General features: G+C 62.4%; 46 protein-coding genes, 1 tRNA gene, 6 pseudogenes and 3 riboswitches (2 of these 56 cut by a window edge). Of the genes and pseudogenes, 29 read left to right on the plus strand and 24 right to left on the minus strand.

The features are described 5' to 3' along the window. The 5 genes from gcvP to PQR02_RS01565 form a co-directional block, all read right to left on the minus strand. On the minus strand, positions 1-2134 hold the 5' portion of the coding sequence (gcvP, locus tag PQR02_RS01545) for an aminomethyl-transferring glycine dehydrogenase (RefSeq protein ID WP_408224397.1). Its footprint begins 803 nt before the window's first position; only the first 2134 of its 2937 coding nucleotides appear in the window; the start codon lies at positions 2132-2134; the stop codon falls past the left edge of the window. 68 nt (positions 2135-2202) lie between these two features. Continuing rightward, positions 2203-2583, minus strand: a complete 381-nt coding sequence (gene gcvH, locus PQR02_RS01550; RefSeq protein WP_408224400.1) for a glycine cleavage system protein GcvH — start codon at positions 2581-2583, stop codon at positions 2203-2205. A gap of 59 nt (positions 2584-2642) precedes the next feature. Further along, the gene (gene gcvT, locus PQR02_RS01555) at positions 2643-3761 is read right to left on the minus strand and encodes a glycine cleavage system aminomethyltransferase GcvT (RefSeq protein WP_408224403.1); all 1119 of its coding nucleotides are present in this window, start codon (positions 3759-3761) and stop codon (positions 2643-2645) included. Between the two features lie 80 nt (positions 3762-3841). Further along, positions 3842-3996, minus strand: a riboswitch (glycine riboswitch). 36 nt (positions 3997-4032) lie between these two features. Further along, positions 4033-4133: riboswitch (glycine riboswitch) on the minus strand. A 141-nt stretch (positions 4134-4274) separates the two neighbouring features. Then, positions 4275-4625 (minus strand): YdgH/BhsA/McbA family protein, encoded by a 351-nt coding sequence (locus PQR02_RS01560; RefSeq protein WP_408224406.1) that lies wholly within the window; start codon positions 4623-4625, stop codon positions 4275-4277. A 194-nt stretch (positions 4626-4819) separates the two neighbouring features. Beyond that, complete coding sequence (locus PQR02_RS01565) at positions 4820-5869, minus strand: oxidoreductase (RefSeq protein ID WP_408224409.1); 1050 nt, start codon at positions 5867-5869, stop codon at positions 4820-4822. A 336-nt stretch (positions 5870-6205) separates the two neighbouring features. Here PQR02_RS01565 and PQR02_RS01570 point away from each other — a divergent pair, with 336 nt between their 5' ends. Continuing rightward, positions 6206-8296, plus strand: a complete 2091-nt coding sequence (locus tag PQR02_RS01570; protein ID WP_408224654.1) for a UvrD-helicase domain-containing protein — start codon at positions 6206-6208, stop codon at positions 8294-8296. 277 nt (positions 8297-8573) lie between these two features. Here PQR02_RS01570 and PQR02_RS01575 read toward each other — a convergent pair whose 3' ends face one another. After that, a complete protein-coding gene (locus PQR02_RS01575; RefSeq protein ID WP_408224412.1) occupies positions 8574-9470 on the minus strand; it encodes a c-type cytochrome in 897 nt (298 codons plus the stop codon). Between the two features lie 274 nt (positions 9471-9744). On the opposite strand from PQR02_RS01575, the gene PQR02_RS01580 reads away from it, so the two are divergent. Next, positions 9745-9820, plus strand: a tRNA-Arg gene (locus PQR02_RS01580). A 354-nt stretch (positions 9821-10174) separates the two neighbouring features. Here PQR02_RS01580 and PQR02_RS01585 read toward each other — a convergent pair. Next, positions 10175-10333 carry a hypothetical protein gene (locus PQR02_RS01585; protein WP_408224415.1) on the minus strand — a complete coding sequence of 53 codons (159 nt, stop codon included), beginning with the start codon at positions 10331-10333 and terminating at the stop codon, positions 10175-10177. Positions 10334-10395: 62 nt separating this feature from the next. Here PQR02_RS01585 and PQR02_RS01590 point away from each other — a divergent pair, with 62 nt between their 5' ends. Beyond that, positions 10396-10935, plus strand: a complete 540-nt coding sequence (locus PQR02_RS01590; protein WP_408224418.1) for a hypothetical protein — start codon at positions 10396-10398, stop codon at positions 10933-10935. A 42-nt stretch (positions 10936-10977) separates the two neighbouring features. Here PQR02_RS01590 and PQR02_RS01595 read toward each other — a convergent pair. After that, positions 10978-11986: pseudogene (locus tag PQR02_RS01595) on the minus strand (ISAs1 family transposase). Between the two features lie 122 nt (positions 11987-12108). Continuing rightward, positions 12109-12378: pseudogene (locus tag PQR02_RS41010) on the minus strand (helix-turn-helix domain-containing protein); the annotation flags it as partial. Between the two features lie 222 nt (positions 12379-12600). Here PQR02_RS41010 and PQR02_RS01600 point away from each other — a divergent pair. From PQR02_RS01600 to PQR02_RS01620, 5 genes and pseudogenes are all read left to right on the plus strand, one after another. Beyond that, on the plus strand, positions 12601-13296 hold the full coding sequence (locus PQR02_RS01600) for a class I SAM-dependent methyltransferase (protein ID WP_408224421.1): 696 nt from the start codon (positions 12601-12603) through the stop codon (positions 13294-13296). A 1072-nt stretch (positions 13297-14368) separates the two neighbouring features. Beyond that, complete coding sequence (gene cysD, locus PQR02_RS01605; RefSeq protein WP_408224657.1) at positions 14369-15265, plus strand: sulfate adenylyltransferase subunit CysD; 897 nt, start codon at positions 14369-14371, stop codon at positions 15263-15265. Further along, on the plus strand, positions 15265-17169 hold the full coding sequence (cysN, locus tag PQR02_RS01610; protein WP_408224424.1) for a sulfate adenylyltransferase subunit CysN: 1905 nt from the start codon (positions 15265-15267) through the stop codon (positions 17167-17169). The genes cysD and cysN overlap by 1 nt, the downstream gene beginning before the upstream one ends. After that, positions 17166-17336: pseudogene (locus PQR02_RS01615) on the plus strand (IS3 family transposase); the annotation flags it as partial. The gene cysN and the pseudogene PQR02_RS01615, both read left to right, overlap by 4 nt. A gap of 212 nt (positions 17337-17548) precedes the next feature. After that, positions 17549-18122, plus strand: a pseudogene (locus tag PQR02_RS01620) (IS110 family transposase); the annotation flags it as partial. 139 nt (positions 18123-18261) lie between these two features. Here PQR02_RS01620 and PQR02_RS01625 read toward each other — a convergent pair. From PQR02_RS01625 to PQR02_RS01665, 9 genes are all read right to left on the minus strand, one after another. Beyond that, complete coding sequence (locus PQR02_RS01625) at positions 18262-18966, minus strand: sulfotransferase (protein ID WP_408224430.1); 705 nt, start codon at positions 18964-18966, stop codon at positions 18262-18264. 60 nt (positions 18967-19026) lie between these two features. Beyond that, positions 19027-19848 carry a class I SAM-dependent methyltransferase gene (locus tag PQR02_RS01630; RefSeq protein ID WP_408224433.1) on the minus strand — a complete coding sequence of 274 codons (822 nt, stop codon included), beginning with the start codon at positions 19846-19848 and terminating at the stop codon, positions 19027-19029. A 153-nt stretch (positions 19849-20001) separates the two neighbouring features. Next, on the minus strand, positions 20002-20697 hold the full coding sequence (locus PQR02_RS01635; RefSeq protein WP_408224436.1) for a WbqC family protein: 696 nt from the start codon (positions 20695-20697) through the stop codon (positions 20002-20004). 1 nt (position 20698) lies between these two features. Continuing rightward, positions 20699-21844: a dTDP-4-amino-4,6-dideoxy-D-glucose aminotransferase VioA gene (gene vioA / locus PQR02_RS01640; protein WP_408224660.1), complete on the minus strand. Its 1146-nt coding sequence runs from the start codon at positions 21842-21844 to the stop codon at positions 20699-20701. Between the two features lie 44 nt (positions 21845-21888). Continuing rightward, positions 21889-24915 carry an O-linked N-acetylglucosamine transferase family protein gene (locus PQR02_RS01645; RefSeq protein ID WP_408224439.1) on the minus strand — a complete coding sequence of 1009 codons (3027 nt, stop codon included), beginning with the start codon at positions 24913-24915 and terminating at the stop codon, positions 21889-21891. 196 nt (positions 24916-25111) lie between these two features. Continuing rightward, complete coding sequence (locus PQR02_RS01650; RefSeq protein WP_408224442.1) at positions 25112-25453, minus strand: flagellar protein FliT; 342 nt, start codon at positions 25451-25453, stop codon at positions 25112-25114. A 6-nt stretch (positions 25454-25459) separates the two neighbouring features. After that, a complete protein-coding gene (gene fliS, locus PQR02_RS01655) occupies positions 25460-25894 on the minus strand; it encodes a flagellar export chaperone FliS (RefSeq protein ID WP_408224445.1) in 435 nt (144 codons plus the stop codon). Between the two features lie 46 nt (positions 25895-25940). Next, entirely contained in the window at positions 25941-28316 is a 2376-nt protein-coding gene (fliD, locus tag PQR02_RS01660; RefSeq protein WP_408224448.1) for a flagellar filament capping protein FliD, read from the minus strand. A gap of 216 nt (positions 28317-28532) precedes the next feature. Beyond that, positions 28533-30395 (minus strand): flagellin N-terminal helical domain-containing protein, encoded by a 1863-nt coding sequence (locus tag PQR02_RS01665; RefSeq protein ID WP_408224451.1) that lies wholly within the window; start codon positions 30393-30395, stop codon positions 28533-28535. 446 nt (positions 30396-30841) lie between these two features. On the opposite strand from PQR02_RS01665, the gene PQR02_RS01670 reads away from it, so the two are divergent. From PQR02_RS01670 to rpsU, 7 genes and pseudogenes are all read left to right on the plus strand, one after another. Then, positions 30842-32683 carry a hypothetical protein gene (locus tag PQR02_RS01670; RefSeq protein ID WP_408224454.1) on the plus strand — a complete coding sequence of 614 codons (1842 nt, stop codon included), beginning with the start codon at positions 30842-30844 and terminating at the stop codon, positions 32681-32683. A gap of 296 nt (positions 32684-32979) precedes the next feature. Beyond that, positions 32980-33152, plus strand: a riboswitch (yybP-ykoY riboswitch). 100 nt (positions 33153-33252) lie between these two features. Next, positions 33253-34263 (plus strand): sodium:calcium antiporter, encoded by a 1011-nt coding sequence (locus PQR02_RS01675; protein WP_408224457.1) that lies wholly within the window; start codon positions 33253-33255, stop codon positions 34261-34263. A 136-nt stretch (positions 34264-34399) separates the two neighbouring features. After that, positions 34400-34701: pseudogene (locus PQR02_RS01680) on the plus strand (flagellin N-terminal helical domain-containing protein); the annotation flags it as partial. Between the two features lie 15 nt (positions 34702-34716). Further along, a pseudogene (gene fliD, locus PQR02_RS01685) lies at positions 34717-35547 on the plus strand (flagellar filament capping protein FliD); the annotation flags it as partial. Positions 35548-35567: 20 nt separating this feature from the next. Then, positions 35568-35867, plus strand: coding sequence for a flagellar protein FliT (fliT, locus tag PQR02_RS01690; RefSeq protein WP_408224460.1), 300 nt, complete (start codon positions 35568-35570; stop codon positions 35865-35867). A gap of 254 nt (positions 35868-36121) precedes the next feature. Then, positions 36122-37063: an aldo/keto reductase gene (locus PQR02_RS01695; protein WP_408224463.1), complete on the plus strand. Its 942-nt coding sequence runs from the start codon at positions 36122-36124 to the stop codon at positions 37061-37063. A gap of 360 nt (positions 37064-37423) precedes the next feature. Beyond that, positions 37424-37636, plus strand: a complete 213-nt coding sequence (gene rpsU, locus PQR02_RS01700) for a 30S ribosomal protein S21 (protein WP_006050883.1) — start codon at positions 37424-37426, stop codon at positions 37634-37636. A gap of 219 nt (positions 37637-37855) precedes the next feature. Here rpsU and PQR02_RS01705 read toward each other — a convergent pair whose 3' ends face one another. Both PQR02_RS01705 and PQR02_RS01710 read right to left on the minus strand, forming a co-directional pair. After that, positions 37856-38281 (minus strand): hypothetical protein, encoded by a 426-nt coding sequence (locus PQR02_RS01705; protein ID WP_408224466.1) that lies wholly within the window; start codon positions 38279-38281, stop codon positions 37856-37858. A gap of 431 nt (positions 38282-38712) precedes the next feature. Further along, positions 38713-39309: a DNA-3-methyladenine glycosylase I gene (locus PQR02_RS01710; RefSeq protein ID WP_408224469.1), complete on the minus strand. Its 597-nt coding sequence runs from the start codon at positions 39307-39309 to the stop codon at positions 38713-38715. 146 nt (positions 39310-39455) lie between these two features. Here PQR02_RS01710 and PQR02_RS01715 point away from each other — a divergent pair, with 146 nt between their 5' ends. Next, positions 39456-40337 (plus strand): glucosamine kinase nucleotide-binding domain-containing protein, encoded by an 882-nt coding sequence (locus tag PQR02_RS01715; RefSeq protein ID WP_408224472.1) that lies wholly within the window; start codon positions 39456-39458, stop codon positions 40335-40337. A gap of 102 nt (positions 40338-40439) precedes the next feature. Continuing rightward, the gene (locus PQR02_RS01720) at positions 40440-41261 is read left to right on the plus strand and encodes a Cof-type HAD-IIB family hydrolase (protein WP_408224476.1); all 822 of its coding nucleotides are present in this window, start codon (positions 40440-40442) and stop codon (positions 41259-41261) included. A gap of 170 nt (positions 41262-41431) precedes the next feature. On the opposite strand, the gene PQR02_RS01725 is transcribed toward PQR02_RS01720, so the two are convergent. The 3 genes from PQR02_RS01725 to aqpZ form a co-directional block, all read right to left on the minus strand. Continuing rightward, entirely contained in the window at positions 41432-41728 is a 297-nt protein-coding gene (locus PQR02_RS01725; protein WP_408224479.1) for a PXPV repeat protein, read from the minus strand. Between the two features lie 285 nt (positions 41729-42013). Next, entirely contained in the window at positions 42014-42709 is a 696-nt protein-coding gene (locus tag PQR02_RS01730; RefSeq protein WP_408224482.1) for a histidine phosphatase family protein, read from the minus strand. A gap of 172 nt (positions 42710-42881) precedes the next feature. After that, on the minus strand, positions 42882-43622 hold the full coding sequence (gene aqpZ, locus PQR02_RS01735; RefSeq protein ID WP_408224485.1) for an aquaporin Z: 741 nt from the start codon (positions 43620-43622) through the stop codon (positions 42882-42884). A 287-nt stretch (positions 43623-43909) separates the two neighbouring features. Here aqpZ and PQR02_RS01740 point away from each other — a divergent pair, with 287 nt between their 5' ends. Beyond that, positions 43910-44212 carry an H-NS histone family protein gene (locus PQR02_RS01740; RefSeq protein WP_408224666.1) on the plus strand — a complete coding sequence of 101 codons (303 nt, stop codon included), beginning with the start codon at positions 43910-43912 and terminating at the stop codon, positions 44210-44212. A 291-nt stretch (positions 44213-44503) separates the two neighbouring features. Here the strand turns inward: PQR02_RS01740 and PQR02_RS01745 are convergent, their stop codons facing one another. Next, complete coding sequence (locus PQR02_RS01745) at positions 44504-45568, minus strand: glycosyltransferase family 4 protein (RefSeq protein ID WP_408224488.1); 1065 nt, start codon at positions 45566-45568, stop codon at positions 44504-44506. Positions 45569-46275: 707 nt separating this feature from the next. On the opposite strand from PQR02_RS01745, the gene flhD reads away from it, so the two are divergent. The 11 genes from flhD to PQR02_RS01800 form a co-directional block, all read left to right on the plus strand. Then, the gene (gene flhD / locus PQR02_RS01750; protein ID WP_408224491.1) at positions 46276-46596 is read left to right on the plus strand and encodes a flagellar transcriptional regulator FlhD; all 321 of its coding nucleotides are present in this window, start codon (positions 46276-46278) and stop codon (positions 46594-46596) included. A gap of 51 nt (positions 46597-46647) precedes the next feature. Further along, positions 46648-47208: a flagellar transcriptional regulator FlhC gene (flhC, locus tag PQR02_RS01755; RefSeq protein WP_408224494.1), complete on the plus strand. Its 561-nt coding sequence runs from the start codon at positions 46648-46650 to the stop codon at positions 47206-47208. 270 nt (positions 47209-47478) lie between these two features. Then, a complete protein-coding gene (gene motA / locus PQR02_RS01760) occupies positions 47479-48339 on the plus strand; it encodes a flagellar motor stator protein MotA (protein WP_408224497.1) in 861 nt (286 codons plus the stop codon). Between the two features lie 25 nt (positions 48340-48364). After that, positions 48365-49372, plus strand: a complete 1008-nt coding sequence (gene motB, locus PQR02_RS01765; protein ID WP_408224500.1) for a flagellar motor protein MotB — start codon at positions 48365-48367, stop codon at positions 49370-49372. Positions 49373-49456: 84 nt separating this feature from the next. Next, positions 49457-49834, plus strand: coding sequence for a response regulator (locus tag PQR02_RS01770; protein ID WP_408224503.1), 378 nt, complete (start codon positions 49457-49459; stop codon positions 49832-49834). An 87-nt stretch (positions 49835-49921) separates the two neighbouring features. Next, entirely contained in the window at positions 49922-52237 is a 2316-nt protein-coding gene (gene cheA / locus PQR02_RS01775; protein ID WP_408224506.1) for a chemotaxis protein CheA, read from the plus strand. 78 nt (positions 52238-52315) lie between these two features. Next, a complete protein-coding gene (locus tag PQR02_RS01780) occupies positions 52316-52852 on the plus strand; it encodes a chemotaxis protein CheW (RefSeq protein ID WP_408224509.1) in 537 nt (178 codons plus the stop codon). Positions 52853-52914: 62 nt separating this feature from the next. Beyond that, complete coding sequence (locus PQR02_RS01785) at positions 52915-54801, plus strand: methyl-accepting chemotaxis protein (RefSeq protein ID WP_408224512.1); 1887 nt, start codon at positions 52915-52917, stop codon at positions 54799-54801. 204 nt (positions 54802-55005) lie between these two features. Then, on the plus strand, positions 55006-56025 hold the full coding sequence (locus PQR02_RS01790) for a CheR family methyltransferase (RefSeq protein WP_408224515.1): 1020 nt from the start codon (positions 55006-55008) through the stop codon (positions 56023-56025). After that, positions 56022-56735: a chemoreceptor glutamine deamidase CheD gene (cheD, locus tag PQR02_RS01795; RefSeq protein WP_408224518.1), complete on the plus strand. Its 714-nt coding sequence runs from the start codon at positions 56022-56024 to the stop codon at positions 56733-56735. Before PQR02_RS01790 ends, cheD begins: the two co-directional genes overlap by 4 nt. 5 nt (positions 56736-56740) lie before the next feature. Continuing rightward, positions 56741-57671 carry the 5' portion of a protein-glutamate methylesterase/protein-glutamine glutaminase gene (locus tag PQR02_RS01800; protein ID WP_408224521.1) on the plus strand. The gene runs 158 nt beyond the window's last position, so the window shows 931 of its 1089 coding nt (coding positions 1-931); its start codon is at positions 56741-56743; its stop codon lies beyond the right edge, outside the window.

Genomic DNA, 57671 nt, shown 5'->3' on the forward strand with positions numbered 1-57671 from the left:
GCGCGCACAGGCCGACCATCGCGTTCATGTTCGCGCCGTCCACGTACACCTGGCCGCCGTGCGCGTGCACGATCTCGCAGATTTCGCGCACGTTCGCCTCGAACACGCCGTGCGTGGACGGATACGTGATCATGATCGCCGCGAGTTTGTCGGCGTGCTGGGCGGCCTTCTTCTTCAGGTCTTCGATATCGACGTTGCCTTGCGCGTCGCACGCGACCACCACGACCTGCATGCCGGCCATCTGCGCCGACGCCGGGTTGGTGCCGTGCGCCGAAGCGGGAATCAGGCAGACGTTGCGATGCGCTTCGCCGCGCGACGCGTGGTACGCGTGGATGATCAACAGACCCGCGTACTCGCCCTGCGAGCCGGCATTCGGTTGCAGCGACACGGCGGCATAGCCGGTTGCGGCGACCAGCATCTCTTCGAGCTGATCGATCATCTCGCGGTAGCCGACGGTTTGATCGGCCGGGGCGAACGGATGGATCTGGCCGAATTCGGGCCACGTGACGGGCAGCATCTCCGAGGTCGCGTTCAGCTTCATCGTGCACGAGCCGAGCGGGATCATCGAGCGGTCCAGCGCGAGGTCCTTGTCCGACAGGCTGCGCAAATAGCGCAGCATTTCCGTTTCCGAATGATGACGGTTGAACACGTGGTGCGTGAGGTACGCGCTAGTGCGTTCGAGCGCGGCCGGCACCGATGCGGTGTTCGATGCGGCGAGCTTCGCGTCGAGCGCGTCGACTTGCGGCAGGTCGCCGGCGAAGGCCGCTTGCGCGAACACGGCGAGCAGATCGGCCAGATCGCGGCGCGTGGTGGTTTCGTCGATCGACAGGCCGACTTGCGTGGCGCTCACGCGGCGCAGGTTGATGCGCTTGGCTGTAGCAGCGTCGAGCAGCGCTTGCGTGCGCGTGCCGGTGTCGAATGTGAGCGTGTCGAAGAAGGTCTCATTGACGAGCGTGTAGCCGAGTTGTTTCGCGCCTTCGGCGAGCAGGGCGGCGATCCGGTTCACGCGTAGCGCGATGGTCTTCAGACCGTGCGGGCCGTGATACACCGCGTACATGCTGGCCATGATCGCGAGCAGCGCTTGCGCGGTACACACGTTCGAGGTGGCCTTCTCGCGGCGGATATGTTGTTCGCGCGTTTGCAGCGCGAGACGCAGCGCGGAGTTGCCTTGCGCGTCGACGGTCACGCCGACCAGACGCCCCGGCATCTGACGCTTGAATTCGTCGCGCACCGCGAGGTACGCGGCATGCGGGCCGCCAAAGCCGACCGGCACGCCGAAGCGCTGCGTATTGCCGACGGCCACGTCCGCGCCCCATTCGCCCGGCGGCGTGAGCACGGTCAGCGCGAGCAGATCGGCGGCGACCACCACGTGGCCGCCCGCTGCGTGGATGGCTTCGGTCAGCGCGCGATAGTCGCGCACGTCGCCGTTCACGCCCGGGTATTGCAGCAGCACGCCGAATGCGTTCGCATTTGCGGCTTCGGCGGCCGGACCCACTTTCACTTCGATGCCCACCGGCGTGGCGCGCGTCTTCACCACTTCGATGGTTTGCGGCAGCACGTCGTCGGCGACGAAGAACACGTTCGACTTCGGCTTGCCCACGCGTTGCAGCAGCGTCATTGCTTCGGCGGCCGCGGTGGCCTCGTCGAGCAGCGACGCGTTCGAGATCGCCAGACCCGTCAGGTCGACGATCATCTGCTGGAAGTTCAACAACGCTTCCAGACGGCCTTGCGAGATTTCCGGCTGATACGGCGTGTACGCGGTGTACCACGCCGGATTTTCGAGCACGTTACGCAGGATCACCGTGGGCGTGTGCGTGTTGTAGTAGCCCTGCCCGATGTACGAGCGGAACACCTGGTTCTTGTCCGCCAGATCGCGCAGCGCGGCGAGCGCTTCGGCTTCGCTCTTCGGTTGCCCGAAGGGGCCGAGCGGCAGCGTTTCGGTGCGGCGGATCGTCTGCGGAATCACGGCGTCGATCAGCGCGGCGCGCGACGCGAAGCCGAGGGCTTCGAGCATCGCATGCTGGTCGGCCGAATCCGGGCCGATGTGCCGTTCGGCGAAGGCGTCATGCACTTCGAGCGCGGCGAGCGAGAGAGGAGTGCGGTTCATCAGACGGTCCGGGTGTTCGAGCTTCATGGGTGTTCCTGGCGGTGCGGCGCGCGATGCCTCGCGGGGACCGCACCTGACGTTTAACGGAATGTGAATCAGGCGCCGATCGACTTGGTGTACGCGTCGGCGTCGATCAGGCGGTCCTGCGCTGCATCGGCGGCGGGTTTGATCTTGAAGAGCCAGCTTTCGTACGGCGCGCTGTTGACCGAGTCGGGCGAGTCGGCCACGGCCGTGTTCGCTTCGATGATCTCGCCCGAGACCGGCGCGTAGATATCGGAAGCGGCCTTCACCGATTCGATCACGGCGACGGTGTCGCCTGCGGTGACGGTCTTGCCCAGTTGCTGGACTTCGAAGAAGACGATGTCGCCGAGCGCTTCCTGCGCGTGGTCGGTGATGCCGACCGTCAGCGTGCCGTCCGCTTCGGTGCGGACCCATTCGTGCGATTCGGTGTATTTCAGATCGGCCGGGATGCTCATCGGATGCTCCTTGCGGGGTGTTCGTTATTGGCTTAAAAGGGGGACGCGCGCGCGGATGCTTAAACTGCCAGCACCTTGCCGTTGCGCACGAACGGCAGTTTTACCACGCTTGCGGACACCGCCTTGTCACGAATCTGGACGTGAACGGTGTCGCCCGGCTGCACGCCTTTGGGCACGCGCGCGAAGGCGATGGATTCCTGCATGGTCGGGGAAAAAGTCCCGCTGGTGATTTCGCCTTCGCCCTGCGGCGTGAGGACTTTCTGATGCGCGCGCAGCACGCCGGCCGCCTTGCCGTTTTCCTTCAGCAGGATCAGGCCGACGAACGCCGCCTGCGAGCCGTCGGCTTCGAGCCGGCTCTTGCCGACGAAGTCGCGCGGCGAGGTCAGGTCGACGGTCCATGCGAGGCCGGCGTCGAGCGGCGAGACATGGTCGTCCATGTCCTGTCCGTACAGGTTCATGCCGGCTTCGAGGCGCAGCGTGTCGCGCGCGCCGAGGCCGGCTGGGCGCACGCCTTGGGCGTGCAGCGCGTTCCACAGCGCCTGAACGTGGTCCGCCGGCACGATGATTTCGAAGCCGTCTTCGCCGGTGTAGCCGGTGCGCGCGACGGTCAATTCGCCGAACGGCGTGCCTTCGACGCGCGCGGCGTTGAACGGCTTGAGCGCTTCGGTGGCGGCGCGCGCGGCGGGCACCGTTTGCCAGACTTTTTCGCGTGCGTTCGGGCCTTGCACGGCGACGATCGCAAAGTCGCGGCGCGGCGTGATGGTCAGGCCGAAGCCGCCGTCGGTGTTGAGCTGGCCGAACCAGGCGATGTCTTTGTCGGCGGTGCCGGCATTGACGACCACGCGGAAGTGGTCTTCGCCGAAGAAATAGACGATCAGATCGTCGATCACGCCGCCGTTCGGGTTCAGCAGACAGGAGTAGAGCGCGCGGCCGGGCGTTTGCAGCTTGCCGACGTTGTTGGCCAGCGCGTATTCGAAGAAGGCGCGCACCCGCTCGCCAGTGAAATCGACCACGCACATGTGCGAGACGTCGAACATGCCGGCGTCGGTGCGCACGGCGCGGTGTTCCTCGATCTGCGAGCCGTAATTGACGGGCATGTCCCAGCCGCCGAAATCGACCATGCGGGCGTTGAGCGCACGGTGGGTGGCGTTGAGCGGGGTGTGTTTGAGTTCGGTCATGGGGCCTCGGGCATCTCGCGAAACAAAAAAGGCCATGCGGCGCTACGCCTCGCGGCCTGATGCCTGCGAGCGTGGTTTTGCATGACCCCTCTGTCCTCGATACCTGAGAGATTGCGCTGCCGCGAACGTTGATCTGTCACGGTGAAACGCGCGCCCCTTCGGTGGGCAGCCTGCCCGAGCCTGCGTAATGTTGCCAGAACGCAGACGGCTACTGCCGCTCTCCAGAGTGCGAAAAACCGGTGCCTTGACGTGCTGCTTTGGCGCGGATTTTTCGACGCGGTCGGTCCTTTTGCCTGAGAGTTTGCGGGTGTGCCCCTTCGGCGGCGCGGCCTGCGATATTCGGCGGCCAGCACGCTCTCCCGACGCGTGCGGCGAATGTACGCGACGGCTGGGGGCTTGTCAATTAAAGGCCCGCGACCGGCATGGTGGCTGGCGCGGCGCGACGCCAGCGTCAAAAAAGCGCGGGACATGCTGCCCGCGCTCGTATTGCTTCGGTGTCGGAACCGGCGGCGCTTACTCGCCGATCGCGTGAGCCGCGTTGTCCAGTTCCTGATTCAGCACGCGCTGTTCGTCGGCGGTGAGGCCGCCGCCGTGCTGCGCGGCCATGTCGTGCGCTTCCTGGCGGATCACGTCCAGCCGATGATGCAGCGCTGCGCCTTGCGGCGGCGGGTAGTCGCCCTGATTCACGCGCTTGTCGATGCGGCGGCCGAGATTGTCGATCCGGCCGTCCACCTGATGCAGGCGCTGATCCGCGATCTGCTGCGGGCTGGGGCGCGGCGCGGGCGCCGGCTGGGGCGTCACCACGCAGGCGGCGAGAGAACTGAGCAGGGCGCCTGCGGCAATGGCGCGAAAGGTACGGGGCATGGACTCTCCGGAAGTCGTTTTCTTGATGGTGCTACTCGGGTAGCAACGGATGATCGCGGCGGCGCGCTGACCGGGGAGGCGGGCAGAGTTGTAACGTTATGTTCCTTTCGGGGACGTCAGGTTGACGCCTGCGCAGCGCGCTCGGGCGGTGTGTTTTTAGGTACACAAGCCGTCACGCCGCGCCGCGCAACAGCTCAGCGAATGCGCTCGAACGGCAGGCGCACGCCTTCGTTCGAACTGCGCGCGGCAAGCTCGATGATGGTCATCACGTCGACCGCATCCTGAGGCTTGACAGGGAATGCCACGCCGTTCTGGATGGCGTCGGCCAGCGCGATATAGAACCCGACGTAGTCGCCGTTGCGCGTGGGCACCTCGCGCTCGACTTCCTGATCGCCTTCCAGCACGCGCAGCACGCCGGCCGGATTGCCCGCGCCGAAGCCTTCATCGCCCGGGCGCAGACCGGCCCGCAACTGGTCCTCCTGGGTGTCGAGGCCGTGCTTCACGTAGCTGCCGCGCGTGCCGTGGATCGCAAAGCGCGGCGCGACCAGTGCCGTCAGCGCGCTCGCGTGCAGCACCGCCTCGAACTCGGCGTAGCCGAGCTGAATGTGCACATAGTCCGGCGCGCTCGCCTCGTCGCGATGCGTGCGCACCGTCGCCGACACGGTTTGCGGCGCGCCGAACAGCGCCAACGTCTGGTCGATCAGATGCGGCCCAAGGTCCAACAGCAAGCCGCCGCCCCGCGACACCTCTTCGCGCCAGCGCTGCCGTACCTGCGGGCGGAAGCGGTCGAAGTGCGATTCGAATTGCGTGACGCGCCCCAGTTCCACGCGTGCGAGCAGATCGCGCACGGTCAGAAAATCGCCGTCCCAGCGACGGTTGTGAAACGGCACGAACAGCTTGCCCCGCGCGAGCGCGATGTTGGCGAGCGTATGGGCGTCGGCGGCGTTCAGCGTGACCGGCTTGTCGACCACCACGTGCTTGCCGGCTTCGAGCGTGCGGCGCGCGAGGTCGAAGTGCGTGTCGTTGGGCGTCGCGATCACGACGCACTCGATGTCGTCGAGCGCCAGAAGCGCGTCGAGGTCGGCCACGATTTTCGCGTGCGGATAGTCGGCCAGCGCGCGCTCGGGCTGACCCGTGGCGATGGCGGCGACGCTGGCGCGCCCGCAATGCGCGATCACCGGCGCATGAAAGGTCGCGCCGGCAAAACCGTAGCCCATCAATCCAATTTTCAGCGATGCGGACATGCGTGTCTTCCTGCAAAAACGGCGCGCCGCTTTGCCACCATGGCGACGGCGCGCAACACCGCAATTGTGGCATGTCCCGAATGCGGACCGTCAGCGGCTTCGTTGCGATCCGTCCGGGTACCCGTTGCGGACGTTGGTGGGGGTATCCATCGAGGTATCCATGTTAACATCGCTCCTCTCGCGCGAATCGCAGCGGAGCGGGACGTCTTCGAACCCATCAAGAGGCGTCCGTTCCAGCCAACGCAGCCGCGCCGCATGCCCCGAGCCTTCGGCCGGCAATTTCGCGCCGACGCGCTTTCAACCGCCGCTCTCAACCGCAATACCCATCCACAGACGATGTCCGCAGGCCTGAACCCCGCTCAAAATGAAGCGGTCCGTTATCTCGACGGTCCGTGTCTCGTGCTCGCCGGCGCAGGCAGTGGCAAGACGCGCGTGATCACGCAGAAGATCGCGCACCTGATCGAAGCCAAAGGCTTCGAGCCGCGCCACATCGCCGCTGTCACGTTCACGAACAAGGCCGCGGCGGAAATGCGCGAGCGCGTGGGCAAGCTGCTCGAGGGCAAGACGCTCACCACGCCCGGCAAGGAAGGCCGCAAAGTGCCCGTCAATCAGTTGACGGTCTGCACCTTCCACTCGCTCGGCGTGCAGATTCTGCGCCAGGAGGCGGAACACGTCGGCCTGAAGCCGCAGTTCTCGATCATGGATTCGGACGACTGCTTCGGCATGATCCAGGAGCAGGTCGGCTCGACGGACAAAGGCTTCATCCGTAAGGTCCAGTCGATCATCTCGCTGTGGAAAAACGGCCTGATCATGCCCGAAGAGGCGATCGCGATCGCCGCGAACGAGGACGAGCATCAGGCCGCGATCGTGTACCGCAACTACGTGGCGACGCTGCACGCGTATCAGGCGGTCGATTTCGACGACCTGATCCGGCTGCCCGCCGAACTCTTCGCGAAGAACGAGCAGGTGCGCGAGCGCTGGCAGAACAAGCTGCGCTATCTGCTGATCGACGAATACCAGGACACCAACGCGTGCCAGTACGAACTGGTGAAGCTGCTGGCGGGCAAGCGTGCGGCGTTCACGGCGGTCGGCGACGACGACCAGGCGATCTACGGCTGGCGCGGCGCGACGCTCGAAAATCTCGGGCAGCTCAGCAAGGATTTTCCGAAGCTGCACCTGATCAAGCTGGAGCAGAACTACCGCTCCACGGTGCGCATTCTGACCGCCGCGAACAACGTGATCGCGAACAACCCGAAGCTGTTCGAAAAGAAGCTGTGGTCCGAACACGGAATGGGCGACACGATCACCGTCACGCCTTGCAACGACGAAGAACACGAGGCCGAGTCGGTGGTGTTCCGCCTGTCCGCGCACAAGTTCGAGCGGCGCGCGCATTTCCGCGACTACGCGATCCTGTATCGCGGCAACTTCCAGGCGCGCATCTTCGAGCAGGTGCTGCGTCGCGAGCGGATTCCGTACGTGCTCTCCGGCGGCCAGTCGTTCTTCGACAAAGCCGAGATCAAGGACATCTGCGCCTACCTGCGTTTGATCGCCAACGCCAACGACGACCCCGCGTTCATCCGCGCGATCACCACGCCGCGCCGCGGCGTCGGCAATACGACGCTCGAAGCGCTCGGCTCGTTCGCGGGCCAGGCGAAGGTGTCGCTGTTCGAGGCGGTGTACATGGGCGGCATCGAAGCGCGTCTGTCGCCGCGCCAGATCGAACCGATGCGGGTGTTCTGCGATTTCATGCAGCGCCTCACCGATCGCGCGGAAAAGGACGCGGCCGGCACGCTGCTCGACGAACTGATGGACGCGATTCACTACGAGGCGTACCTGTACGACGCGTTCGACGAACGCCAGGCGCAGGCCAAATGGCAGAACGTGCTGGAGTTCATGGAGTGGCTCAAGCGCAAGGGCACCAAGGCCGAGCCCGAAGGCGGCACGAACAGCGAAGCGACCGGCTACGACACGGCAGACGGTTTCGGCGACACCGGCAAGAACCTGCTCGGCCTGATCCAGACCGTCGCGCTGATGTCGATGCTCGAAGGCCGCGAGGAAGACCCCGACGCGGTGCGGCTGTCCACCGTGCATGCATCGAAGGGGCTGGAGTATCCGCACGTGTTTCTGGTCGGCGTCGAGGAGGGCATCATGCCGCATCGCGGCGGCCCCGACGACGAACCGATCGACGACGCGCGCATCGAGGAAGAGCGCCGTCTGATGTACGTCGCGATCACGCGGGCGCAGCGCAGTTTGCATCTGAACTGGTGCAAGAAGCGCAAGCGCGCGCGGGAGACGGTGGTGTGCGAGCCGTCGCGTTTCATTCCCGAAATGCTGCTCGACGATGCGCCGCCGCCCACGCCCGAAGAAGCGCCGATGTCGCCGAAAGACCGGCTCGCGAGTTTGAAGGCGTTGTTGCAGAAGCCTTGAGTTCGCAAGACCCTGCGCATTGCTCGACGCGTTGCAGGTGGGTCTGGACTATCCGTGGCTCCCGCCCGCCACGTTGCCCGCGCGTTTCACCGCGCTCGCTGGCAGCGCGCCGGCATTGCCTTTGCCGATGCGTTCAGCCGTCCGGCGTCGGCCCCGGACCCCTTCCATCGAAGCTGACGCATAAATGCGTCGCGCATGAAAAAATCCCTGCACACGTTACTGCTATGCAGGGATTTTCGTATCACGGCCAATGCCGCAAGCGGTATTGTCGAAAGCTTTACTTCGCCGCGCTGACCATGTAGTCGACGGCGGCTTTGACGTCGGCATCCGATGCAGTCGAGCCGCCCTTCGGCGGCATTGCGCCCTTGCCGTGCAGCGCGTAGTTATAGACCGTGTCCATCGGCTCTTTCAGGCGCGGCGCCCACGCTTCCTTGTCGCCGAATTTCGGCGCGTTCAGCACGCCGGCCGCGTGGCAGGCCTGACAAACCTGCTGATACAACGCCTTGCCGGCTTGCGATGCGTCCGCGCTTTGCGCGCCCCCTGCGGCGGGCGCCGCGGCTTGCGGGACGCTCGCCATGGCCGCCATTGCCGCGGCGGCCTGAGCGGCGGCTGCGTCCGAAACGCCTGCCGACGGCGCAGCCGCTGCCGCGCCTGAGGCCGCCGCACCCGCTGCGGGCTGTGCTGGCTCCGGGAAGCTCGCGCCGGAGTTGTTCGCCATGTACACCACCGCACGAGCGATTTCGAAGTCGCTGTAGTCGTCCGGGCCGGTGCCGCCGCGCGGCGGCATGGCGCCCTTGCCGGCGAGCGCCGTGTGCCAGAGCGTGTCGAAGCCCTGCGAGATGCGCGGCGCCCAGTCGGCGGTATTGGTGAATTTCGGCGCGCCCGCCGCGCCCGACGCGTGACATGCGGAGCACACGGCCTTGTAGACTTCTTCGCCGCTCTTGTAGACGCGCGGCGCGTTGGCGTCCCGAATTTCGACCTGGGCGAGTGGTTTGATGCGGGCGGTGACTTCGGCTTCGGAGAGGGAGTCGGTGCCGGCGCCCGTGCGTGTCGAATTGTCGACATAGACCGCCAGCAGAATGATGATGACGATCGGCACAGCAAACCCGGCGATGACCGCGGCGATGAGCTGCGCTGGGGTTTTGATCGGGGCTCCGTGTGGTGCTTCGCTCATGCTTGTCTCGTCTCCGTGGGTATGTGAGCGGTACAGCGTGACGGCAACTTCTTGTTCTATATCAGCCACGGACGATTATAGACGGAAGATTTCGACGGCGGCGAGGGCGGCGGCGCGGTGTTCAGCAGGCGTTTACCCGGAGCGCTCGGGGCGTCCGGAGGGCGGCAAATCTTGCTATGTCGGCCGTCCGGTGGACGCTCGGGCCGAAACCGGGTATCCTTCCGGTCTCGCTTTGGCGTCGCATCCGCTCAGGTTGCCGCGCTTTCGTGTTGAAGCGCCCGTAGCTCAATGGATAGAGTACTGCCCTCCGAAGGCAGGGGTTGCTGGTTCGATCCCAGCCGGGCGCACCAAAAAATACCTCAAATACAATGAGTTACGGGTTGGTTGTTGGTGGTGGCTTTGGGGCTCTCCCGTTTCCGTACGGAAATCATACGGAAATTCAACTCGAAGACTTTCTTGCTAGGGCGCGGCTCTGCTCCTCGACTCGTAGGCACTTTTCTGCCGTCCCCGTCCGATGGATGGCGGTGGGCACGTGGGCTTTCGGACTATGTCCAGCCCAGACTTCCGCGAGGCGTGTTAGCCGCAAAGAAACCTGGCCTCACGCTGAGACGACGAAACGATGGCGCCGCGACGCAGCGTCCGTCTAATGCCAGCGGCGGTTATGATTCTGACGCCCCTTCGAGGTGATCTTGGGGCGCTCACTATTATTCGATCAGACGGGGAAGAACAACCGCATGAACACCGTACACCGGCCGGCGCGTCGCGAACGCGACCTGCAATGGTTTTTCGACACCACAGTTGCGAACCTTGGCAACTGTTACATGCACCTGACGCCGGGAACGAGCGAGGAAGAGTTTGTCCACGTGATTCTCAGGTCGTAGCCGCGAACGATGATCCTTCCATTGAAGAGCCCATCCAGATCTTCATGTCCTGCGTTTCAGACGAGGACCGGGCGAAAGGGCCAGACTGGATCGCGCGCTCCCCGCTTGGTTCGATCGTTGTCGCGACTGCATACTGCCTGCGGGCGGGGCGGGCAATGCGGGCGGGCGACGCCGGTCTCGCGTGGTCCCTTATGGCCGATGCCCGATATTGGGCAGGTGTCGCGATTTCAAGCAAAGGCATCGACGAAGCGCGCGAGCAGACGATTTCAACAGTCAAACGGGAGAAGGGCGCGGTCGGGGCTGCGGGCAGAGACGCGGCATACGAGCCAGTCCGGCAGTTCGCGTACAAGATGGTCAAGAGGACACAGCCACCGCAAAAGGGCTGGCAGTCGCGAAGTCACGCCGCCAGGACAATCAAGGACGTTACCTTGCGGTTTGCGAAAAGGCTGGGCGTTCAGATGAGCGCCGATCAGGCTGGCAAAACGATCGACAAATGGCTTGCAGGTATGCCGGACGCTGCGGCGCTCTTTCCCGAAAAGAAGAATTCAAAGAATAAAAAGGGTGCCACCGCCAGTACCCAGTAAGTCGTCGTTACGCAAGTCGGGCGAGGCTCCGGAGCAGAGCTGTTAATTTCTCCTTCCGCAGGCGCAACGTCGTAAGTGTTCAAAGTTCAAGGCGTTGCGCCGCAGTTCAATAGTTACGCTTCGATCAGATGTCGCTCGCAGGCAGTTCAGTGCCATGGAGCGCAGGCGGCCCAGGATTCCGGGTTTGTGTCGCGTCGTGCAGTGATCCTCTTTCATGACCACATCGCGCACGTGATGATTCTGGTTTTCCACCGACCAGTGACCACGGATGGCCATCTGGCAGGTTGCAGCGCTCATGACGCAGGTGCTGACCCACCGCGCCGTCTCACTGCTGCAAGCCCAGCCAGTGCGGTTTCGGCGTTCGACCGTTCGCGAGACACTCACGATCTGCCGTACCAGCGGCTGCCAGTCAGCTTCCAGCAAGTTCGCCGGCACGTCGTAGGTACGTACGGTACGCGTCTCGATGCGACCATGGCCCTTGTCGTGTTGCACGTCGCATTCTGCAGGCGTGCAGTAGCGCGCAAGATCCTCACAAGCGGCAAGCAAGGTTGGCTGGTTGCCCTTGACCTGCACCAGCACGTCGGCCTGCTTTTGCAGGGCGAGCGCTAGCGTTTTTTTGGCAGTGCAACGCGTCCATTGTGAAGCCCCGGCCCTGTAGCCCGAGCGATTCGATCAACGCCTGCGCGGCCGGAATCTCATTGGATTTTTCCGCCACCTCGACATGTCCCAGCACAATCAGGCCCTGCTGATCAAAGGCCGAAACGATATGCCGGGCCGTCATGTCCTCCAGACGTGAGGCGCTGCCGCGCAGCGCCTTGCCGTCCAGCGCGATGAACTGCCGCCCCGGCGGCGCGCAAACCTGTTTCTGCGCGAAAGCACGCACCGCGCTTTCCAGATCGTGCTCGTCGAGCTGGAGCAGAAATTTCCGGAGGCCCACCCAGCTCGGCGCCTTGCGCCAGTCCGTACCGAACAGCTCGTTCAGCTGTGCACGCCGCTCGCCAATGAACACCTCGATCGTCCTCAGCGAATTCGCGCCTGCCATCAGTGACATCACGATCGCATACGAAACCGGCGTTGCCGGTCTCGTGATACATCAGCACCCAACGTAATCGGGTCGCAATCTCACGGTCCATCGCCTCATTTTAGTTGAAACGAGGTGTGTGAATCACACAGATGATGCACGCGCCAATACAGTTCGCTTCCCGCCCGCAGTTTGCGCGGTCGCCGACTCCGCTCACGCCGCGCACGGTAAGCCCTGGCTGCGCCCGTGGCGTCGTAACATCGCGCCGACTCCGCACTATTCCGGGCCAGTTCCCGTGTAATCGTCCGAGGCGCTACGCCCGAGCAGCCGCCCAATCGCACGCACGCGCTGGTGTTCTTGCCACTCTCGATCATGATCATCGCGCGTTCCTCCGCGCTCAGATGACGGCAGTTCTTCTTCATCGCAACACCTTATCTCAATACAGGTGTTGCACTTGAAACTAGAGACCAAGCTCCCCAAACCACGCCGAACTCTGTAACATACCGATCTCCGCAGATGCCGTACTTCGCAGCGCCGCCGGCTTTCATGGCGGCCCAAGGCTGACGAGGCCGATGCTCCAAACGTTGTGCAGAGTCAAGCCGATCTATTTGACTGACCCGCCACCTACGAGAGACGACACATTAATGCGCAGCGACTTGAAGCAACTGAGGGACTTTTACCCGTCGCCGGCAGCGAAGCCGGAAGAGCTCTTGCAGCGCCTTGGCTGGCCCAACGCGCCTGATCTCGCCGCCCGCTATGCCGCCCTGCTGTCACCGATCGACTTTACCCGCTACTCGCCGCACCACCGGCTGCGGCTGCTGGATGTCGGGTGCGGATTTGGACTCCTTCTCGACTACCTGAAGGAGAACGCGCTGCTGGACCTGATCGATTATACGGGGGTCGATCTGGTGGATGCGGTACTGACTGAAGCCCGTAGTCGCTGGCCGAATGCCCGGTTCGAGAAGCGTGATGTTCGCGATCTGCCTTACCCTGATGACGCCTTCGACTATTGCATTGTCTGCGGCATCTTCACGGTGAAGGTGGGCAATACCTATGCCGAAACGGTCGCGCTGGCGCAGAGCACACTAAAGGCGCTCTGGCCGTCGGTTACTCTGGGATTGGGCTTCAATTCCATGTCGAAACATGTCGATTGGGAACGCGAGGATCTTTTCCATTGGCCGCTGGACGACATCATGGCCTTCAGCAAGCGGGATTTGAGCCGGCATGTCTCGTTCAGACTCGACTATGGTTTATGGGAAGTGTCCACGCTCATCGGCAAGACGCCGCGTATTGTGGCGCAGCGGGTTCCGACTGCTTGGGGCGAGCCCACTTCAGCTTAGTACCCAAGCCGTACTTAGGCTGGAGAAAATCCGCCGCGTTGTCGAGATTGGCATCGCCGGGCACGTACCGATGCGGACGTCGCCACATTGACACTGATCGAGGCCGCACTCACCTTTGGCTGCTTCATGTCCTACCTGGATCTCCCATCATCTACCGGCGACATTTCCCGGTGTCTGACTCGTGACTGTGTTGCGCGGTGCCGAAGCTGCCCCTACGTAGCAGGCATGCTTCGCTGTCTTACGCGAAGCTAATGGCAACACGTGTCGCACAGGCGCGAAGAAGGCAGCGGCGCTCTTCGAGAAGGCGCTTTTTCTCGCTCGCAGCAATCCGGCGGGCACTGCCAGCAATAATCCGCGTCGGCGAGCAGTGCTTTCATTTGCCCGTATCAGTCGATCAGGTTGCGGGTACGGGGCGGATTAGAGGCCAAAATCCGTCGCATTTCACGGATTTGAAAAAATCAGACCGGATTCATGATGGTGCTATGTCTGAATTTCGATCCGGATGGGCGCTTCTCCCAAATTGCGACAGATGAATAAGACCGACCTCGCGGAGCTCGATGCCGAGCGCACATGGACTACCGAGCTCGCCCATGCTCAGTTGTGCGGAGCCGGACGGGCGGATAGCAAACGCACGGCCGAGCGTCGGCTGCACGAAATGGACCTCCTGCCGCCCGAACTCGAGGCGACTGACTTGCGCGACGAACTCGGCCGCCCGCTCAATGCGCTGGTGCTGCACTGGGCAATCGAGCGTGCGCGCAGCCGCCGTGAGCGTGTGTTGTTCGCGCAACTGGCGAGGCTGCCGGGTGGCAAGCCTTGCCTGCACGCGAACGATGCGCGTGGAGCACGGTACTGGCGACCATTGGCTGCCGCCGAAACTGGAGCGATCCACGCAGCACTGAGCGAATTTCAGCGGCAGACTGGCAAGCCGATCGCGGTGTTTCCGCATTGCGAACTGGTCGCGCATCTGCGCGAGGGGATGCCGAACCCGAACGTTACTTTGGCATTGCAGGCCTGGCAGCCCGTGCTGGCGCGCGAACTGTCCTTGCAGGGCAGCGGCACCGTGCGGCGGCGACTGCCGCCACACCTTCAACGGCTGGAGGCAGAGAGCATCCACATCATCCGTGAAGCCGTGGTCGAAGCGCGCAACCCGGCTATGTTGTACTCGATCGGCAAGGACAGCGGCGTGATTTTGCATCTCGCACGCAAGGCGTTCTATCCGGCGCGCCCGCCGTTCCCGCTGCTGCACGTCGATACGCGCTGGAAGTTTCAGGAGATGTACGCCTTCCGCGATTACATGGCGCGCGAAAGCGGCATGGAACTAGTCGTCCATACCAATCCCGAGGCCATTGAGAAGGATATCAACCCATTTGATCATGGTTCCGCGTTGCATACTGACATTACCAAGACGGAAGGGCTGAAGCAGGCGCTCGATCATTACGGCTTCGATGTGGTGTTCGGCGGCGCGCGGCGCGACGAAGAAAAGTCGCGCGCGAAGGAGCGCATCTTTTCGTTCCGGACATCGACCCATCGGTGGGACCCGAAAAATCAGCGCCCCGAACTCTGGAATCTCTATAACACGCGCAAGCGGCCTGGCGAAAGCATGCGCGTGTTCCCGATCTCGAATTGGACTGAACTTGACATCTGGCAGTACATCTACGAGGAGGGCATCCCCGTTGTACCACTCTATTTCGCGCGGCCACGCGCCGTGGTGGTGCGGCCGGACATGATCATGATGGTGGACGACGAACGTTGCCGCTTGCTGCCCGGCGAGCGGATCGAAATCCGCGACGTGCGTTTTCGGACGCTCGGCTGCTATCCGCTTACGGGCGCGGTCGAGTCCTCGGCGGCGACGCTTGAAGATATCCTGCTCGAACTAATTAATGCGCGTCAGTCGGAGCGGCAGGGCCGCAAGATCGATACCGACGGTGCGGGCAGCATGGAGCGCAAGAAGCAGGACGGGTACTTCTGATGAAGCAACAGGACAACAGCAAATTAGACTCCGCACTGGCCAGCCTCGAGCCGTGGTTCGAACAGCAGGCAAGCCAGGACCTGCTGCGTTTCATTACGTGCGGCAGCGTGGACGACGGCAAGAGCACGCTGCTGGGCCGCCTGCTGTGGGAGTCGAGGCAGATCTTCGACGATCAGCTTGCAGCTCTACAGGCTGATTCGAAACGCTACGGCACGCAGGGCGGCGAGATTGACTTTGCGCTTCTGGTGGACGGGCTAGCGGCCGAGCGCGAGCAGGGCATCACGATCGACGTCGCGTACCGCTTTTTTGCGACGCCGAGGCGCAAGTTCATCGTCGCCGATACGCCGGGGCACGAACAGTACACGCGAAACATGGTGACGGGGGCATCGACGGCGGATGTGGCCGTGGTGCTGGTCGATGCGCGCGTCGGGGTGCTCGCGCAGACGCGCCGCCATGCGTATCTGGTGTCGCTCGTCGGCATCCGGCATGTAGTGCTGGCGGTCAACAAAATGGACCTCGTTAACTATAGCCATGAAGTGTTCGACGAAATCGCGCGGACCTTCGCCGACTATGTGCAGGCGCTCCGGTTTGAAAGCATCGTGTCGATTCCGCTCTCGGCGCTCAGGGGCGACAACATAACGACACGCTCCGCGCACACCCCGTGGTACGGGGGGCCAACGCTGATGGCGTATCTCGATACCATTGACATCCGCACGCGCGAAGGCGGACGGTTCGTGTTTCCAGTGCAGAGCGTGAGTCGACCGCACGCAGATTTCCGCGGCTTTTGCGGCACGGTGGCGGCCGGCAGCGTGGCATCTGGCGACCGTGTGCGCGTGACTGCTTCCGGGCAAACGGCTGCTGTGCAACGGATCGTGACGATGAATGGTGACTCGCAGGACGCCGCGCGCGGCGATGCCGTTACACTCGTACTCGACCGCGAGATTGACGCTTCGCGGGGCGACGTCATATCGAGCGAGGCCGATCCGCTAGAGATGACCGATCAGTTCGAGGCGACGCTCGTGTGGATGCACGAGGATGCCGGGCTGGCGGGGCGCACCTACGAACTGAAGCTCGCGAGCCAGTGGGCCGGTGCATCGATTACCGCGCTCAAGTATCGGGTCAATATCAACACAATGGCGCAGGAGTCGTGCAGTCAGCTAGGCTTGAACGATATCGCCGTGTGCAATATTGCGCTGACACGGCCGATCGCGTTCGATAACTACGCGCATTCGCGCACGCTGGGCGGTTTCATTCTAGTCGACAAGTTTACGCACGCGACCGTCGCGGCAGGCATGATTCGCCATAATCTGCGACGCGCAGAGAACGTTCACCGTCAGGCGCTGAATATTACCCGTGCGGATCGCGAGCGTCTGAATGGGCATCAGGGCAAGGTGATCTGGCTTACCGGATTGTCAGGCTCAGGCAAGTCCACCCTAGCCAATGCGCTCGAACAGAAACTGCATGCGCTCGGGCGGCGGACGTACATTCTAGACGGCGACAATGTCCGGCAGGGGTTGAACCGCGATCTCGGCTTTACTGAAGCCGACCGCGTAGAGAACGTCCGACGGATTGCCGAGGTCGCGAAGCTGATGATGGATGCTGGGCTGATCGTGATGACAGCGTTTATCTCTCCGTTCAGGCACGAGCGGGAGGCGGCGAGACAGTTGATAGGGGTGGACGATTTTCTCGAGATTCATGTGAGCACGCCGCTTCAGGTGTGCGAGGCGCGTGATCCGAAAGGGCTATACAAAAAAGCGCGCTCCGGAGCAATTCCGAACATGACGGGGATTAATAGTCCGTACGAGGCACCACTGGAGCCGGCGCTCAGGGTGGACAGTGGCGTGCGGTCGCTCGATGAGCAGGTCACAGACGTATTGACGCTCTTGGGCGCGGTGAGCTCATGACGGCCGACCTTATGACCGACGCGCTGACGATGGCGTGGTTTCGCCGCACGCCCGCGCCCGGCGCGCTGCACCACTCGGTCCGTGGGAACGCGAGCCATGAGTTTGAGCGCAAGCTGGCTGACTATGGCATGCGTTGCTCTATGTCCCGCAAAGGAAATTGCTGGGAAACTCAGTCCAAAATGCACCTTGAACGTCGGACCGATCTCACCCGTGCTGGGATTGGCCGAGCTGCCTTGGCGTTGACCTTTCGATCGGGCTCCGGCATTCACCGGAGCGTTGCCGGGCCCAGCGTTTGACCTGATAGGAGCTTTGTCCTGCACCGTGAGTGTCCTGTCCAGCGAGTGGGGTTGGCGATGCGCCCACCACGACGGAAACACGCATGGAACGACACGAAGTCATTCTGGATGTCGACACGCACCTCGACGCATGTCGGTGCAGTAATCAGCGAAACAGGGAAGCTCCTTGGAACCTTGTCGGTGACGGCCGAAACTGCGGGATATATCAAGCTTCTGACTTGGGCGAATTCTATTGGTCATTTGCGCCGCGCGGGGTTGAAGGAACCGGCACCTATGGCGCAGGCCTTGCACGTGTGTCGCGCGATCCCGGGATCGAAGTGCTGGAGATCAATCGTCCTGATCGAGCTGCTCGTCGATCGCGCGGAAAGTCCGATCCGACCGATGCGGAAAGCGCCGCCCGAGCGGTCCTCGCCGAAAAAGCAACCGCGATTCCCAAAGAGCAACCCGGAGCGGCCGAAGCGATGCGAGCTGTTTCCGTTGCTCGTCGCAGCGCCGTCAAAGCCAAGACGCAGGCGATCAACCTGTTGTCTGTTGCGTGCCTTGCTGGTGAGCGCGCCGCAGGACATCCGCGAACGTCTTCTGAAGACAAAGGCTGCTGAATGCGTTGTCAACTGCACGCGGCTTCGCTCGCTGGGTGACACGCCAACGTTGCAGACTCCGGTTGCGTCTTCGTTCTCGCCGCTTTGTACAACTGCTGCATTGCCGCCGACGTGCATGCGTAACGCCGACGGCACGGAACCAAACTGTTCGGGAGCGACCATTCAACGCTGGAGGAGAGATGGTGATGCTTGATTTATCAAGTTTCGTTCAAGTGCGGAATATTCGTAATCAAATCATCTGGCAAACCAAGGAATTTTACAATTCTACTCGTATCTTTTTCCTGGGTGAGATCAATTACCAGTAAATCACTCGGGCGTTCGGAGAAGTGGCGAACAATTTCCGCATTTCTCTCTCGATAAATACTTTTGTAGTGGTCCGGATTGTAAAATAGTTCATAATTTCGCTTCAGACTAACCTCCTCATAAACCTCCAGAGTCCAGTTCAGGTCCATCATATGATCGACGTAGCCGGGATAAAGATAATTTAACGAGCGATAATCCTCACGCCGGATCTCCCTTTCATCGGGCACGCCAAAGATCTTTCGGTGGAATTGATGCAGTGAATTGAACCAAGCGTCCGCATTGCGGTAGGTAAGGACAAATTTGCTGCCGGGAAACAATGCATCAAGTTGTGCATATGTGCTTTTTATGGAAAACGGTATGTCCTGGAACGCATCATACTTGCTCACATAATCAACCAAAGGCCTCAGATTTCCCTTCATTGCCTGAACTCCATGCAGTTCGCCCTCTTGCTGCGGGGCCACGTTGAGTCCAAGAATGTTGAAAATCGCCTGCAGTGAGGTCGTCCCGGTTTTGTTGGCACCAATTCCGAACACTTTGTTGAAGGATTTCGACGCCGTGCACAGCGGTACGGAAATTTTACGAAACTGGTTCAGGTCCATCAGGATATCTTATATTCTGGTTAATTGAGCGATGCTCTCGGCGGAGCGTTGCGTCGACTGTCAAAAACCCTTCCAGTAATCGACAAAGCCGTTTTTGAAGACAAACCAGATGCTTTGTAGCTCCTGGTTGATTGATTCGATCGCGTCGCTCAGGCCTGGCTGATCCCGCTTGAACAGCACCCAGCACTTGGCGGGGGGGCAGTACAGCGACGACGCGTAACCCCACTCGCGCATGAGAATACGCATGCTGGCGTTGGTGTGAAATGCGGTATGGACTGGGGGCACGAGATAGAACCAGTTGGGGTCATTTGGCACGTTCTCGCAAATCACGGTATGGATGATCAGGCAGCCGTCTTTGTCGACAAGGCGGTTCACTGCGTCCAGATCTTCCCGGCTGCGTACGTGTTCGAACATCGCCGAATTGATCACCGTCCGGTACTTGCCCAGATTCTCGATGTCAATGTAATGGTGCGCTCCCTCGTTTTTGACGAATGGGTCGAAGACGGGCAAATCGATGTCGTGGTACTTATGGAGTATGCTGCTCAGTGTGCCATAGCCAGCCGCGTAGTCCACCATGCTGTCCGTGCTAACGATTCCGTTGGTGCCGAGAAGGGCTAGCATCATTGCCTGTTCGGCATACGGCGGCTGATTGCATGTCTTCTCGCTCGCCGGATTTTCGAGGAAGTGGTGAAAGCGGGCGTTCAGGGTGCCCCATACTTCGGCATCCAATGTGCCGTGTGTGATTGACGAAACGAAACCGCAGTGCGTACAACGGGCGTAATCGACCGGGCCGATATCACACATGAGTTCATCGAAGGGCGATTCAGTGTAGGTTTTGGAGAAGTAGTAGCGGTTCTGCGAGCCGCAGATCATGCAGTTCATTTGGTTCGGTTCCTTCTACGATTGCTGGCGTCTGTCCACGCTCACCACGTCACGTCGAACTGCGCTCGCAGACTATTGTCGAAGTGGCAGCGTGGCACTCACCGCGTGCCGCGGAAAACTGCAGTCCAAAACAGCCGTTTGTAGACTCCGTGTTCATACGGGCGTCCACATCGAAAGCAAGGGCCGGATTTGTTCGGACTGGTTGAACATCATGACGTCGACAATAGACAGCCACGGCACAAACGGGTGGTCGAACTGTGGATACTCGATCGGTTCAGATTGCAAAAAGCTCAGCTCGATACCTTGCGAGAGGAAATCCGCCCTGGAATAGAGTTCGCGCCCACCGATCGCGTTCAGATACTGTTCGGCGCCGAGTTTCTGGCAGATAGCCACTACTTTGTCTCTGCCGCTCAACGAATGATCGATATCGATGCTCGACGACAGGACAATCTCTGTATCAATTCCGATCCACGAACACACAGTGAGAAGTGCATCGTGGATATAACGTAACAGTGATGTCTCACCATTCATCACCACTTGCTCCAGCGCAGGCCATACGCCGGGAAAATTAGGTGCACGCCGGTAGGCCTCGCGAAACCGGTTCAGCAATTTGGTCTTGTTGAATTCGGGCGCGATCGTACGCTGTGCGACATCGAACGAGTCCGAATCGTTTTGCAGTGGAATCGTGAACACGCTATCTGTTCCGTTCACGAGGAAGCGGTTGCGGTTTATCCAGCCTTTCTTCGTGTATTTGATGTTGTCATAGAGCACGAAGCAGTCCACCGCATGTATCAGCTGAAAATAGCCAATGTACGGCAAAAAATACGGCTGCATGATGGCCAGCTTCATATCACCCTTTTTTTATGACGCTCACTACCCGCTCGATGTCTTCAATTGACATAGATGGATAGATAGGCAGACACAAAACCTTTCCCGCGGCTTCGGTTGCGACCGTCAGATTCTCCCGTCGTGCCGAAGGCAACCCTCGGTACATCGGAAAATCGGAAATCAGCGGGTAGAAATAGCGCCGCACTATCACGTTGTTTGCGCGGAATTTGTCATATAGCGCATCCCGCGTCAACGAATAGCCGCTATCGACAAGGATTGGGAAATATGCGTGGTTTGCGACCTTTTCACCCCCATTGCCCATACAGCGGATGCCTGGCACTCCTTTCAACATCATGCGGTAGGTTGCGTCGATTTTCCTGCGAGCGGCGAGAGCCTGGTCGATATGCCGCAACTGCAGCAAGCCGAAGGCGGCGTTGATTTCGCTCATTTTGCCGTTGATTCCGGGCGCGACGACGGTCACTTCATCGACAAAACCGAAATTCTTGAGGTGATCGATGCGCTGCTTGGTCTTCGCGTCCGGGCAGATGATCGCGCCGCCTTCGAACGTATTGAAAACCTTCGTCGCGTGAAAGCTCAATACCGACAGGTCGCCGTGCGCGAGCACGCTCCCGGCTTGCGTCTGCACGCCGAATGCGTGCGCCGCGTCGTAGATCACGCGCAGGTTGTAGTTGTCGGCAATCTTCTGAATCGCTTTCACGTCGCAGGGGTGGCCATAGCAATGCACGGGCATGATTGCGGTCGTCTGCGGCGTGATCGCTGCTTCAATACGCGCCGGGTCGAGATTGAGCGTGTGTGGATCGACGTCGACGAATACAGGCTTCAGGCCGTTCCAAAGCAATGAATGCGCGGTCGCGACGAACGAGTAGGGCGTCGTGATGACTTCGCCGCTGATTCGCAGCGCCTGCAGCGCCGTCACGAGCGCGAGCGTGCCGTTGGCGAGCAGCGCGAGATGCTGCACACCGAGGTAGTCGCACAGCGCGCGCTCGAGCTGCTGATGGAACGGGCCGCAGTTCGTGAGTGTCTTGCTTTCCCAGATCTCCTCTAGATAAGGCAGGAACTCCCGGAGCGGGGGCAGATGCGGCTGCGTCACATAGATGCGTTGCTGAAGCGCCTCGGCGACGACTTTAGTCGGGATCGAAACTGTCATGGTTGTTCTCTTTCGGTGAGGCCCGGTATGCGGCGCGCGGAGCGTCAGGCGCCCGCTGCGACCGGTTGTTGCCAGTCCGCCGGCAATTGGGCGTCGAACGACACCGGCGCTTCGCCTGTGCACCAGCGCTCCCACATCAGACGCAATGCGCGGGACATGGCTGCCACGACGACCTCGGGCTGGAAGTAGGCCGAAGCTGCACAACGCTCGCGCATGCCGTTGCGCAGTTCGGCGAGTTGGGCTGGATCGTTGGCCCAGTGCACGCCTTTTGCGAAGAAATCGGCCGGATCAGATGCGATGAACGCCTCCAGCCCTAGACCGGACATAATCGTCGCCCCTTGCCGGGCGGGTGCGGTGCGGCCCGGGAGCGTGAGTGTCGGCACGCCCATCCAAGCTGCGTTGAGCGTCGTCGTGCCGCCCCCATACGGAAAAGTGTCGAGGCACAAATCGACCTCACGGTGCTGCTCCAAATAAACTTGCAAGTTGGAGCGTGCCCGGAACACCAGACGGTCCCGCTCAATGCGGTGTTGAGCGAACATCTCGGCAACCATGTTGCGTGCTTCGTCGGGCAAACCGCCCACCAGCATGCGTGCGGTTGGAACCGCATGCAGGACTTCCGCCCACAAGCCGATGACGGCCGGACGCAGCTTGTTGAGCCGGTTGAAGCTGCCGAAAGTGATGTATCGGTTCGCAAGGGCTGGCAGGGTGTTGACCGCGGGGGCCGTCTCCGACGGCGCAAACGGCGCGACGGCCGGCAGGTAGACAATCTTTTCTGAAAACTGACGCTCGCTCTCGCCGGGCGGTACGAAAAGCGGATCAGCAAAGTAATAGTCGATCGTGGTCATCCCCGTCGTCGCAGGGTAGCCAAGCCAGCTGGCCTGGATCGGCGCCGGCTTACGCGCGAAGGTCCGCAGGCGATTTCGCCCGGTATGGCCGGACAGGTCGATCAGGATGTCGATGCCGTCGGCTCGGATCTGTTCCGCTAGCGCGGTGTCGCTCATGCGGTACACGGAGGCCCAGTTGTGGAAGTGCGAACGCAGCCGCGCTGAGACGTCGTCAACGATTGAATGGTTATAGTACGCGTACAGCGTCAGGCCAGGATCGCGCGCCAGGTGCACGAGCAGAGGCTCGAGGAACGAGGCGACCGCGTGTTCAAATAAATCCCCCGAGACAAAGCCGACTCGTAAGCTGCGTTGCGGATTCCGCGAGTTGGTGTGGCGCTTGCACTGCGCACGGAGCTTGCGCTCCAGGCATTCGCCGAAAGCGCAATGCTGTTTCGTCAAATCGTCCGGATCCACGTCATCACTGTGGGACAGGCAGAACAGGAGGTTACTGCGCGCCGTGTCGTAGTCGGGGTCAATTGCCAGCGCTCGGTGGAACGCGTCCTCTGCTTCGGCAAGTCGACCTTGCAGCTGCAGCATCAGGCCGAGGTCGTTGAGCGTCCTTGCATTGCCGGGGGCGAATTCGAGTGTGCGCCGAAAGACCGCCTCCGCTTCGTCCAGGCGAAACTGCCAGTAAAGGGTCTGGCCGAGCATGTTGTGCGCCAGCGCGTGGTCCGGCTTCAACGCGATCAGGCGCCGGTATGCTTGTTCGGCTTCGGCGACACGGCCCTGTTCCTTCAGCAATTCCGCGAGCACCAGCATGACTTCGTGGTCTTCGGGCGCCAGTTCGATGGCTTTGCGCAATTGGTCCGTGGCTTCGCCTGCCTGCCCTTGCGCGCGCAAGGCGAGACCCAGCATTTTCCAGCCAAGTGGATGGCGTGGATAGCGGTTGGCTACGCCTTGTGCGAAGACGGCGGCCTCGGCCATGCGGCCGCTATTGAACAGCGTCGCCAGCCGTTTGGTTTCGGCCATTTGCGGCGCGGCAGCCGCCTGCTTGCGTGCCCTCGGGGTTACGACAGTTTCGGCCGTTTCGGACGCGCCGGGTGCCTGGGCTGGCGTCGATGTCGCCTCGGGATGCGGCGCCTTGGGGCTTGCGGCTGCGTGATCGGAGGGCGATAACTCGGATGCTCGCTGGAGCGGCGCGAGCGCCTGATCGGCGAGTCCTTGCTGCAGGAGCGCCTCGCCCAGCGCCTTCCAGCCGAAACCCAGCGTCGGGAAAATCGCCGTCATCTGCCGGGCGACGGCTTCAGCCTGCTGATGTTGCCCCAGCGTGGACAACGCGTTCAGCGTGGCGACGAACTCGTTTACCAGTGCTTCGGCTTCATCCGCTGTCAAGGCATCCGCGGGCGTGGCGCCAGCCGCGGAGGCCGGGTCGACGATGCCAGGTGCGTCCAACTGGGCAGCGGGTGCAGCGTAGGACACCTCGCCGGCGTTCGAATTGGGCTGGGGCGCGTCGGCGACAGGGCCCGCGGCTGGGTGCGTTGCCCGCATGGCGTCGTCCTTCGCCTGTTGCAGTTCCGCCAGCACGTCAAGTGCGCGCCCCTCGTCCGCGGCCAGATCAATCAGAAATGCCTTGCGGTGCTGCTTGAGCCAGTCCAGCGGCATGTCCCACCAGGCGAGTTGCAGCAACTTTTCGCGTACACTCTCTGAGAAACGGAAGCCCGTGAGGCGTGCCGGCGATCCTTCGTAAATGCCGAAAGGCTCGCCGCGAAAGTGGGGCGGCACGATGGATCGCACGCCGATCACACACCCGCTTGCGATGACGCTGCCGCCGAGGACCATCGCCTCATCGCCGATCGACACGTCATGGTGGATGACGGTGTCCGGATAGTTCGGCGCGGGCGCATCGTCGATGCCAAAGCCCGGCGGCCCGAACGGTACGGCGCACAGGGTGTGTGTGCTTTGCGGATCGCTTAGCAAGAAGCGCAGCCGCAGTCCACCGGCGACGTGCTTGCCGATCACCAGCCGTTGAACGCCCTCGCCGCATTTGACGATCGAACCGGCGCCAAGCATCGAGCAGCGGCCGATCTGCAGCGAGTCCACCTCCACAGCCTCATCGCGCCCATTGCGGAACAAGTCTTTGGGAATGGCGGAAACGGCGCCGTCTTTGTACCCGATTACAACAAATTGATTTGACAACGGGTGATTGGCATGTACGCCAATACAATCGTCGGAAGTCTTCACATTCATTTGTGTCCACCATGATGCTGTGGGGCCTGCTTCGCTCAAGGTCTGAGCGCAAGCGGGAACAGGCGCATGCTGTGCGAGCGCAGTTTAGGCCGCAGTGTATATGGCGGTGGCAGGGGTCAACGGCGCAAAATGAGCCGCAATTTGGCTTCTGTTCCCGGGAACGGCTAAGTGTTCGCTTCCGGCGCCCGGGTCAACTTTAGCGCGGCAGCCCGTAGGTCTTGCGCAGGGCGAGGGATTGCCGATTACTTGCGATCAGCCCAGAAAGACGCGCAAGCCGCGGCGTCACCCGCTCGCGCACCTCTGCCTCGTCCGAAAGAACGCGGCGAAGCAGCGCATCGAGGCGTGCCCGCTGTGGTGCGTCGAACGAGAAGCGGTCATATACCGGCCGAAGCGTATCAACAAGGGCGGAATAGTGCTGTTGCAACGCGACGACCCTGTCCCAGTCGTCTTGTCGTGCTGCCTTCAACATGTTGTCCGACAGGTGCGCGATGGTCTCGTAGCGTTGGAACAACTGTTCATGCGTGCTGGGCGCATCCATATCCCGTCACCTCGCGGTCGACACGCGGGCCGATGACGCAGCACCGGCGACTTGATCCTTGATGCCTTTCCAACCGTCCTCGATCGTACCGAGCAGATTGTCGACTTCCTCAAGCGGTGCCGGGTCATTGTTCAGATTGGCTTCGAGCAAGCGACGCTTCATGTACTCGTAGAGACCGTCGAGGCGTTGCGCGAGTTCGCCGCCTTTCTCGAGATTCAACCCTTGCTGCAAGCCGCCACCGATGATCACGATAGCATGCGATATCAACCTGCCTTTCTCGGCAATGTTGCCGTTAAGCATATGCAAACGGCTCATGCGGACAGCGTGACGCGCCCCTTCGAAAAGCTGGGCGACGAGATCGTAAGGGCTCGCGCCGAGTACGCTGCTTTCCACACCGATGCGCGCGTAGCTATTTGCGCCGAATTGTTGAGGTGAATACATGATTGCTCCCTTCCTTATGTCAGCAGGCCCTGCATTACGCACGTCCTCAGGAGGCCGACGTCGGCGGGTTGAACGTCAGCTGCAGGAAGGTGGCGGTCGATTGCATCTGCACTACCATGGCGTTCAATGCGGAGAACTGCGAGGTGTACTGCTGCTGCACCTGCGAAATGTAGGTCTGCAAGCTGGTTTCCTGGGTCTGCAGCGAGGTGACCTGGGTGTTCAAGGTGTTGGTCGCATTAGCGATCGCACCGCTCGTCGGGTCAGTCGCGTTCGTCACGATCGAGTTGAGAAGCCATGCGTAGCCTTGCGAGTAGTTCACGTTGCCGAGCGCTCCGGTGGCGTTGCCTGTCACCTGGATCACCAGCCCTGCCGCGGCACCGCTACCCGCCGTCAGCACTTGACCATTTCCGGTCGCCATATTGCCGTTAATGGTCCCGGCCACGTTGAGCCCGGTCGTGGACGTGGCTGAACCTCCGAACAGTTGCGTGGCGCCCGAACCAGAAATGTTGACTGACGAATTCGATCCGTAGCTTGCCGAGGCGATGGTCAAGATGCCGTTGGTTTGCGTCACATTCACCGACACGCCCGCCTGCTGCAGCGTGCTGTTCGTGTTGATGGCCGTCTGCAGTGCCGTCGCGAGTTGCGACGACGTGTAGATTCCCTGGGGAACCGTGATGTTGCCCGCGGACCCGTCCACCGCCACCGAGAACGGCATGCCGCCTGCGGGGATCGTGGTCGAGTTGTTAGCGACGCTACCACCAAAGAGCTGCGTTGCGGGGTTGTTCGTGCCGTCTGTGATCGAGATCGTCTGGCCGGACGGCGGCGTCACGCTCAACACGCCGTTGTTCTGTGTAACGGTGACTGCCAAGCCAGCGCTACTGAAAGCGCTATTGATGTCCGATTGCAGTTGCGTCGCGACGGCCGCTGGAGTGGCGTTGGTGAGTGGCGTCAAGTTGACGGTCTTTTGCGTGCCGTTGATCGTCACCGTCATGCTGGTTCCGGATGCGATCGTGGTCGAGCCGGTCAACGCCATCGAGCCGGTCGCCGTGTCGTAGGTCGGCGTCGACGAGCCGGCGAACGTGCCGTTCGTCGCGGGTTGCGTGATGTTGACAGCGTACGAGCCCGGCTGTGTGTTGGTGCCGCCGATCAGGTAAGTGACATTGCTGTTGGTCGCCGAACCGGCCGTGCCGAACAGCGCAGTGAACTGGCTGGGGTTGCTTTGCAGGGCTTGCGAAAGCGTCGAATCGTTGACCGACATCGTGCCGTCGGAGTTGAGCCCGATCCCGACTGCGGCGAGAGACGAGTAGCCGCTTCCCGTTCCGGTCAAGCCACTGGCGAGCACCTTTTGCAGTTGGTTCTGGATCTGCATGGTGGTGGCGTCGCCGATCAGCGGGCCGTTGGTGCCGCCCGGATTGTAGGCGGTCAGTTGGCCGATCGTGCTCTGCAGCGTGTTGTAGGCCGACACGAAGTTGTCGATGTCGGTCTGGGCGGAGCTCAAATTGGCGGCTACCGAGACCGTCGACGTTCCTGTCTGCTGGAGGTTCAGCGTCAGCCCGGGCACGGCGGTGCCGACCGAATTCGACGAGCTGGTGAGCGACAGCCCGTTGACCGTCAGCTTGGCGTCCTGGGGCGGGACGGTCTGCGTCATCGTATCGCCTGTGCTCGGCGGGTAGGTCAGCATGGAAGCCAGACCGGAGTCGCCTTGCACCGAAATCTGCATGCTTTGATTGGCGCCGGTCTGATTCGAAGTCAGCACCAGGTGGTATGGAGTGTTGCTGCCGTCGTTGACGATCGTCGCCGTGACGCCGAGGTTGGCGTTGTTGATGGCGTCGCGCAGGCCTGCCAGCGTGTTGTTGCTGCTGTTGATCGTGATGCTGCCGCCCGGTTGCGCCGCGTTTTGCGTAAAGGTCGAACCGTTCTGCGTACCGAATGCGATGGTGACCGTTGACGTGCCGCTGCCCGACGTGACGCTCGTGTTCAGGCTGGCCTGGCCGGCCGTGGCGAGCGATTGCGCCTGCGCCAGCTGGGTCGTGTTGACCGTGTAGGTGCCGGACTGCACGCCGATGACCGCGCTCGCGGTGAGTGCAGCCGTGTTGCTGGACGTGGCCGTGTACGAGCTAAACTCAGTCGGGCTCGTCAGCGCCGCGAGCGACTGCTGGAATGTAGAGAGTGCCGAGTTCAGCAGGCCATACGCCGAGATCTCGGTGTTCACGCCGATCACCTGATTTTGCAGCTGGGTGAGCGGAATGCTCTCGACCTGCATCAGGCCCGTCAGCACCTGGCTGATCGGTACCGTAGTGCCCAAGCCGAGCGCGGCCGACGAGATGATCGACGACGCGGACGGCGCCGACGTGGTCGAGGTGCTGCTTGCGCCAGTGGTGGTCGTTGTCGTGCTGCCAGTCGCAGAAATCGGGGTGGACATAAGTAGCCTGTGCCTTCTGGTGTGGTGCGTCGCGCCTCACTCGCTGCAAGCATCGCCAGCGTATGGGCGCGGTGCGCGCGTCGCGCCGGTGGCGCGTCGGTTTTGGAGGCGGCGCGGAGCTCTGCAAAAACGCCACGAGAGCGCCGCCTCCAAAACCGGCCGGCGCTCTCGCGCCGGCCTTGTACTACGTTGTCACTGCTGGATTGCCATGTTGCCTTACTGGAGCAGCTTCAGAACCTGCTGCGGCAACTGGTTCGCTTGCGCAACCATCGCTTGAGCAGCTTGCGACAGCACCTGGGCACGCGAGAGCTGCGACGTTGCCGCGGCGTAGTTCGTGTCCTCGATCGACGACTGCGTCGACTGAGCGTTCTGCACCGACGACGTCAGGTTCGAGATAATCGACGTGAAACGGTTCTGCACAGCGCCCAACTGGCCTTGCAGGGTGCTGACCTGGTTCAGTGCGGCATCCACGGTCTGAATGGTCTTTTGTGCGTCTGCCACCGTCAGCACGTCGGCGCTCGCAAGCGAGCCGCCCGCCGAAGCAACATAGCTGTTTTGCTGCACAGTTGTGCCCAGACCCGTACCGCCAGTGTCCGTGATCGCGAGGTTCACGCCCGGCTTGGCCTGGCTGTCCGTCAAGACCAGCTCACCTTGCGAGTTCACGCTCGCGCTGATGCCTGCAGCTTGCAGTGTCGCGCTCGCATTGATGGATTGGGAGATCGTCGTTGCCGTATCGTTTGGGTTGACCGTGATCGGCACGCCCGCGGCGAGGTTGCCGCCGGAAATAGTCAGGGTACCTCCCGCAGCGTCGGCCGGTGTAGTCGTTGCCGTGTACGTCTGGATCGTTTGCAGATTGTCGGCGGTGTTCGTGGAGTTGCCTAGTTGCGCCGCGATATCATCCGCACCCTTGCCGGAGAGCGAGACCGAGCTGGCCGATGACAGCGTGACGGAACCATACAGCGTGCCCGTCGATTCGGCGCTGCCGCCGGCGGTTGCAACCAGCGCGGAAAGGCTGCCGGCGCTGGCGGCGCCGTTGATCGTCTGATTCGTGTTGTCCAAACCGCCGGTAATGTCAGCGCCGGTGGTACCTTGGCTGATCGAGATGTTGCTACCGTCTGCTGCGTTGAAGGTGAACGTCGTGCCGTCAGCGGCGAGCGACGCCGTCACACCCGTGGTGCCCGACGCAGCGTTGATCGCGTTGAGCACGGTCGTTGCGCCCACCGAGCCGCCGGCGGCGATCGAAACACCCGCAGAGCCGAAGACGTTGGTGCCGTTGATCGTCAGGTTGAAGGTTTCGGTGGTGCCACCGGTGTTCCCGTTATTGATGGTGTTGAACGTCGCAGTCTGCGTGTTCGTAGCGCTAGCCGTGAGGCCGGTGATGTCCGTATTGTTGATCGCTGTTGCTGCGGCGTATGCGCTGTCCGAACTCTGGCCAGGGTTGCCGGTGCCCGCGACGGGGGTGGCGACCGTGACGGCAGGCGAGCCACCCAGGGAGATGTTCAGCGCTTCGGCCGAGAGACCGCCGGTTGTCAGGCCTTGCAGCGAGAACGTGGTGCTCGAGGTTTGGCCGATTTGCGAGGTCTTCGCGCCCTGGCTCAGATTCACCCCGATCGTCTGGCCGGCGTTCGCGCCGACCTGGAAGTTCTGCGTGCCAAACGAGCCGTCAAGCAGGTTCTGGCCGTTGAAGCTTGTGGTCTGCGCAATCGTGTTGATCTGCGCAAGCGACTGCTGGACTTCCTGGTTCAGCGCCGCGCGGTTCGCAGCCGAGTTCGACGCGTTCGATGCCTGCACGGCCAGCTGACGGATCGTTTGCAGGTTGTTCGTGATTTGCGTAAGTGCGCTTTGGCCCGTTTGCGCGAGCGAGATGCCGTTATTCGCGTTGCTCTGCGCAACGGTCTGGCCGTTGATCTGCGCTTGCAGCGTGGTCGCGATCGCTTGGCCGGCGGGGTTGTCCGCTGCGCTGTTGATCGAGAGACCCGACGACAGCTGGGTGATCGCGGTGGTCACCGCGGCCTGGTTGTTCTGCAAATAGTTCTGCGCAATTTGCGACGCAATGTTGGTATTGATAACCGTAGTCATTCAATTACTCCTATGTTCAATGGTTTGTACATTCCGGCAAAGTCCGCCGTAACGTACGGCCGTGCACCGCGATGTCCATTTGCCGTCGTTAAGTGGGTTATCGGAAGGGCTCTAGAAATCTTTAGCCCTGGTACCTAGCGAGTGCCGCAACATTTCACCTTTACGATCGCGCTGGAGTCTGGCGCGAGGCCCTGCTGACCGCCTTGGCGTTGTGTCCCTGCATCTGCGCGGAGAGGCCGTCCCGCCGCGTCATCGCCTCGTTCAGCCCCTGCCGAACCGGCCCACGCGGGCAATTCGATGCGCGATGCAGCAGGTGGCGATTCCCCAAGTTAGCGGGAACTTAAGCCGCTGTTCCGACCTTTGCGCCCGTCGACCTGATTCAGAATGACGTCACTAGCTTGTCAACACCCTTGCTTACGCTCATGACGGACGACCCGCTTTGTCAAATGTGCGCCGGACTGCATACCGGTCTGGAAGTCGACGCATACGCCGATGCGAACGCGAGCGCGTCCGCATTGCTGCGGCTCGCCGCGATCCTCGATACCCAATGCCGCCACGCGGACGCCGCCACTCTTTTAAGGGCTGCACAGATTGCCGTGCCGCCATTGCCCGGCGTGCAGGCGCGACTCGCGCTTTCTCTTTCTGCCGCTGGCGAACATGCCGCCGCGCGTGAGCAGTTCGAAATCGTTCGGCGGGGCGATGCATCCGCCAACGCCGCCAGCGTGGACAAATCCCCGGTGGAGTCGCGACTTCACCTCGCCTTTTCGCGCACGCTTCTCGCGCTCGATGCGCCAGAGGAGGCTCTGGCGCAAGCGGAACGTGCAGTCGCGGACAATGCCGACGACGCATGCGCCCACGCCGCGCGTGGCGACGCATTGGCTGCGTTGCTCCGACTAGCCGATGCGCTCTCCGCCTATCAGCGCGCGGCCATGCTCCAACCGTCACTGGCGTGGGCGCACTATGGCATCGGCACAATGTTTATCGAGCTCGGCCGCCCCATGGCCGCGTTGCAGGGGCTATCGTACGCGCTTGAGCTTTCGGAGCGAATGCAACTCGACACTGGCGCAGTGGCGCAGGCTTGCACGCCGCCGGCGCCGCTCAGCTTTCCATGTTTGCCGGTCCACGCTTCATCTACCTCCGCTATCTGCGAGTCGATCGGACTGGCATGGGCCAAAGGCTGTCAACTCGCGCAAGCACTGCCCTGGTTCGAACGTGCGCTGGAACTCGAGCCGAACCGAGCGACTGCTCTGCGTCATATGGGTAATGCGCTGGCGATGATGCGTGCCGACGACGCTGCGCTGGCGTGCCTTCAGGCGGCGCGTCGCGTGCGTCCTGACTGGGATAAGGCCTGGCTCGACGAGGCGGGCCTGCTGCTGCGTCGAGGCGATTATGCGGAAGGCTGGCGCGCGTATGGCAAGCGCGAAGGGCAGCGGCTGCTCGAAAGTCTGCCGTCCTGTTGGTCCGGCGAAGAGCCGCTCGCCGATAAGACGATTCTGCTGGTTGCCGAACAGGGCCTCGGTGACACGATCCAGTTCGCGCGATATGCGCCGCAGGTGGCGGCTCTCGCGCAGCGCGTGATCCTCGAGGTTCAATTGCCGCTGCGGCCGTTGTTCGATGAGGTGGGCCGGGACTGGGGTGTCGAAATCGTTGCGCGCGGCGACGCGCGACCCGATGGCGACCATCAATGCTTGCTGCTCAGTCTGCCTCGCATACTCCGGACGACGCCTGACGCCACTCCTGAGCCGGGCGGGTATCTTCGCGCACCCGTGGCGCGGCGAGCGCTCTGGCGCGAGCGGCTCGCGGCCCGCAGCGCGACGGGACGATTGCGAGTTGGTCTCGCACCGGCCGGGAATCCGCAGTTCAAGAACGACGCACTGCGCTCGATTCCGCTCGCTGCTTTCGAGGCCTGCTTTGACTTACCGGGCGTTGACTGGGTGATCCCGCAGCCGGAGATCCGCGACGCGGATCGCGCGGTGTTGGAGCGGCATGCCGGCGTGATCTCGTTCGGTGCCCAATTGGATGACTTTGCCGATACAGCGGCACTGCTCGAAGAACTCGACCTGGTGATCTCGGTCGACACTTCGATCGCCCATCTAGCCGGGGCACTTGCGCGCCCGGTGTGGATTCTGCTGCCGCACTTTCCGGATTGGCGCTGGATGCACGATCGCGCAGACACGCCCTGGTACCCGAGTGCGCGGCTTTTTCGCCAGACGGTAGCGCATGACTGGGACGGAGTGATCAAGCGCGTGCGCGACGAGCTTTCGTTACGCGTCGCGCGGTTCGCGTGAACAGGCGGCTATTTCGTCCTCTGTTCCTTCTTTGTGTTCCGTCCGGGTCCAGTAGTCTACGTTGGGGGCTCGCCCATCATCGCTTTCCTGGATTCGTCCATCGAACTGGCTGTTGAGCGCCTCTGGCCGCGCCTCGAATCCGTCGACGTGAATTTCTCGTACGCGACTTCGCCATTCTCAAACGACATCTTGTCCAGGCAGCGCACCTCATCGCGCGACCAGAAGTCGCGAGCCGATCGCCGCTTCTGCTAGCAAGGCTGCAAAAGCTTGTTGAAAGCCACGGGTGCCATTAGAATTCCCCCCTCACTGGGGAGTAGCCTTCCTTCAGCCATTGAAGGATGAGCGCGTCAACATACTTGGCCTGCGGGTCATGGCGCGTTCGACCGGGTCGGTTTGGCGAGACTATTGGCGGACTGCTTCGTTCTGGTCGGACGGGTGGCGGCGCGTCATGGGTTCGTCACGTACGTCCGACCACGGAGTTGCCCTGTGAAATACTATTGTGCCCTGTCAGTCTCCCCCCGCGGCCGGTCGCCGCATCGTTCCTGCTCTTCATATGCCGGGAGCCGCGTATGACGGGTCTCCTGTTCGAACTCGCCATTATGCTAGTCGTCATCCTGGTGGCGGCCGAACTCTTCACCAACGCGCTCGAACATCTCGGTGAACGTCTGAAAATCTCCGAAGGCGTGACAGGCTCGCTGTTCGCGGCGGTCGGCACCGCGCTGCCCGAAACGCTCGTGCCGCTGCTCGCGATAGCGAGTGGCACGACCGATAGCGCGGTCAACCAGGAGATCGGCGTCGGCGCGATTCTTGGTGCGCCGCTGATGCTCTCCACGCTGTCGACGTTTCTGATGACGCTCGCCATTCTTCGCGCGCGCGGCCTCAGAGGCTGTGTCGCGCCTGAGCGCTCCGGTTTCACGCGTGATCTGAACTATTTCCTGTGCGCGTTCGTGCTGGCGGCCGCGGCGATGTACGTGCCGCACACGCAGATGACAGTGCGCGCGCTGTTCAGCGTGGCGCTGGTGGGCGTGTACGTCACCTACGTGGTGATGACGTTTCGCGCGTCGAGCGAGCTCGTCGACGCGGGGCACGGCACCGAAGCGCCCGGCAAGATGCTGCTCTCGCGCGTCGGCGTGCCGACCAATCTCGCGACCATCGTGCTGCAACTGGCGCTTGCTGTCGCATTGCTGGTGTGGGGCGCCGAAGGGTTCATCCACGGCGTGCGCGGCGTGTCGCAGGCGCTCGGCGTATCGCCGCTGCTGCTGTCGCTGTTGATTATTCCGATCGCTACGGAGTTGCCTGAGAAGGTCAACAGCATTCTGTGGGTTCGGCGCGGCAAAGACACGCTGGCCTTGGGCAACATCACCGGCGCGATGGTATTTCAGGGGACGCTGCTGCCTGCCATCGGCATTCTGCTGACGCCGTGGACGCCGCGCGTTGAAGTGGTGACTGGGATCGTGATTACGCTCGTCGCTGCGGCTTGGATGCGTGTCAATGTGCGCGAGCGTGGTGTGCCGGTGTGGGCGCTGCTGGTGTGCGGCGTGTTGTACGCCCTTTATCTTGCGATCACGTTGACGCGCTGAGCATTTTGAAATTGTGAGACTGCCCATTGCAGCTCACGCCCGCGCCGGCTCAAGTGCTCGAATCGGTGATGATCGGAGGTCCGGCCGACATCGAGCTCGAATGTGAGCCGTATGCCGCAAACGGCGCGGGGGGCTTCTGGCCGGGCGCCTCACGGTTGCACACCAGGACCTGGCCGGCTCGGATAGCGCGCTGTCGCAAGCAATCACGCGTCTGTCGTTGGGCAAGCGCATCAACAGCGCGGCGGACGACGCCGAAGGTCTCGCGATGTCGAACATCATGCAGACGCAGATCAAGGTCTGACCCAAGGTGTTGCGAACGCGAACGACGGCGTGTCGCTGGTGCCAACCGCGTTGAATGGACTGTCGTCGCTGACGAACGACCTGCAGCGTATTCGCCAGTTGGCTACGCAAGGGGCGAACGGCAGCATGACCGCGAGCGCGACCAGCACGCCGGTAAAGGCCAATCAGTCGACCCTCAACGATGGCTCGACGATGGGTGTCACACGCACCTCCTATTGGACCCAGACCACTGTTGCACAGGACGCCTATTTCACGATCGACGGCACCGGCGTCACCAATTCGACCAACACCGTGACGTCCGCGCTTTCCAGCATCACGCTGAACCTTTCGGCCGCCTGCGTCGCTAGGACAGGTTCATCGCCGCAGACACTGACGGTCGCCCAGGACACCACCTCGCAGGCCAGTACGATCAACCACTTCGTTACGCTGTACAACACGCTCGTCACGGCGATGGGCACGCTGACCGCGTTCAGCTCGACCGCGACGTCGCAGGGCGTGCTTCTTGGCAATTCGACACTGAACATGGTCCAGAACCAGTTGGCGTCGATCGTGGCGACGGGCGTGAAAAATGGCAACACGACGACGAGCCTTGCCTCGCTCGGAATCTCACTGAATGCGGACGGCTCGCTCTCGGTGGACAGCGACACGCTCAACAGCGCGCTGCAGACCAATCAGTCGACGGTGGCTTCGCTGTTCAACTCCACCAATGACGTCGCGGAGCAGCTGAACACCAACATCACCAACTATCTGTCGACCAGCGGTGTCATGCAGACGCGCACCACAGCGCTCAACACCGACCTGACGAATCTCTCGACGCAACAGACGTCGCTGACGAACTATCAGACGCAGCTCACCAGCATGTACAACGCGCAGTTCACCGCGCTCAACACACTGATGGCGACGATGAACAACAACTCGCAATATCTGACTCAACTCTTCGGCGGCACGAACAGCGCCGGCGCGCTCGCTACCAACAAGAGCTGAGCGGAACAGGGAGACACGCCATGGAATTCGCGACTTGCATCGATCGCATCTGGCAACTCACCAAGTCTATCGAGCAGGCAACGGCCGTCAGCGAATGGGAACGGGCGGCGGAACTCGCGAGCGAGCGTTCGCCGCTCCTCATGTCGCTCTCCGCACAACAAGCGGGCGCCGCGCTCGACGTGCTCACGCAGGTTCACGCGATCGACACGCGCATCGCCGCAGAGGCGCAGTTGGCCCAGACCGAGTTGGGCGCCGAATATCGGGCGGCCATGCAGGCGGCCGGTCATGCGAATCAGTATCAACGCGTCGCGCAATTCTGAAGCCGGCGCATCGCGCCGCGTCCTGAACGATCCCGATTCATCGCGTCCTCGTGGACGTACACCGTCCTCCACCTCGTGCGAGCCTGGCTTATCCGCAGGCGCTGCGTACGCGGGCGGCTATTGCCCGCGAGCACGCGAGATCTCCTGAATAAGCCTTGCGCCCATGCGCCCCGTTGGCGTGGGCGAATGCGCTGCAACGAATTCAAAGTCGGCGTATTCTCGTTCGCTCGCTGGTTATTGAACGTGGAGAAATCATGCAAAAACGCAGAATCGGCCGTTCCGAATTACACGTCGCGCCGCTGATGTTCGGCGGCAATGTTTTCGGCTGGACCGCGGATGAAGCCACCTCGTTTTCGATCCTCGATGCGTTCGTCGATGCAGGGCTCGACTTCATCGACACCGCCGACGTCTACTCCGCATGGGTGCCCGGCAACCAGGGCGGCGAGTCGGAAAGCATCATCGGCAAGTGGTTCCGGCAAAGCGGCAAGCGCGACAAGATCGTGCTCGCCACCAAGGTTTCGAAACATCCGCAGCGCAAGGGCTTGTCGGCGGCCAACATCCAGGCGGCGGTCGAAGATTCGCTGCGGCGCTTGCAAACCGATTACATCGACGTCTATTTTTCGCACGACGACGACACCGAAACGCCACTGGCCGAAACGCTCGGCGCTTATCAGAAGCTGATCGAGGCGGGCAAGGTGCGGGTGATCGGCGCGTCGAACTACAGCGGCGCGCGCACCGAAGCAGCACTCGCCGTGTCCCGCCAGCACGGACTGCCTGAGTATCAGCTGCTGCAGCCGGAGTACAACCTGTACGATCGCGCGGACTATGAGCGCGATATCGAGCCGGTGGCGCTCGCCAATCAGCTTGGCGTAGTGGTGTACTACAGCCTCGCGAGCGGCTTTCTGTCCGGCAAGTACCGCTCACAGGCGGATCTGGCCGGTAAGGCGCGCGGCAGCCGGGTCGAAAAGTATCTGAACGAGCGCGGCTTGCGGATTCTGGGCGCGCTCGATCGTGTCGCCGAACGACACGGCAGTACGCCGGCCACCATCGCGCTGGCGTGGCTGATCGCCCGCCCGAGCGTGACGGCCCCGATCGCCAGCGCCACTTCGGTCGAGCAGCTCAAAAGCCTGGCCGCCGCCGTCCACCTGATGCTGACCGGCGACGACATCCGCGAACTGGACGAGGCGAGCGCCTGATCGCACCGGCAGACCTGGCGCGATCTCTAAACCCCTGGTAGGATGGATGGTTTCCTGATATTATCGAGAGTGAATTGAGATCTTTGCCTGTTTCGTCAGTGTTTTTCATTGATGAAAGGTTGGCGAAACGGCAACAGGCGCGGCAATTGCAGCACGTCTGTCCGCGTTCCGCGGTGAGCTCCCCACCTCTCTTTTCCGGCCTCCGTGGCCGCTTTGCCTCTCGTTTCATTCGTGGTTTGGCCGGGTTTTTCCCGCGTTTGCCTGTTACTGGCCATGAATCGAAACGACCGGAGGGCCGGCGCGTGAGCGGTCTGCCGCCACGCAAATTAACCCGTATCAAGTGATTGAGTTAGGAATTACATGACGACGATTCTTCTGAAGGAAAACGAGCCGTTCGAAGTGGCAATTCGCCGCTTTCGTCGCGCAATCGAAAAGAATGGCCTGATCGCTGAACTGCGTGAGCGTCAATCGTACGAAAAGCCGACCACGGCACGTAAGCGTAAGAAGGCTGCTGCTGTGAAGCGCCTGCACAAGCGCCTGCGCAGCCAGATGCTGCCGAAAAAGCTGCACTAAGCACGCGTTTTATACGCCGAATGGCGGTGTGAGCTTCGAAAGAAGCCGCATCGCCGTTTTGCTTTTGGCGCTCCTTTTTTGGAACCGCCCATTTGGGAAATGCAGTTGGGTAGGTAGATGAAATGCAGGCTGCGCGGTTGCGGCGTGGGGGCGTAGCGTTCCCACCCGAAGTGCGCGATTTAGCGGCGTCGTTGCGTCCGCTAATTCCGTTGCGTCCGGTTAAGCAGCGCTCTTCAGGCGCTCTGCGGACAGGCCGAACTGCCGGGCAATCGAGCCCAGGCGCTCACGCCATTCCCACGTGCCGAATACGTCATGGACGTTTTGCAGGCAGCTGAGCAGATCCACGGTGGTCGGGTCGTACACATTGATGCGCGCGCGCAGAAGCGCTTTCTTCAGCGCGGATACGCCGACATCCATGTACGAAGGCACTTCGACAGGCGTTTTGGCGATATAGCGCACCCGAATGCCTTCCATTGCGGTCATATAGTCGCGTGGCTTGATGAAGCTGCCGACCGGGCATCCGCCGCAATAGCCTCGATAAGCCCCGCCGCCGCGTGGCAGCAATGCGGTGCGCTTCTGCGCGAACAGATGAGTCACGGCCTGATCGAAAATATCCTGATGCGTCAGGAAGCTAAGTGTTTTCATGGTTGGTCTCCCGTGCTAACGCAGCGGCTATTCGTTGTTTGAGCACATGAGCAGTAGTATCCAACGCGTGCTACTGAGCGAAGTCCGGACTAGGGCGGCGAAAAGCCTTCAATTCCCGGTTTTGCGCGTGGCGTCCCGGCGAGGAAAAAACCGGCGTTCTCCCTCCTGAGTGCCTATTTCTATAACGACCGGGACGCGCGAGAAGCGCAGCGGGGCTTTGTCGGACGGCGTTATGGAGCGGCCCTCGTGCTATGTCGCGCGCCGATTTTGGTCTGCCCGGCCTTGCGCCGACGGGCAAACGCGGCGTGGGGAGCCGCGGTTCTCGGGAGTTTCCCCAGGCCGCCGTTGTTTGTTAGAACGGTGGCACTAAGCGGCAACAGCCGTCGCGGATGGGAGCCGCCAGCACCCATTCAGGTCAGATCGCGCGCAGCTCAACCCGCCTTGCGACTACGCCCTTTCTTACCCAGCGCCACGCATCGAGCGCGGCACATGCAGTTCGTCTGGTGATCGTTCACCATCCCGACCGCTTGCATGAACGCGTAACAGATTGTCGAGCCGACGAACTTGCAGCCATAGCGTTTCAGCCCTTTGCTCAATGCATCGGACACGTCCGTCGATGCGGGTGCCTGCTTGTACGAGGCCCAATCGTTCTGGATCGGCGTCTGATCGACGAACGACCACACGAAGTTGGCAAGCGACCCGTGCTCGGCCTGAATCTGCTGCACCGCGCGGGCGTTGCTGATGGCTGCTTCGATCTTGCCGCGGTGGCGCACGATACTTTCGTCGGTCACCAGCTTGTCAACGTGCTTCGGCGTAAAGCGCGCGATCTTGTCGATGTCGAAGTCGGCGAACGCGCGGCGGTAGCCGGCCCGTTTGTTGAGAATCGTCGACCACGACAAACCCGCCTGCGCGCCCTCCAGCACGAGCATCTCGAACAGATGCCGGTCGTCGCGCGAGGGCACACCCCATTCGGTGTCGTGGTACTGGGCAAGCGCTTCGCTCGATACCCAGTTGCATCGCTGTGTCACTGTGGCGCTCCTGCGTGTCCGTTGCCGTGTCGCCCGTCAGCATAGCTGAAGCCGGGCGCGCCGCAAGCTGGCCGTTTGGCCAATTGCCGGATTGAATCTGACCTGCCACGCTACGCGTTATTCATTCACGGAAATCATTCGATTCGATGAACCAAGACTTCTTTCTGATCGGCATTGACGGCGGCGGCAGCGGCACGCGCGTCGTGCTCGGCGACGCGCAGGGCCGCGAACTGGCGCAGGCGGCAAGTGGGCCGTCGGGTTTGGGGCTCGGCATCGAGCGGGCGTGGCAGTCGATCGAAGCCGGCTGCGGCGCAGCGTTCAAACTTGCCGGCGCAACTCTGGACTGGTCGCGCTGCGTGCTGGGTTGCGGATTGGCGGGCGTCAACAATCGCGACTGGCTCGCCGAGTTTCACGCACAAGCGCCCGGGGTCGCCGGACTTGCCGTGGAAAGCGACGCTTACACGACCTTGCTGGGCGCGCACGGCGGCGCGCCCGGCGTGATCGTCGCGCTCGGCACCGGCAGCGTGGCGGCTTCGCTCGCAGAAGACGGCGAATGGCGGGTTGCCAGCGGCTACGGCTTTCCATCCGGCGACGAGGCGAGCGGCGCGTGGCTCGGACTGCGGCTGATCGTCCATGCACAGCAGGCGCTCGACGGGCGCGCGCCCATCGACGACCTCGCGCGGGCGCTGCTCGCGCACACCGGCGCGCAGGACCGCGAGAGTCTCGTCGTCTGGCTCTGCGCGGCCAATCAGACGGCTTACGCGAGCCTCGCGCCAGTCGCGATCGCGCATCGCACGCATCCGTTCGCGGCGCGGCTGCTCGGCGAGGCTGGCGTCGAAGTGGGCAAGATGATTGGCGCGCTGGATTCCTCGGAAAGTTTGCCCGTCGCGTTATGCGGCGGACTTGGCGCACCGTTGCGTGAGTATGTGCCGCAGCGCTATCAGGCGCGTCTGCGCGAGCCGCTGGCGGACTCCGCGCATGGCGGACTGCAACTCGCGCAGCGCGAAGCCGCGCATCTGGCTGGCTGAGTATGGCTGGCTGCGAAGTCCGACCTTGACGGCCGCGATCCTGGGTGTGCCCCCCGGCAACGGTAAAATACGCTCTTCGAAGCTGCCCTAACCGCTCATATCATGTACAAAGTCATCGCCACTGATCTCGACGGCACGTTGCTGAACGCCGACCATCAGGTGGACCCGTTCACGGTTGCCACCGTGCGCAAACTGGAAAGCGACGGGCTGCGGTTCGTGATCGCAACGGGGCGGCATTATTGCGACGTCGCGGGCATTCGCGATCTGCTCGGGATCAATCCGTATCTCATTACGTCGAACGGCGCGCGCATCCATGCGCCGGACAACACGGTGATTCACGCCGACGACCTCCCGCCGGCCATCGTCCAGCGCCTCGTGCAACCGGAAATCACCGGCTCGCATGGACGCGTGATCGTCAACCTGTTCGCCGACCAGGCATGGCTGATCGACCGCGATGCGCCGGATCTGCTCAAGTTCCACCAGGACTCGGGCTTCACTTACGAAGTGACCGATTTGCCGAATCACGACGGCGTCGACATCGCGAAAGCGCTCTACATCGGTGACCCCGCCGACCTCGCGCAGATCGCCGCGAATCTCGCGCGTGAATTCGGCGACGAACTGTATGTGACCTATTCGCTGCCGGATTGTCTGGAAGTGATGACCTCGAACGTATCGAAGGGACGCGCGTTGCAGATCGTGCTCGAGCGCCTCGGTGTCGATGCATCGCAATGCGTCGCGTTCGGCGACAACATGAACGATATCGACCTGCTGGAAACGGCCGGCCATCCGTTCATGATGAACAATGCCAATCCTGATCTCATCGCGCGTCTGCCGGACGTGCCGCGCATCGGCAACAACTTCGAAGCGGGCGTCGCGCACCACTTGCGCAAGCTGTTCTCGCTCAACGACGAATTGGCGTCCTGAAATGAAATCGGCCCGCATCCATGTTCATGGAATGCGGACCGATTTGATGCGCTAACTTTTTCCACCGCGCTAAGGGGGCTGCGCCGGCATGAGATGGCAAGTCGCGGTCGACTTACCCGGCCAAGGTTGACGATCGGCCACTGTGGATCACCGGCTCACGCAGCGATCGATCAGCCATGCCATCCGCCGCGGCGGTCGCCACGATCATCGTGACCCCAGTGACGGTCGTTGTGATTCCAGCCGCGGTCATCACGATGGTCGCCGCGGTAGTAATCGCCCCGGTCGTAACGATGGTTCCAGCCGCCGTAGTACACCGGTTGCGGCGCCGCATAAACGCGGGCCGGCTGGGCATAGACGGGTGCGCCCAGCGACAGGCCGATATTCAGATCCGTATGCGCCTGCGCGACACCGCATGCGCCCGCCGCAAGACCGGCAGCAACCAGCAAGTGAGTGACGATGCGTTTCATGTTGTTCTCCTGTGAGGCGACGTAGGTTTGTCGCACAGGTCCAATGTACGCACTCAATCCTGCGGGTACTGCGACGAGATGTTACGGACTGCAAGCAACGTCGCAGCATTTGGAAGGAGCGCAGCACACGGTTTAATAGGAGCGCGGACTATGCACAACCCACGCGAAGCCACGCCCAATAAGCTATTTCGTTTTCTTTTGAGCTAGCCGTGCGCGTTCGGCGCACCAGCCGGCTGGCATCGGACCGCTGCGTGCGTAATTGCGGCTTACATCTGTATTACCCGATTAATCTGCCGCGCTGCCGGAAGCACCGGAAGCAGCCGCCGACGCTGTACCCGGCAGCGCCGCGCAAGGACAATCGGCGGCGCGTCCGTCCAGACCCTGGCGGTCCCGTTTGAAACTGGCGCGCGCGGTGCCGTTTTGCCAGTCGAGCCGCACGATATAAATGCTGTCGAAATCGTCGCTTTGCCAGTTCGGGACATCGGCTGCATTGCCGCCATGAGCGCTCAGCATCTGGCGCAATAACTTCACGATCAGTTTGTGCTCCCACGCCACGACAATCAGCTTGTTGCGATTGGCTGGGTTCACCAGCGCCGTGCCGAGCTGGTCGATCTGAGCGAAGCCATACGGCGTTTGCACCGGCATTTGAAACTGAATGGCGGTCGGCTCGATCGTCGCCAGCGGACGGATGTAGTAGTAGAGATGGCCGCTATCGTCTTTTTGCTGGCCGGGGTCGGGCGCGTAAATCGCATCGGGTTTGCCGAACTTCGCCGCGATCACCGCCGGCAGCGCGAGCGCTCGGTTCAAGCCTTGACAGTTGAGTTGTCCGTATCCCTGCGCCGGCTTCTCGCCATGCCGCACGAAGACCAGCGTTTCGGTGTTGCCGTCGGCCGCATGCGCGGCGGGCAGCGCCGCTGCGCCGAGGAATAAGCCGGCAAGGGAGAGCGCGACGCCGTGCAGGAATCCGCGGAAACGATTCATCGGTAGCACCTGTGCAAGCCTGGAAGTCGCCCGATTCTAGCAGCGTGGTCATGCCTTGCCGCTGTCGGACTGCCCTACCGCTGGACCTTCGGCCAAACAGCGGCGTTCGCGCCAGAACAAAAACGGGCGCCGTAGCGCCCGCGTTGACTTGCTGGATAAAAGCACTCGCCGATCAGTCGAGCGCCAGTTCTTTTGAGCTGGTGTTGCCGCTCTCCGCAATTAGCGGATAAAGCACGCCCGCGATCACCGCCCCGATGATTGGCGCGACCCAGAACATCCACAACTGGTCCACGGCTGCGCCGCCGACAAACAGCGCCGGGCCGGTGGAACGCGCCGGATTGACCGACGTGTTGGTGACCGGAATCGAAATGAGGTGGATCAGCGTCAGGCACAGGCCGATCGCTATCGGCGCGAAGCCGGCCGGCGCGCGCTTGTCGGTTGCGCCCAGGATGACAAACAGGAAGAAGCCGGTCATCACCACCTCGCACACGAATGCCGCCGCGAGCGAGTAATGACCCGGCGAGCGATCGCCGTAGCCGTTGCTGGCGAAACCGCTGGCGACGAGATCGAATTCCGGCCTGCCCGATGCGATGACCGACAACACCAGCGCAGCCAGCACGGCGCCGACCACTTGCGCGGCGATATACGGCACGAGGTCGCGAACCGGAAAACGCCCGGCGACGGTCAGCCCGACGCTCACGGCCGGATTCAGATGACAGCCGGAAATATGGCCGATTGCATAAGCCATTGTCAGAACGGTCAAGCCGAATGCCAGTGAGACGCCGACGAAACCAATACCCAACCCGTGGACCGGGCCGGCGAAGTTCGCGGCGAGGACCGCGCTGCCGCAGCCCCCCAGCACGAGCCAGAAAGTGCCGAACAGTTCGGCGGCAAGGCGCTTTGACAACTGCATGATTGGTAATCCTAAAAAGTGCGACGCTTTGAGAACACGCACGGCTAAGCGTGCGTGTATGCCTTGAGCGCGTAATTCTAGGCAAAGACAGCCAAATTGAGTGTCAAGAATTGTCAGTGCGGAGTGGGTTTTACTATTATTGCCGCATAAAGATGCCGCTTTGCAATTCAACAACGCTTAATAATTATCAGAGGATAGATTCCTGAATGGGTATTACTGGCCATTGCGAATTTTTATAATTGCAGTTAATCTGCCGTCGAATGAGTTCTAGAAAAGGGGAGAACCGAATGTCTCAATATGCAGACCTCAAGGCGCAGATCGCCAAATTGCAGGCACAAGCAGAAGAAGCGCGGCGTACTGAAATAGACAACGTAGTCGCCGATATCCGCCAAAAGATCGCTGAATACGGTCTTTCCGCTCAGGACCTCGGCTTCGCAGTTGCCGCCAAGCGTGGACGGCCGCCCAAGAAGGCGCCGCTGCCGGCGAAATACCAGGACCCGAAATCGGGCAATACGTGGAGCGGTCGCGGAAAGCCGCCCAAGTGGATTGCCGGCAAGAATCGCGAGCGTTTTTTGATCGGCGCGCCTTGAACGGGTTGCCGCTGATGGCGAAAGTAAATTGAAGGTTAGTCGAAGCCCCTTTTTATTTTGCCGAGCTTCAATCAGGATGGAAGCGTATCCATCCCTTTAATAAGAAAGCCGCCCATCGGGGCGGCTTTTCCGTGGAAGAAGCGGGATAACTCTGATTTCCGCCTGCGCAAACGATTCACAGTGGAATTTACCTGCCATTTACCGCAAAAAGCGGAAGGCGGCAGCTATGCGCAAGAGCAGTAAGCGGCTAAAGCTGGCAGCGCAAAAAGCGGAACGCTTTTGGCCTGCCGCTTAGCCAACCGCAACCTGACGCAACACCGGGCGACGGGTCGCTTCGATCAGGGTCGAATAGCCGTCTACATAATTTTGCGCCATCGTTCGGGAACTGAAGCGGCGCTCGAATTGCGCGCGGATTTCAGTGCGCGACAATTCGTCCAGACGCTGCAGCGCGGCCACCGCGCCTTGCACGTCCTCGACGATGTAGCCCGTCACGCCGTGGTCGATCACCTCCGGTACCGAGCCGCGGTTGAACGCGATCACCGGCGTGCCACATGCCATCGACTCGATCATCACGAGGCCGAACGGCTCCGACCAGTCGATCGGGAAAAGCAACGCCTTCGCGCCGGACAGAAACTCGGGCTTCTGCGCTTCATTGATCTCGCCGACGAACTCCACGTGCGCCATCGACAGCAGCGGCTCGATCTCGCGCTTGAAGTACTCCTCGTCGACCTTGTCCACCTTGGCGGCGATCTTCAGCGGCAAACCGCTTTGTGCAGCGATTTTGATAGCTGTATCGACGCGCTTTTCGGGGCAAATACGACCGAGGAACGCCAAATACTCCGGCTTCTTGTGCGCCTGCGGCGTCAGCAACTGTTCCGGCAGGCCGTGATAAATGGTGTTGAGCCAGTTCGCCTGCGGCAGCGGCAAGCGCTGCGAATCGGAAATCGACACCACCGGCACGTTGGAGAAAGCGTCGAACACCGGTTGCAGTTCCGGCAGATCGAGGCGGCCGTGCAGCGTGGTCACGAACGGGGTGTCCATCGTGGTGAAGAGCGGGAACGGCATGTAGTCGAGGTGAAAGTGCAGCACATCGAATTCATGGGCGATCTTGCGCACTTTTTCCATCATCAGCACGTGCGGCGCCAGCGCGTCGCGGATCGTCGGGTCGAGGCGCAGCGCGCGCGGCCAGGATGCTTCCAGATTCGCGGACGTAACCGAGTCGCCGCTCGCAAACAGCGTGACATCGTGGCCGAGATCGACCAGAGCTTCGGTCAGATACGACACGACGCGTTCGGTGCCGCCATAAAGTTTCGGCGGGACGGCTTCATACAGCGGCGCAATTTGTGCGATTCGCATGCGGTTTTCTCCTGTTCACAACGGCTTCGCACAGCGGCGCTCGGTTAGAGCGAAGAGCGAATGCCTGACGGACGGTTGGGCGCGGTAAGCCGCCGCCCGGGGGTGCTCCGAACTTGCATCGGGTAATCCCTTAGCGTCCATTATCGGGATCGGCCGCGGTAATTCGAGTCATTTTTCAAACGCTTAAGGTTGTTACAGCGCGAAACACCGCCCGTTACAGGTCAATCTGGACGGCCGTCCCGATAATTGGGACGACCGTCCAGCCAAGTATCATCAAACCCGCGCAATCCGCGTGCCCGAGCTGTTCTGCCGTCTTAAGGGAGTCTTTAACGCAGTCGCGTTGCGTAGGCGTGAAAAGTCTTATAATCTTTGTCAACGCCGGGACGGTGCGCATGGTGAGTCATCGGAAACTCACCAAGTTGATCTCTGCCACACCACAATATTTAAATCGCATTACGCGTCCCACGCCCGACGCCATTTCGGTCGATTCCGCTTTTCCAAGCATTCGCCCTTGTAGGAAAAATTCCTACAACAATGACGGATTAATCCGTCAAACAGGCTGGGTGTCTCTCCGATTTTCGACCGCTTCCCCTTTCGCCACAATGCTTGCAAGACTAGGACGAGCCGATCCGCGCGGTTTCAGTGCGCGCATTCGAGCAAACGTTTCCGTAACGGCCTGACCAGCCAGATACACCCCGGGGGAATCAATGAGCGCGACAAGCGAAATGCTCAACGAGATCAGAGAAGTCAATCTGTCGTATCTCCTGCTCGCGCAGCGCCTGCTGCGCGAAGACAAGCCGATGGGCATGTTTCGCATGGGGATTTCCGACCAGCTAGCCGATGTGCTCGCCACTCTGTCGTTGGCGCAGACCGTCAAGCTGGCGGCGTCCAATCAGGTGTTGTGCCGTTTCCGTTTCGACGACCATGCGGTGTTGTCCGCGCTCGCCGACAAAGGCAAATCGAGCGCCGTGGCCCAGGCGCATTCCGCGATCCTGATGGCGAGCCAGCCCGTCGAGCAACTCGGCTAATGGCAGCCTCTCTCTCACACAAAGCGATCGGGCGGGGAGATCGGCGAGCGGATGGCCTATAAAAGCGTCGTACTCGAAGTCAGGGAAATCACCTTGGCCATCGAACTGATCGAACTTGGCGCGCGTTTGCAATTGCTGGAAGCGGAAACCAGTCTTTCGCGCGACCGGCTCATCAAGTTGCACAAGGAACTGAAAGGGGTGTCGCCGCCCAAGGGCATGTTGCCGTTTTCGACCGACTGGTTCATGACCTGGCAGCCGAACTTTCACTCATCGCTGTTCTACAACATCTACTGTTTCATGGCCGGTCATGGCGGTTGCCTGACGATCCAGTCGATCGTGAAAAGCTACCGGCTCTATCTGGAGCACGTTCAGCTGCACGACGACGAGCCGGTGATCAGCCTCACGCGCGCGTGGACGCTGGTGCGCTTCTTCGACTCCGGCATGTTGCAGATGACCGCCTGTTGCCGTTGCGGTGGACGTTTTGTCGCACACGCGCACGATCCGCAGCATGCGTTCGTGTGCGGGCTGTGCCAGCCGCCATCGCGGGCGGGTAAGACAAAGAAATTCGCCGACGCCCGGGCCCGCGAGAGTCTCGCTGCGCTCGCGGTCTGAGCGCCGCCGCGGCGGGCGGCTCACAGCGCGGGCCGCTGGTTTTCCGTCCCGCGGGCGGCGTGGGCCGCCGGACAGGGTTCCCGGCCATCCTGTGGGCCAGCGCCGCAGCTATCCTCGCGACGGCTCTAGCCGAGCGAGCCCCGTCCGTCCTCGCTGCGCGCCTCTGGTTTACACCAGACCATCGACCCGCTTTTCCACCAAAGTTTTCTGCTCCGTTGCCGTAAACCAGATTAACGACGGTTACCGTCGCTTCTTTGTGAGGGCTCGGCAGTGCTGATTTTCGTGGGAACACTCGTGACGCTTTTGTCCGTTTTCGGCGGTTACGCGCTGGAAGGCGGCCATCTCGGCGCGCTGCTGCAGCCCGTTGAAGTGCTGATGATCGTCGGCGCTGGCGTCGGCGCGTTCATTCTCGGAAACGGAATGAAGACCATCAAGGCGACGCTGCGCGTCATTCCGACCCTCTTCAAGGGCGCGAAGTACAACAAGGACGTCTACATGGAGCTGATGGCGCTCCTCTACGTCCTGCTGGCCAAGGCGCGCAAGGAAGGCACGCTGACGCTGGAAGCCGATATCGACGATCCGTCGAAGAGTCCGATCTTCACCCAGTACCCGAAGATTCTCGCCGACCATCACATCATCGAGTTTCTGACCGACTACCTGCGTCTGATGGTCGGCGGCAACATGAACGCGTTCGAGATCGAAAGCCTGATGGACGAGGAGATCGAGACGCATCACCACGAAGGCGAAGCGCCCGCGCATGCGCTGACCAAGGTCGGCGACGCGATGCCGGCGTTCGGCATCGTGGCGGCGGTGATGGGCGTGGTGCACACCATGGCCTCGGCCGACAAGCCGCCAGCGGTGCTCGGCGAGATGATCGCGCAGGCGCTGGTCGGCACCTTCCTCGGCATTCTGCTTTCGTACGGGCTGATCAGCCCGCTCGCGAGCGTCGCCGAACAGCGCGTGACCGAGTCGACCAAGATGTTCCAGTGCATCAAGGTGACGATCCTGGCAAGCCTGAACGGCTACGCGCCCGCGATTGCCGTCGAGTTCGGCCGCAAGGTGCTCTTCTCGACCGAACGCCCGTCGTTCGCCGAGCTGGAAGAGCACGTGCGCCGCGTCAAGGCCAAGTAATCAGAGCGCGCCCGGAACCGAACCGATGAGCAAGGACAAAGACCGCGCGATCGTCGTCAAGCGCTCCGCGCCGAAGAAATCCGGCCACCACGGCGGCGCGTGGAAGCTCGCTTACGCGGACTTCATGACCGCGATGATGGCGTTCTTCCTGCTGATGTGGCTGCTGAGTTCGGCGTCCACCGTGCAGTTGAAGGGCATCGCCGATTACTTCAACCAGCCGTTGAAGATCACGCTGTGGGGCGGCGACCGCAGCGCCGAGGACTCGAGCATTTTGAAGGGCGGCGGCCGCGATATCTCGACCGACGCGCAAGGCGTGACGCGCTCCACCGACGGCTCGAGCAGCCGCTCCGAGCGCTCCGTCTCGCACAACAACGAAGACTCGATGAAGCAGTTGCAAGGCGAGCTGGAGCGTCGCGAACAGGTCCGCCTGCACGACCTCCAGGTCAAGCTGATGGCAGCGATCGAAGCGAACCCGGTGCTGCGCCAGTTCAAGCAGCAGATCCGCATCGACTCGACGCTGACCGGCTTGCGCATCGAAATCGTCGACTCGCAGAAGCGGCCGATGTTCGCGACCGCGAAAGACCAGGTGGAGCCGTACATGCGCGACATCCTCCGCGAAATCGGCCACACGCTGAACGACGTGCCGAACCGCATCATCGTGCAGGGGCACACCGACGCCGCGCAGTACGCGGGCGGCGAAAAGGGCTACAGCAACTGGGAACTGTCCGCGGACCGCGCCAATGCGTCGCGCCGCGAGCTGATCGCGGGCGGCATGGACGAGGCGAAGGTGATGCGCGTGCTCGGCCTCGCGTCGACGCAGAACCTGAACAAGACGGACCCGATGGACCCGGAGAACCGCCGCATCAGCATCATCGTGCTGAACAAGAAGTCGGAGGAGGCGTTGAATCACGACGACTCCACCACGACCACCTTGTCGGACGACGCAGCCGGCTCCAAGCCGCTGCTGCAAAGACTTGCGCAACCGATGACGGTTGCACCGAAGGTGCCGGCGGCAGCGCCGGCGACCCAGTAACAGACAGCGATCGCCTGGCCCGATCACGCGCCCCACTGGCGCGGACGGCCGGCGATCCCGAGCGTGAAGCGCAGCGAGGTTTTCATGATCAGGCACATCTTGGCAGTCGACGATTCGGCATCGATGCGGCAAATGCTTGCCGCGACGCTGACGACGGCCGGCTATGAGGTGACGCTCGCGGCGGACGGCGACGACGGGCTCGAAAACGCGCTCGCGATGTCGTTCGACCTCGTACTCACCGACCAGCACATGCCCGGCAAAACCGGCCTCGATCTGATCACCGCGCTGCGCGGCAACCCGGCTTACCTGGCGACGCCCATCCTCGTCCTCACGACGGAATCGGGCGAGCCGTTCAAGGCGGCGGCGCGGGCGGCGGGCGCGACCGGCTGGATCGAAAAGCCGCTCGACCCCGACATGCTGACCGAACTGGTGGCGGCATTGGCCGAATCAGATTCCGCGTAAGCGCCACTCATAGACACGTTATAGAAAGCTCTCGACGCGGCGGCACGCTAGCCACGCCTAGACAGGAACTCTCGCGGTGACCCAGGCATGACACTCGACATCACTCAGTTCTATCAGACGTTTTTCGACGAAGCGGACGAACTGCTCGCGCAGATGGAGCAGTTGCTGCTCAATCTGGATATCGCTCACCCGGACCCGGAAGACCTCGCGGCGATTTTCCGCGCGGCGCATTCGATCAAGGGCGGCGCGGCGACCTTCGGCTTTACCGCGCTGACGGAGACGACCCACATTCTGGAATCGCTGCTCGATCGCGCGCGCAACAACGAACTCGTGCTGCGCATGGACATGATCGACACGTTCCTCGAAACCAAGGACGTGCTGTCCGGCCAGCTCGCCGACTATCGCGCGAGCGCCGAGCCGGATGCGGCGGTGGCGCGCGCAATCTGCGCGAAGCTCGAACGGTTGAATGCGGAGAGTCTTTCCGGCGGTGCGCCCCAGACGGCGGCGCCGGTTGCAGCACAGGCGGCAGCAGTGGCAGCACAACGCGGTAGCCCGCCCGAGCACGTCGTCGAACAGGCGGTGCAGGTGGCGGGTGAATGGACTGACGGCGAACCGGCACAGACCGGGCAAGCCGGGGGGGCGGGCGCGGTCGACGGCAACGCCGACGACACCGGCCCTCATCTGAAAATCACGCTACGGGGCGTTGGTGAGAAGGACCAGGATCTGCTGGCCGAAGAGCTCGGCAACCTGGGCAACATCGTCGGGCAGGTCAAGAGCGGCGGCGATCTGATGCTGTGGCTCGCGACCGATGTGACCTCCGACGACATCATCGCCGTGTGCTGTTTCGTGATCGACGAAAGTCAGATCTCGATCGGCCGCGGCAACGCACCGGCGAACGACACGCAGCAAGGCGAACCTGGAACGCCCGACGCTGCCGCCTCGTCCCCGGCGCAAGCAACACGTGCGGCTCATGCGGAGCACGCGGCATCTCCGGCACCGGCGGCCGGCATCGCCGCGCCCTCCAGTACGGCCGCGCAGGGGCTGTTCGACGCACCGGCCAGCGCGCCGGCAGCGCCGGCGCCCGCCGCGCTCCAGCAGGCGGTGGCGCACAGCCCGGCGGCGTCTGGGGCGGCGCACGCGGCGCCTGCGGCATCCGGCGCGGCCGCCGACCACGACCGCAAGGCGGCCCGTCCGGCCGCTGCCGCAGCGGGCGCGGAAGGCAGCTCCATTCGCGTCGGCGTCGAAAAGGTCGATCAACTGATCAACCTGGTCGGCGAACTGGTGATCACGCAGGCGATGCTCGCGGAAACCACCAGCACGTTCGACCCCGCGCTGCACGACCGGCTCTTCAACGGCATGGCGCAGCTCGAACGCAACGCGCGCGATCTGCAGGAAGCCGTGATGTCGATCCGCATGATGCCGATGGACTACGTGTTCAGCCGCTTCCCGCGTCTGGTGCGCGACCTGGCGGCGAAACTCGGCAAGGAAGTGGAACTCGTCACCTTCGGTCAGGCGACCGAACTCGACAAGAGCCTCATCGAACGGATCATCGATCCGTTGACTCACCTCGTGCGCAACAGTCTCGACCACGGCATCGAGACCGTGGAAGCGCGGCGCGCGGCGGGCAAGGAATCGACCGGCCAGCTGGTGCTGTCGGCGGCGCATCACGGCGGCAACATCGTGATCGAAGTCAGCGACGACGGCGCGGGCCTGCGCCGCGACAAGATTCTCGCGAAGGCGGCCAAGCAAGGCATGCAGGTCAGCGAAACGATGTCCGACGAAGAAGTCTGGAACCTGATTTTCCTGCCGGGCTTCTCGACGGCGGAACAGGTCACCGACGTGTCGGGGCGCGGCGTCGGCATGGACGTGGTCAAGCGCAACATCCAGTCGATGGGCGGTCACGTCGAAATCACCTCGCATGCCGGCAGGGGCAGCACCACGCGCATCGTTCTGCCGCTCACGCTGGCGATTCTCGACGGCATGTCGGTGAAAGTAGGCAACGAGATCTTCATTCTGCCGCTGAACTTCGTGATGGAGTCGCTGCAGCCGCAAGCCGACGACATCTACACGGTGGCCAACGGTGAGCGCGTGGTGCGCGTGCGCGGCGAATATCTGCCGCTCGTCGCGTTGCACGAAGTGTTCAACGTGGAGGACGCGAAGCAGGAACCGACGCAAGGCATCGTCACCATCATGCAAACAGAAGGGCGCCGCTTTGCGATGCTGATCGACGAGCTGGTGGGGCAGCAGCAGGTGGTCGTGAAGAATCTGGAAACGAACTACCGCAAGGTGCACGGCATTTCCGCCGCCACCATTCTCGGCGACGGCAGTGTCGCGCTGATCGTGGACGTGGCGGCGCTGAACCGCGAAACGCGCAACGCGCACAGCGCGATGAGCCTCGCATGATCACCGTGACGCTCGCACGACGCACAGCATTCGCAACATTCATTCAACTCATTTCATCCCAACCGTTTGGGGGCTAACGTGGCAGAAGTCCAATCCATCAATTCGAGCGGTGCGAACGCGAGCGGTACGAATAGCCGCCGCGATGCGCAGCAGGCGGACGCTGGCGGTCAGGAATTCCTCGTCTTCACGCTCGGCGCCGAAGAGTACGGCATCGACATTCTCAAAGTGCAGGAAATCCGCGGCTACGACAACGTGACGCGGATCGCCAATGCGCCCGAGTTCATCAAGGGCGTGATCAATCTGCGCGGCATCATCGTGCCGATCGTCGACATGCGCATCAAGTTCCATCTGGGCCGCGTCGAGTACGACCATCAGACGGTCGTGATCATCCTGAACGTCGCGCATCGCGTGGTCGGGATGGTGGTGGACGGCGTATCGGACGTGCTGACGCTCGCCACCGACCAGATCATGCCGGCGCCGGAATTCGGCGCGACGCTGACGACCGAGTACCTGACGGGTCTCGGCACAGTCGACGGCCGCATGCTGATTCTGATGGACATCGAAAAGCTGATGACCAGCCGTGAAATGGCGTTGATCGAAACGCTCGGCGGTTGAGCGGAAAACAGCGGGAAAACAGCGGCAAATCGCGAACGAGAGATAGGCAAGGGAGCGTCAAGATGCTGAGCAGGTGGTCGATCCGCACGTCGTTGACGATGGTGGGGGTCCTTCTGGTTGCGCTGACCGTGGTGGTCGGCGCGCTTGGGCTAACGGCGCTGAATCGCGCGAGCCAGTCGCTCGACCGCATCGCGCGCGGCGACCTGGTGGCGATTGATGCAATCGACGACGCGGGCTCGTATCTGCTGCGTTCGCGGATCGCGGTGGACCGCTTCAACACGTTGTCGGCCGCGGGCAACGCCGACGAGGCGAAGAAAGCGATTGACCGCGCCCAGGAACTGCTGGCGCGGGGCAACCAGAGCTGGCAGACCTATCTCGACGCGCCCAAGCCCGGCATCGATCAGGCGCTGCTCGACGACGTGCTCGCCAAACGCACGACGGTGATGCGCGACGGCGTGGAGCCGGAATTCGCGGCGCTGAACGCGAACGACATGGCCGCCTACCACGCGGTCGCCGATACGAAGATCAGCCCGATGTTCATCGCGTACGACGCGGCGGCGGCCGCGGTCGTCAAGGCGTTGCAGAAGAGCGTGATGGACCAGCAGGCGAACGCACAAGCGAACGCGTCGCTGATGATGACTCTGATCGTCGCGGTGACGGTTCTCGCATTGCTGATGGTGGTGGGCCTCCGCGTCGCGCTGCGCGGCCTGATCGTGCAGCCGCTGAAAGACGCGACGGCCTGCTTCGAGCGGATCGCGTCGGGCGATCTGTCCGAGCCGATCGAGGTGTACAGCCGCAATGAAATCGGCCGGTTGTTCGACGGCATCAAGCGGATGCAGGAAAGCCTCGCGACGATGGTGAAGGCGGTTCACAGCAGCGCGGAGTCGATCGACACCGGCGCGCGTGAAATCGCGATGGGCAACACCGATCTGTCGCAACGCACCGAACAGCAGGCCGCGTCGCTGCAGGAAACCGCGTCGAGCATGGAGCAGTTGACCGGCACCGTGCGGCAGAACACCGAGAATGCGCGCCAGGCGAGCCAGCTCGCCGTCAACGCGTCGGACATCGCCACGCGCGGCGGCGCCGTGGTGAGCCAGGTCGTCACGACGATGCAGGGCATCGCGACCAGTTCGAACAAGGTCGTCGACATCATCGGCGTGATCGAAGGCATTGCGTTTCAGACCAATATTCTCGCGCTGAACGCGGCGGTCGAAGCCGCGCGCGCCGGCGAACAGGGCCGCGGTTTCGCGGTGGTGGCAGGCGAAGTGCGCAGCCTCGCGCAGCGCAGCGCGAGCGCCGCGAAGGAAATCAAGGAACTGATCGGCGATTCGGTCGACAAGGTGCAAAGCGGTTCGACGCTGGTCGGCCGCGCCGGCGCGACGATGGACGAGATCGTGCAGGCGGTGCGCCGCGTGACCGACATCATGGGCGAAATCAGCGCGGCGTCCGAGGAGCAGTCGGGCGGCATCGAGCAGGTGAATCGCGCGGTCGTGCAGATGGACGAAGTCACGCAGCAGAATGCCGCGCTGGTCGAACAGGCGGCGGCTGCGGCGGCGTCGCTCGAAGATCAGACGCGTCAGTTGCAGACGGTCGTGGACGGCTGGAAGGTGGCCGGCACTCAGACGCGCGGCGGCTCGGCAGCCGTGCGACCGCAGGCGGCGGCGCGTGTGAATGGCGGTGCGGGCCGGCCGTCCGTGAAAGCCGGGGCGCATCCGGTGGCAAGCAACGCAAACGCGGCGAGCGTGGTAAACGCGGCGAGCGTGGAGAGCGGGAACAGCGCGGCATCGTCCGCGAACTCCGCGCCGGCTTCGGCTAACCACGATGCAGGCGCGCGCGTCGAACCGGCGCTCAAACCGAAGACGCCTCGCGCCGCTACCCAGCCCGTTGCACGCCCGGCTCTCGCGAGCCCGGCCGCAGCCAGCGCGGACGCGGCTTGGGAAACGTTCTAGAAAGTGGCACAAAGACATGCAGTCATTCGGCTTCTCGCCCGTTGATGGGCGAATCATCGAAACACGCTGGTATGGCGTGTCGCGGGCCGACTGCGTGTTCGCAGACCTCGCGGGAGGGCGCGACCCCGCGAACACAATTGGTACTGGCCAGGAGTCCGCTTCGGGTGGCAAACGGAATGGCTCGTATTGCAGGCAGGCATTCACATGATGACAACGCGCGCACAGCAACGTCCCCAACGGGCAAGTCCCGAACGGGCACGTCCCGAACGGGCAAGTCCTGAACGGGCAAGTCCTGAACGGGCGGACCCGGGCAAGCCGTCTGACCAGGCACGGGATTTCGAATTCACGCCTGCGGATTTCTCGCGCATCCGCGAACTGATTCATCGCGGCGCGGGCATTTCGCTGTCGGACCACAAGCGCGACATGGCGTACAGCCGCCTCGCGCGCCGCTTGCGCGCGCGCGGCCTCGACACCTTCCGGCAGTATCTCGATCTGCTCGAAGCGGAAAACGATCCGGCCGAGTGGGAAGCGTTCACCAATGCGTTGACCACCAACCTCACCGCGTTCTTCCGCGAAGCGCACCACTTTCCGATCCTCGCCGACTTCGTGCCGCGTCGCGCACAGCCGGTTTCAGTATGGTGCTCGGCGGCATCGACCGGCGAGGAGCCGTATTCGATCGCGATGACGCTGATCGAAGCGCTCGGCGACAGCGGCGCGCGCCAGGCCGCGGTGCTCGCCACCGATATCGACACCCAGGTGCTTGCGAAAGCCGAAGCCGGCGTATACCAGTTCGACCAGGTGAAGCACCTGTCGCCCGAGCGGCTCAAGCGCTTCTTTCTGAAGGGCACCGGCGCGCATGCGGGCATGGTGAAGGTGCGCCCCGAAGTGCGCGCGTTGGTGCGCTTCGAACAACTGAACCTGACCGACCGCGATTACCAGTTGCGCTCGCAGTTCGACGCGATTTTCTGCCGCAACGTGATGATCTATTTCGACAAGCCGACGCAAGCGCAAGTGCTCGCGCGCTTCGAGCCGCTGATGAAAGCGGGCGGCCTGCTGTTTGCCGGTCACTCGGAGAACTTCACGTACGTGACGCAGGCATTCAAGCTGCGCGGCCAGACCGTCTACGAGTTGACGCGCGACGTGGCCGGCGCGCGCACGCCGCCGCGCGCAATCGGCACGGCGAGCGCGGCGGCGCATCACACGGCGAGCGGGGTGGCGGCATGAGCAGCGCCCTGCCGATCGCTTCCAACCTGTACTACGACAACCACTTCCAGCGCCCCGGCGTAAAGCTGTTGCCCAACGAGTTCTACACCACCCACGAAGACATGGTGCTGGTCACCGTGCTGGGTTCGTGCGTGGCGGCCTGCATCCAGGACCGCACGGCGGGCATCGGCGGAATGAATCATTTCATGCTGCCCGACGACGGCGCGGATGTCGGGCAAGCCGCATCGGATTCGATGCGCTACGGCTCGTACGCGATGGAAGTGCTGATCAACGAACTGATCAAGGCCGGCGGTCGGCGCGAGCGCTTCGAGGCGAAGGTGTTCGGCGGCGGCGCGGTGCTCGCCGGCATGACGACGATGAACATCGGCGACCGCAACTCGGAGTTCGTGCGCCGCTATCTGGCGCTCGAAAAGATCCGCATCGTCGCCGAAGATTTGCAAGGCTCGCATCCGCGCAAGGTCGCCTACATGCCCCGCACCGGCCAGGTGATGGTCAAGAAACTGCGCCTGCAACAGGAAGCGGGCGTGGCCGAGCGGGAACAGGCGCTGGTCCGGCAAAGCGCCGAAGCGCGCGCCGAGCGGCTCGCGGCGGCGCGCAAGCGCGTCGAGCTGTTCGCGGCGCCGGCCGCCGCGCGGCCGAGAATCGAACTGTTCGGCGCGAGCCCGCGCGCCCTTAATTCAAACAACGCCAGAACCACAGAGGAGGCGTGAGCGCTGTGCAAAAGATCAAAGTACTGTGCGTCGACGATTCGGCGCTGATCCGCAGCCTGATGACCGAGATCATCAACGGCCAGCCGGACATGACGGTCGTGGCGACCGCACCCGATCCGCTGGTCGCGCGCGAACTCATCAAGCAGCACAACCCGGACGTGCTGACGCTCGACGTCGAAATGCCGCGCATGGACGGCCTCGACTTCCTCGAGAAGCTGATGCGTCTGCGGCCCATGCCGGTCGTAATGGTGTCGTCGCTGACCGAGCGCGGCAACGAAATCACGCTGCGTGCGCTGGAGCTGGGCGCGGTCGATTTCGTCACCAAGCCGAAGGTCGGCATTCGCGACGGCATGCTCGACTACTCGGAAAAGCTCGCCGACAAGATTCGCGCGGCGGCCCGCGCGCGCGTACGCCAGGCCGCGCCGTTGCAGCATGCGGCCGCGCAGGCCGCGCATGCGCCGGCGGGCGCCGCGCCGCTGTTCAATAATCCGCTGCTCAGTACCGAGAAGCTGATCATCGTCGGCGCGTCGACGGGCGGCACCGAAGCGATCCGCGAAGTGCTGGTGCCGCTGCCGCCGGATGCACCCGCCGTGCTGATCGCGCAGCACATGCCGCCGGGGTTTACGAAATCTTTTGCGCAACGCCTCAATGGTTTGTGCCGGATTACCGTTAAAGAAGCAGAGCACGGCGAACGCGTGCTGCCTGGTCATGCGTATATCGCGCCCGGCCACGCGCATCTGCTGCTGGCGCGCAGCGGCGCGAACTACATCGCGCATCTGTCGGACGAGCCGCCGGTCAACCGGCATCGTCCGTCGGTCGACGTGCTGTTCCGCTCCGCCGCGCAGCATGCGGGCAAGAACGCGGTCGGCGTGATCCTGACCGGAATGGGACGCGACGGCGCCACCGGGCTGCTGGAGATGAAAAAAGCAGGGGCCT

It is taken from the genome of Paraburkholderia sediminicola, from assembly GCF_046026895.1.
Classification (GTDB): domain Bacteria; phylum Pseudomonadota; class Gammaproteobacteria; order Burkholderiales; family Burkholderiaceae; genus Paraburkholderia; species Paraburkholderia sediminicola_C.

Bases quoted from the DNA above. Each gene is read 5' to 3' on its own strand.
- gcvH (WP_408224400.1), bottom strand. From the start codon at position 2,583: ATGAGCATCCCGGCCGATCTGAAATACACCGAATCGCACGAATGGGTC.
- gcvT (WP_408224403.1), bottom strand. From the start codon at position 3,761: ATGACCGAACTCAAACACACCCCGCTCAACGCCACCCACCGTGCGCTC.
- PQR02_RS01560 (WP_408224406.1), bottom strand. From the start codon at position 4,625: ATGCCCCGTACCTTTCGCGCCATTGCCGCAGGCGCCCTGCTCAGTTCT.
- PQR02_RS01565 (WP_408224409.1), bottom strand. From the start codon at position 5,869: ATGTCCGCATCGCTGAAAATTGGATTGATGGGCTACGGTTTTGCCGGC.
- PQR02_RS01570 (WP_408224654.1), top strand. From the start codon at position 6,206: ATGTCCGCAGGCCTGAACCCCGCTCAAAATGAAGCGGTCCGTTATCTC.
- PQR02_RS01575 (WP_408224412.1), bottom strand. From the start codon at position 9,470: ATGAGCGAAGCACCACACGGAGCCCCGATCAAAACCCCAGCGCAGCTC.
- PQR02_RS01590 (WP_408224418.1), top strand. From the start codon at position 10,396: ATGTCCTGCGTTTCAGACGAGGACCGGGCGAAAGGGCCAGACTGGATC.
- PQR02_RS01600 (WP_408224421.1), top strand. From the start codon at position 12,601: ATGCGCAGCGACTTGAAGCAACTGAGGGACTTTTACCCGTCGCCGGCA.
- cysN (WP_408224424.1), top strand. From the start codon at position 15,265: ATGAAGCAACAGGACAACAGCAAATTAGACTCCGCACTGGCCAGCCTC.
- PQR02_RS01625 (WP_408224430.1), bottom strand. From the start codon at position 18,966: ATGGACCTGAACCAGTTTCGTAAAATTTCCGTACCGCTGTGCACGGCG.
- PQR02_RS01630 (WP_408224433.1), bottom strand. From the start codon at position 19,848: ATGAACTGCATGATCTGCGGCTCGCAGAACCGCTACTACTTCTCCAAA.
- PQR02_RS01635 (WP_408224436.1), bottom strand. From the start codon at position 20,697: ATGAAGCTGGCCATCATGCAGCCGTATTTTTTGCCGTACATTGGCTAT.
- vioA (WP_408224660.1), bottom strand. From the start codon at position 21,844: ATGACAGTTTCGATCCCGACTAAAGTCGTCGCCGAGGCGCTTCAGCAA.
- PQR02_RS01645 (WP_408224439.1), bottom strand. From the start codon at position 24,915: ATGAATGTGAAGACTTCCGACGATTGTATTGGCGTACATGCCAATCAC.
- PQR02_RS01650 (WP_408224442.1), bottom strand. From the start codon at position 25,453: ATGGATGCGCCCAGCACGCATGAACAGTTGTTCCAACGCTACGAGACC.
- fliS (WP_408224445.1), bottom strand. From the start codon at position 25,894: ATGTATTCACCTCAACAATTCGGCGCAAATAGCTACGCGCGCATCGGT.
- fliD (WP_408224448.1), bottom strand. From the start codon at position 28,316: ATGTCCACCCCGATTTCTGCGACTGGCAGCACGACAACGACCACCACT.
- PQR02_RS01665 (WP_408224451.1), bottom strand. From the start codon at position 30,395: ATGACTACGGTTATCAATACCAACATTGCGTCGCAAATTGCGCAGAAC.
- PQR02_RS01670 (WP_408224454.1), top strand. From the start codon at position 30,842: ATGTGCGCCGGACTGCATACCGGTCTGGAAGTCGACGCATACGCCGAT.
- PQR02_RS01675 (WP_408224457.1), top strand. From the start codon at position 33,253: ATGACGGGTCTCCTGTTCGAACTCGCCATTATGCTAGTCGTCATCCTG.
- fliT (WP_408224460.1), top strand. From the start codon at position 35,568: ATGGAATTCGCGACTTGCATCGATCGCATCTGGCAACTCACCAAGTCT.
- PQR02_RS01695 (WP_408224463.1), top strand. From the start codon at position 36,122: ATGCAAAAACGCAGAATCGGCCGTTCCGAATTACACGTCGCGCCGCTG.
- rpsU (WP_006050883.1), top strand. From the start codon at position 37,424: ATGACGACGATTCTTCTGAAGGAAAACGAGCCGTTCGAAGTGGCAATT.
- PQR02_RS01705 (WP_408224466.1), bottom strand. From the start codon at position 38,281: ATGAAAACACTTAGCTTCCTGACGCATCAGGATATTTTCGATCAGGCC.
- PQR02_RS01715 (WP_408224472.1), top strand. From the start codon at position 39,456: ATGAACCAAGACTTCTTTCTGATCGGCATTGACGGCGGCGGCAGCGGC.
- PQR02_RS01720 (WP_408224476.1), top strand. From the start codon at position 40,440: ATGTACAAAGTCATCGCCACTGATCTCGACGGCACGTTGCTGAACGCC.
- PQR02_RS01725 (WP_408224479.1), bottom strand. From the start codon at position 41,728: ATGAAACGCATCGTCACTCACTTGCTGGTTGCTGCCGGTCTTGCGGCG.
- PQR02_RS01730 (WP_408224482.1), bottom strand. From the start codon at position 42,709: ATGAATCGTTTCCGCGGATTCCTGCACGGCGTCGCGCTCTCCCTTGCC.
- aqpZ (WP_408224485.1), bottom strand. From the start codon at position 43,622: ATGCAGTTGTCAAAGCGCCTTGCCGCCGAACTGTTCGGCACTTTCTGG.
- PQR02_RS01740 (WP_408224666.1), top strand. From the start codon at position 43,910: ATGTCTCAATATGCAGACCTCAAGGCGCAGATCGCCAAATTGCAGGCA.
- PQR02_RS01745 (WP_408224488.1), bottom strand. From the start codon at position 45,568: ATGCGAATCGCACAAATTGCGCCGCTGTATGAAGCCGTCCCGCCGAAA.
- flhD (WP_408224491.1), top strand. From the start codon at position 46,276: ATGAGCGCGACAAGCGAAATGCTCAACGAGATCAGAGAAGTCAATCTG.
- flhC (WP_408224494.1), top strand. From the start codon at position 46,648: ATGGCCTATAAAAGCGTCGTACTCGAAGTCAGGGAAATCACCTTGGCC.
- motB (WP_408224500.1), top strand. From the start codon at position 48,365: ATGAGCAAGGACAAAGACCGCGCGATCGTCGTCAAGCGCTCCGCGCCG.
- PQR02_RS01770 (WP_408224503.1), top strand. From the start codon at position 49,457: ATGATCAGGCACATCTTGGCAGTCGACGATTCGGCATCGATGCGGCAA.
- cheA (WP_408224506.1), top strand. From the start codon at position 49,922: ATGACACTCGACATCACTCAGTTCTATCAGACGTTTTTCGACGAAGCG.
- PQR02_RS01785 (WP_408224512.1), top strand. From the start codon at position 52,915: ATGCTGAGCAGGTGGTCGATCCGCACGTCGTTGACGATGGTGGGGGTC.
- PQR02_RS01790 (WP_408224515.1), top strand. From the start codon at position 55,006: ATGATGACAACGCGCGCACAGCAACGTCCCCAACGGGCAAGTCCCGAA.
- cheD (WP_408224518.1), top strand. From the start codon at position 56,022: ATGAGCAGCGCCCTGCCGATCGCTTCCAACCTGTACTACGACAACCAC.